This is a genomic window from Amycolatopsis sp. NPDC114484, from assembly GCF_055633755.1.
This window is the reverse complement of the sequence record NZ_JBVKDQ010000038.1, coordinates 1-54,697: the sequence shown is the minus strand read 5'-3', so window position 1 is coordinate 54,697 and position 54,697 is coordinate 1. Positions and strand designations below refer to the sequence as shown.

Genomic DNA, 54,697 nt, shown 5'->3' with positions numbered 1-54,697 from the left:
CGTTCACGGCGGTCGCCGAGCATTACGCAAAACCTTGACTCGACGGGGTCCGGGCGGGTGAGATCCGGACATGTCGACGAAGACGAGCGCACTGGGCAACCGGGTCATGGCCAAGGCGGCGGTGCGGATCATGCCGCTGCTGATGCTGCTGTACTTCGTCAACTACCTTGACCGGGTCAACATCGGGTTCGCCGGTCCGAACGGGATGAACAAGGAACTCGGCCTCACCGCGACGGCCTTCGGGCTCGCGTCGGGGATCTTCTTCCTCGGCTACCTGATCCTCGAGGTGCCGAGCAACCTCGCGCTGCACCGGTTCGGCGCGCGCCGCTGGATCGCGCGGATCATGATCACCTGGGGCGCGGTGGCGGTCGCGATGGCCTTCGTGCCGAACACCACGACGCTGGTGGTGCTGCGGTTCGTGCTCGGCGTCGCCGAGGCGGGGTTCTTTCCCGGCATCATTTTGTATCTGACGTACTGGTTCCCGGCGGCGCAGCGGGCGAAGGCGGTCGCGCTGTTCATGTGCGCGGTGCCGGTGTCGAGCGCGATCGGCTCGACCGTCTCCAGCCTGCTGATCAGCGGCGGGCACGGCGTCTTCGGCCTGTCCGGCTGGCGGTTCATGTTCCTGGTCGAGGGCGTTCCGGCGATCCTGCTCGCGGTCGTCACGTGGTTCTGCCTGAGCGACCGGCCGGAAACCGCGAAGTGGCTGTCCGCCGAGGAACGCGACTGGCTCACCAGCGAACTCGACGCCGAACGCCGCGCCACCGAAGCCGAACACCACTGGCCGCTGCGGAAAGCGCTCACGCACCCGCGGATCCTCGGGCTGGCGTTCGTGTACTTCGCGGTCGTCTACGGCCTGTACGCGCTGGGCTTCTTCCTCCCGACGATCATCGCCGGGTTCGGCGAGGAGTTCGGAACGAAACTGACCGTGCTGCAGGCCGGTTTGGTGAACGCGATCCCGTACGTCGCGGGTGCGCTGGTGATGGTCCCGTGGGCGCGCCACGGCGACCGCACCGGGGAACGGACGTGGCACGTCGCGCTGCCGATGCTCGTCGGCGGCGCGGCGATCCCGGTCGCGCTGTATCTCGGAAACCCTTACGCCACAATGACCGCGGTGACCATCTGCGCGATGGGCGTGTGCGCGGCGCTGCCGACGTTCTGGGCGCTGCCGTCGAACTTCCTGTCCGGCGCGGCCGCGGCGGGCGGGATCGCGCTGATCAACGCGCTGGGCAACCTGAGCGGGTTCGTCGCGCCGTATGTGACGGGCTGGCTGCGCGACCTGACCGGTACGCAGCGGACCGGGTTGTGGGTGGTCGGCGCGTGCATGGTGGCCGGAGCCGTGCTGGCGGTGGCGTTGGGGGCGAAGCCGCGCGCGTCTCGCCGGTGATCAGGAAGCGCGGCGGACCCGGTCGGTCAGCACTCGTACTTCGGTTTCGAACAACGCGTCGGCGTCGAGGCCCATCGCGGTGAAGCCGCCGCCGATCTCCAGGCTGACAAAGCCATGCAGCCGCGACCACAACGCGACCGCCAGCTGATGGTTCTCGGTGTTGGCGCGCCGGGCGTCGAGCACTTCTTCGTTCTCGTACGCGGTCGGCTTTTCCGCCGCGGCGGAATCGAGGTGGTCCAGCACCCCGAGCACCACGCCCATCAGCGACCGGGCCGCTTCGGCGAGCGGCTTGGCGTGCGCGTCGTATCCCGGGAACGGCGCCTTGAACAGCAGCTCGTACCGGTGCGGCTCTTCCCGCGCCCAGCCCCGGTACGCCGCGGCCAGCAGCCGGACCTGCGTTTCCGCGTCGAGTGCGTCGGTGTCGAGGGCCTTCGCCATGGCCTCGCGGAGGTCGTTGTACGCGTCGATGACCAGGACGGTCAGCAGTTCGTCGCGGCTCGAGAAGTAGCGGTACAGCGCCGGCCCGGAGACGCCGAGCTGCTTGGCGATGGCGTTGATGGAGATCGCCTGCGCGCCCCCGGCCGCGAGCTGGTTGAGCGCGACGAATTTGACCTCCTCGCGCACCTGCTCGCGGAACCGTTCGCGCATCGGTTTGCGGGTGCCTGCTGCGGGCATCCCCACCTCCTTGACGACGCCCGACGGTAACATGGCCGATCGTTCGGAAGACCTTCTAACTGTTCTCCCGTGCCTCGAAGGCGCGCTCGACGTCCTCGCGCTCGACAGCGGGACCAGGCACTTCCCTCGGTCCTTCGGTCGCGATGCCGTTGAGGAAGTGCGCGATCTGCCGTCTCGCCAGGTGGGTCCAGTCGAGCACGGAGGCTTTCGGCTGCGTGAGCAGGGTGCTGAACGCGATGAGATCGGTGGCGTTGACGGGGCCGCGGACGCTGCCGTCCTCACGGCCGGTCGCGAGGAAGAAGCCGAGCCGTCGGTAAATCGACTTTCGGGCCGCTACGGCCTCCGGTGTGACGATCGGGGGCACGCCGTGCAGCGGGAGCACGAGCTGGTCGGCGAGGTCCACGGTGCCTTCGAGATAGCGGGCGACCGCTTCGAGACCAGTGCTGTCTTCGTCGTCCTCGATCTGGTCGAGCAGGTTGTTGAGCAGGCCGTACGCACGGTGCTCCAGCGCTTGCAGCAACGCGTCGCGATCGGGGTAGCTGCGGTAGAGCGTGCCGATCCCGAGACCGGCCTCGGCGGCGATGGTGGCCAGGGGCACGTGCCGGCCTTCGCGGAGCATCGCCGCGGCAGCCGAGGCGAGCAGCCGTTCACGGTTGGCCTCCGCGTCCTTGCGGACCTTGCGCGGGCGGGACATCGGTTCTCCTTGCGGGCACGGGTGTTGGCGGGGAGAGAGCACACCGACGGTACTCGCTCGACCGGGTTCCGCGACGTCGTTTTAGGGCGACGCTGAGCGTGAAGGCGTTGGCGCAGGCTGCTTTCCGTGCGGCAGTGTCCACTGTGTACTCAGTGGTGCGGAGCAGGTCAGCGGCTTGTGCCGCTGTAGCGCCCGGAAAGCCGGTTGACCAGGCTGGCAAAGTGGAGTCACGTGAGCGATGACGCGAACCACCTCCTCCGTGCCGCCAGCCTGGCCACCCCGATGGCGTTGCGAGTCGCGGTAACGCTGGGCCTGCCCGACCGGCTGCGTGCCCTCGGCACTGTCGACGACGTCGCCGCGGAACTGGACCTCTCGCCGATCGCGCTCGACGTCCTGCTCGGCCACCTGGTCACGCTCGGCGTAGTCGAACGCACCGACGACGGCTACCTCACCACCGCGTACGGCGCGAATCTCTGCCAGGACAAGGAAAACGGCGTGGCCAATCTGCTGCACCTGGACCGTGCCGCCGGTCGCGCCGAACTCGCTTTCGTCGAGCTGGCACACAGCATCCGTACCGGCGAGGCGGCTTACTCCCGCCGGTACGGCAAGGATTTCTGGACCGATCTCTCCGAAAAACCGCATTTGCGGCAATCTTTCGACCAGCAGATGACGAACCGATTCCGTACCGAGATCCCGCAGGTGGTCGCCGGAGTCGACTGGTCTATTTTCGATACGCTAGTCGACGTCGGCGGCGGCCGGGGCGATTTGCTCGCCGCGATCCTCGAAGCCAATCCGAAACTGCGCGCCCACCTGATCGATCTCGAACCCACCGCGAGCGAGGCCCGCGCCGCCTTCACCGCACGGGGCCTCGCCGACCGGGTCGAGGTGCGAGGCGGCAGCTTCTTCGACCCGCTGCCGTCCGGAGCGGATGGCTATGTCCTGGTGGACATCCTGCACAACTGGGACGACGAGAACGCCCGCCGCGTCCTGAAGCGGTGCGCGGAAGCGGCGGGCCAGTCCGGTCGGATTCTCGCTATCGAGGCGGTCAGCGGAATTCACGCGCGCACCGAAATGGACCTGGTCATGCTGGTTCATTTCGGCGGTCGCGAACGACGGGTGGAAGAATTCCGCGCCCTCGCCGATTCCGCTGGCCTAGTGCTGGAATCAGCGGTCCCGTTGACCGACCAACGAGGTCTGCTGGAATTCCGCGTCGCTTAATTCGACGAGCGGCCGAGCAGCGCGGCCAGCCGATCCAGCGGCGGCGCGTCCTCGGCGACCGGCACCGGCGGGGCGAACGGGCTCCGCTCCGCCGGAAGCTTGGCGAGCTGAGCCGTGCTGAACGCGATTTCCCGCTCCACCAAGGTGCCCTCGAACTTCGGCTCCTGCCCGGTGGCGTGAGCGAGGTCCCAGCCGTGCACGAGTTCCTCGACGATCCGCAGATGCACCGCGGCGATCCCCGGAACCTTCCCGGCTGGGACCTCGACCATCTGCTCCAGCGCCCCCGGCTGCCGGAACGCCGAGAGCAGACCGGCGACCGCGTCCCGATAGGCCGCGACCGGATCGTCGCCGAGCGCGTCGGAAGTGCGCGGGTCCAGCGAGCCACCCGCCTCGCCGCGCAGGACGGCCGTGAACAGCCGGTGCCCGAGGACCAGATGGTTCACCAGTTCGCGGACAGTCCAGTCCGGGCACGGCGTCGGCGCGTCCCAGCGAGACACGCCGGCGACCAGCGCGCTGGTGGACTCGAGGACGACAGCCAGCTCGTCGACAGGGTTCATCGTTTCGCCTTTCGCAGGGGTCACCAGTAGAGACACCGCCCGCCCCGGAAACGGAACGGTGGCAGGATGCGAAAGGTGGGCCAGGACATTCTCGATCGCGCACGCGCCGGAGACGCGTACGCCTTCCGCGAGCTGGTCGATCCCTATCGGCATGAGCTGCAAGTGCACTGTTACCGCCTCCTCGGCTCGCTCACCGACGCCGAAGACCTGCTGCAAGAGACGCTCCTCGCCGCCTGGCGCGGGCTGGACGGGTACGCCGGTCGAGCCTCGGTGCGCGCCTGGCTGTATCGCATCGCCACCAACCGCTGCCTCAACGCTCTCCGCGACGCCGGCCGCCGTATCCCGGCCGAACCGTCGCCGCCGTTCACCCCGACCGAACCGACTCGCCGCACCGAGGTGACCTGGCTGCAGCCCGCGCCGGACGATCCCGCCGCGCACTACAGCGCCAAGGAAACCTTCGAGCTGGCGTTCGTAGCGGCCCTGCAGAAACTCCCGCCGCGCCAGGCCGCCGTCCTCGTGCTCCGGGACGTGCTCGACTACTCGACCGCCGAGGTCGCGGCCATGCTGGACACCAGCTCCACTGCGGTCAAAGGCGCTCTGCAACGCGCGCGAGCCCAGCTGCGCCAGACCGTCGAACCCGCCCCGCCAGCGCCGCGAGAACGGGAGATCGCGCAACGATTCGCGGACGCGTTCAGCGAGGGAGACGTCGAGGCCGTAGTCGCGCTGCTGACCGATGACGGCTGGCTCGCCATGCCGCCCGCGCCGCATGAATACGTCGGCCACGAAGCCGTCACCGCATTCCTCACCATGTTCAGCGAGTGGCGCGGCACCCGGCGGTTCCGGCTGCTTCCGACGCGCGCCAACACCCATCCGGCCTTCGCCTGCTACCTCACCGAACCCGGCGGATCGACCGCGTATCCCGCCGGAATCCTCGTCCTCGCGCCGTGGGGCGACCGAATCCGCACCGTCACCTGGTTCCTCGAACCCGAGTTGTTCCCCCGCTTCGGCCTGCCCGCGGAGGTGCCGGCGTGCTGACCACCCTGGCGATCCAGAACTACCGCTCACTGCGTGACCTGGTGCTGCCGTTGTCGCAGCTCACCGTGATCGTGGGAGCGAACGGCACCGGCAAATCCAGCCTGTACCGCGCGTTGCGGCTGCTCGCCGACGCCGGACGCAACGGCGCGGTCGCCGCCCTCGCCGGGGAAGGCGGCCTGCCTTCGACGCTGTGGGCCGGCCCGGAGACGATCGGCCGAGCCGTCCGCGAGGGCCGGTCACCGATACAACCGTTGCAGCGGACCAAACCGGTCGGCCTGCGGCTCGGCTACTCCGGCGACGAATTCGGCTACGCCCTGGACTTCGGCCTCCCCGTCCCCACCGGGACGGCCTTCAACCTGGATCCGGAGTACAAACGCGAATGCGTCTGGCACGGCCCGGTTCTGCGTCCGTCGGCGTTGCTGGCCGACCGTTCCGGCACGAGAGTCCGCATCCGCGACGAGTCCGGTCGATGGGCGGAGAGCGGCCACTCGATCGCCCTCACTGACAGCATATTGAGCGAGTTCGCCGACCCGCGACAGTGCCCGGAACTGCTGATCGTGCGCGACCGGGTGCGAGCGTGGCGGTTCTACGACCACTTCCGCACCGACGCCGACGCCCCTGCTCGGCAAACCCGCATCGGCACCCGTACTTGGGCCCTGGACCACGACGGCGGCGACCTGGCCGCAGCCTTGCGCACCATCCAAGAATCCGTCGACGCCGACGCGCTAGCCACCGCGATCGACGACGCCTTCCCGGGCTCGTCGGTCGAAGTGGTTGCCGCTGACGGCCGATTCGACCTCCGCTTCCACCAACACGGTCTGCTGCGCCCCCTGAGCGCAGCCGAACTCTCCGACGGGACCCTGCGCTACCTGCTGTGGGCCGCCGCGCTGCTCAGCCCGCGCCCACCGGAGCTGCTGGTCCTGAACGAGCCGGAAACCAGCCTGCATCCGGACCTTCTGCCCGCGTTGGCCGCGTTGATCACCGCGGCGGCGAAGAAGACGCAGCCGCTGGTGGTGTCGCATTCCCAGCTGTTGGTGCGGTTTCTGGAGGACGCTTCGGTACTGGAACTGGAGAAGGACTTCGGCGCGACGGTAGTTGCCGGGCAGGGGAGGCTTGACCAACCGCCTTGGCATTGGCCGAAACGGTGAAACCTGGCAGGATGGCCGGTATGAAGACCAGAAAGGGCCATGCCGCGTAAGCCCCCGGCACGGCTGCGTGTCCGCGAGCCGGAGTACATCCAGCCCGACCCGCCCCACGCGCAAGTTTCGCGTGTTTCCGCATCGACACTGCGAGCAATCGCGCATTACGAGCGCGCCGATCTCTATCCCGGCGGGATCGCCGAAGCGCTCGCGGCCTGGAGCCGTTTCGTCCATGCCTCCTACCGGCAGCTGGATCGGCATACCGAGCACGGTGACGATGACGGTCCGTCGAACGATCCGGAAGTGGCGCGGATCCGGCTGGTCTGGGCAGTGAAACGACTGCCGCGCAAGGCTTCCCGCGAGTTGTCTGCGCGGATCCGGCCGCTTGACGAGAGATATCTGGCCCGGTCGGTTCCAGCGCCGGAAGTCGCGCACCTTCGGGCGCTGCTCTAGCGCTTCGCCCGCTGACCCTCCGCCAGCTGCTCGGTGATCGCCTCCGCGCCGAGACGGCGTTGTACGGCCGCGGCCAAGCCCGGAGCGAGCCCGCCGAGCAACGCCGTCAGCCGCAATCCGAACGGTGCCACATCAATCTCGGCGAGGTTGCGTTCGATCGCCCGCACCGTCGCCCGCGCGACGTCGTCCGGCGTCCGAGTGCCGACGCCGAACGGCAAGGTCGCCCCCGAGTCGGCGAACATGCCCGCATCGCTGATGTAGCCAAGAAACACCGATGACACGCCGATGTTGAACGGCCGCAGATCTTCGCGGAGCGCGAGAGCGAAGCCGCGCAAGCCGAACTTCGTCGCGTTGTACAGCGAAGCCTGGCCAGACGCGGTTTTCCCGGACAGCGAAGAGATGAAGACGAGATGCCCGCGTCGCCGGGCGATCATCTGCTCGGCGACCAGTTTCGCCATCACCACGGGCGCGCGCAGGTTGACCTCGATGGCTCGGTCGACTTCGTCGAGCGAGTAGTCGGTCAGCAGCCCCGTCGCGGGGAGAGCCGCGTTGGCGACGACGAGGTCGATTTCCCCCGCCCCAGCTAGGAGTTCCTCGATCGCGCCCCGATCGGTGAGGTCGGCCGGGACGGCTCGGCCGCCCACCTCGGCCGCCAGCGGTTCGAGCAACTCGACCCTGCGGCCGGTCAGCACGACGTCGGCACCGCGCGCGGCCAGTGTTCGGGCAAGCGTCCGGCCGATCCCGCCAGTCGCTCCGGTCAGCACGGTCTTCGCGCCCCGCAATTCCACAGTGGACAATTTCGGCATACCCGCAGTGTGGCGCGAGCGGGACCGGCGGGTATTGCACAAATGTTCAGGCGAACGCGCTGCGATCCGCCGCGAACCCCGCATCGACGGCCAGACGGCCCGGCGTCACCCCGGCGAAGGCCACGACATCCCGGTGCAGATGCGACTGGTCGGTATATCCGCACACTGCCGCGACCTCGGCCGCGCTGGCCCCGGTCGCCAAGCGGCGCGCGGCGTGGTCGAACCTCACCAGCTTCGCCGCTCGTTTCGGCGGCAACCCGACTTGCGCGCGGAACCGGTCCCACAACCGTCGCCTGCTCCATCCGCATTCGGCCGCCAGCGACTCGACCCGCACTCGGCCGCGGCTCCGGACGATCCGCCGCCAAGCCCAGACGATCTCCGGATCCGCTGCCGGAACCACTGAGAGCCGGTCGACGAAAGCGGCCTCTACCAGCGCGAACCTCGCGGCCCAGGAATCGGCTTCGCTCAGCTGGTCCCGAAGCCGGCCCGCGTCCCGGCCCCACAACTCGGCCAGTCCGACCGTCCGGTCCAGCTCCGCGGGCCCGGCACCCAACCCGGTGGCGGCCAACGGCGGCAACCGGACTTCGACGCATTCGAGGCTTTCCCCTCGCAGCCGTACCCCGCGCGGCGCGAGCCCGGCGACGAAGCTGCCGTGCTGAGCCCCGTCGTCCAGAAGGAGTTTGCCGTCGCCGAACTCCAGCACCACCGTGATCGCCGGATGCGGCACCACCCGCAGATCGACTGTCCCGCCGGTCCGGTGGCGGAATCCGGCCAAGGAGAACGGACCCGCGCGACCGGGCCGCGCGACGTCCCAGGGGGTGTTCTCCACTACCGCAGTGTAGGAGTCAGCGAGGCCGCACCGGTCGTCGTGCACGAGTCGTCTTCGTCGCCGTACGGACCGGCCGATATGGCTCCGGCACCGGCAGCCGCAGAATCCGCCCGATCTTGCCCGGCCCGAGATGATTCAGGTCAGCCACCGCGGCGGGCTCGTGCCGCGCGCAACTGGCGAGCACGCCGAACAGGAACATCGTCACGATCAGCGATGTCCCGCCGTAGGACACCAGCGGCAGCGTCACCCCGGTGACCGGCAGCGCGTTCACGACGTACCCGATGTTGACCGCGGCCTGCGCCACCAGCAGCACAGTGATCGTCGCGCCGACGATGCGGATCCACGGGTCGAGGTTGCGCGTCGCGATCCGCAGGCCGACCAGGGCGAGCCCGCCGAACAGCAGCAGCACCACCGCGCAGCCGAGAAACCCGAGTTCCTCGCCGATGAGGGCGAAAATGAAGTCGTTCTGCACGTTCGGCAGGTATTTCCACTTCGACGCGCCCTGTCCGAGCCCGACGCCGAACAGCCCGCCCTCGGCGAGGGCGTACTGCGCCTGCACCGCCTGATAACCGGCACCAGAGGTGTCCGCGTCGGGGGAGAGGAACGACAGCACGCGCGCGAGCCGGTAGTCCGCGACCAGTGCGAGCACCACGAATCCGGCCACGCCGCCGGCCAGCAGCGCGCCGAACAGCCGCCCCGGCGCGCCGGAGAACCACAGCAGCGACAGCAGCACGATGCCGAGCGAGATCGTCCCGCTGAGGTTCGGCTGCGCCATCACCAGTGCGAACATCAGCAGCGCGACCGGAACCAACGGCACCAGCAAGTGCCGCCAATGATGCAGCAGCCGGGCCTTCACCACGAGAATGTGCGCGCCCCACAAGGTCAACGCGACCTTCGCGAGCTCGACCGGTTGCAGCGTCAGCGGACCGAGCGCGAACCACCGCTGCGCGCCGTTCACCTTCGCGCCGAGCGGGGTGAGCACCAGCGCGAGCATCACCAGCGTGACGAGCATCAGCATCGGCGAGAGGGACCTGATCCGGCGCAACGGGATCCGCAGCCCGGCCCACAACGCGACCAGGCCGATCAGGACGAAAATGATGTGCTTCTGGAAGGTGCTGTACACCCCGCCCGGCTGCGCGGAAGACGCCGACAGCACCATGATGACGCCGAGCAGCGTGAGCAGACCGCACAGCGCGAGCACGAGGTGGAACGACGCCAGCGGCCGGGACAGCCAGCCGACGATCGCGACCGGAACCCGGCTTCGTCTGTTCCGTGTCGTAGCCACCCGAGCACCGCCGTCCGCCGATTTTCCGGCGCGCGGATTGAACGCGCCGGGCCGATTATGCCTGCTCTGTCCTGATAGGACATTGAGGCGCGCGGAGTGTCCGCGGTCTCATTCGCGGTGCTGAAGTTATTTCACGCAAGGAATTCCGCCTCCGCTCAACGCCGGAGGGGGAGCGGGGGTGGGGTTTCCGTGCGTCAGCGGGGCGACGTACGCGGCCGGGCTCGGCACCGGGGCGCCGCTGAGCAGTTGCGCGACCAAGGACTGGATTTGCGCGGTATTGACGAAGTTGACGTCCTCGCCGGACGGGCTCTTGCCGAAATGGTCGACCGGAAGGGTCACGAAACTGACATTTCCGCCGGTCAGGCTGGACGCCTGTTTCGCGAGCGCGAGCAGGTCCAGCGAACTGTCGACCGCGGTGTTCTGCTTCGCGACGTCCAGAATTCCCTGGAGTTTCGCCGGATTCGTGAAGGTCCCGCCCTGTTTGAGCTGATACGCGAGCGAGGAGATGAACGCCTGCTGCCTGCGTTCGCGGTCGAGGTCGGTGAAATTGAGCGACGGGTGCACGTAGTCGCGGCGCTGCCGGACGAACTCGACGGCCTGCTCGGCGCTGATCTCCTGCTGGCCGGCGTGGAAATTCGCGCCCGAGTAGCTGTCCTGGGTGTCCTCGTTGAGACACACCGTGATCGGCTGGACGACCTGGGCGATCTCGAAGAACGCCACCAGGGTGACCTCGACGAAATGGTCGATCGGGACGTCGCCGAGGAATTTCCGGACGGTGTCGATTTCCGCGCGCCGGCCCGCGTCCCGCGCCTGCTGTTCGCGCTGGGATTTGTCGGTGACGTTCTGCTGGACGAGCTGTTTGGCCTTTTCGTCGAACGCCAGCCCGTAGGCCTGTTTGATCTTGCCCTTGCACACGTTGTCCGGACAGCCCGCCAGCGGAACGTAATCGTCGCGCGGAATCGAGATCGACGTCGCCTTGCCGCCGTTTCCGGGGACGTGCAGCAGCATCAGCACATTGGCGTTGTAGCCGCCGTCCTGCTGATCCCCGGCGTGCAGTGAGTTGTAGATGTCCTTCGGCAGCGGATTGCCGTTCTCGTCGAGCCGCGAATCGAGGCCCATGATGAGGATGTTGGTGTCGCCGCCGCTGGAGGTCGATTGCCCGTCGAGCACGTCGGAAACCTGCAGCCCAGCCACGATGCCGTGGTAGGCCGCCCAGCCGTAACCGGTCAGCGAAAGCGTCAGCGCGGCCGCGAGGGCCAGCGCGACCCGGCCGGTGATCCGCCGTCGCCGGGCAGCGGCGCGGGCGGCGACACCGCGTGCCGCCGCACCTCGGGATGCGGCGGCACGTCTGTCATGGGGGTCGGTCATCAGGCCTTCCGGTGCCGGGGCGTCACGGTTACCCACTGTTCTGCACACTCGCTGTGTACACGCTGAGAAGTACCCTCACGCAGAGTTAACCTAGAGCCAGTTGGACGAGCTTCACGATGACGAGTGCCATCGCCAGGAGCAGATACGTGCGCAGCGCGGTCAGCCCGATCTTGCGCCCCGTCGACATCTCCGGCGGCGGCAAGTACTGCAGCGGCGGCATCCGCCACTCCGCGCGTCCGGTGCGATCGATCGGCGCAGCGCTCCGGCGGCGGCGAAGCAGCGCGTACCCGGCCGTCAGCACCCCGATCCCGCCGCTGACCGCCATGATCAGGAAGATCTGGTCCGCGCTGAGGTCCGGGAACAGCACCGCCGCGGTGAGGATCACCGACAGCACCACCAGCACCCCGACCACCACGGAGGTGAACAGGTTGGTGAGCCGTCCGTTGACCCACGGCCCGAGCACCGCCTTGTCATTGCACAGCAGCAACAGGAACACCGTCGCCGACGGCAGCAGCACCCCGGCGAGCGTCTGCACCCCGGTGGTGAGCAACCCGAGCGGCGAGCCCGGAATGAGCACGATGGTGGCCGACAGCGCGACGAGACCGGCGTACACCGCGTAGAAGCCCTTCGCGTGCCGCGCCCCGCGATGCAGCGAATGCTTCATCCCGAAGACGTCACCGATCGCGTACGCGCTCGAGAGTGACACTGCGAACGCCCCGACGATCGAAGCGTCCAGCAGTGCGACCGCAAACAACGCGCCCGCCGTACGTCCTGCGTAAGCCTCGATGCCGTCCGTAACGCCAGCTGTATCAGTGAACGGCGCGCCGGTGCTGGCGAAGGCCGCCGACGCGATCCCCATGATCGCGGCCGCACCGACCATCACCACGACCAGGCCGATCCACAGATCCGCCTTCTCGTACCGCATGAACCGCGGCGTGATGCGCTTGTCGATCACGTAGGACTGTTGGAAGAACAGCTGCCACGGCGCGACCGTGGTGCCGACGATCGCGATGATCAGCAGCATCAGCTCGGCCGTCCCGCCAGGTCCGGCAGGCATCGCGGGCACCAGCCCGCCGAGCATTTCCGCTGGTGCCGGATGCGCGAACACGTACACCGGGATCAGCGTCAGCGAACCGAGGCAGAAGAAGATCGCGATCCGCTCGAACCGCCGGAAGCTGCCGGTGAACGCGGCTCCGATGATGACGGCCGCGGCCAGCATGACCGACGGAACCGTCGGCAGGCCGAGATAGCGCGTCGCCATCGTGACGCCGATGAACTCGGTGACCAGCGTCAGCGCGTTGAGCAGGAACAGGTCGATTACCGAGAACGCGCCCCAGAACTTGCCGAAGCGTTCGAGGATCAGCCGGGCGTGCCCGACGCCGGTGACCGCGCCGAGGCGCAGCACCATTTCCTGGTTCACGTACAGCACCGGGACGAGCAGCAGGAGGGTCCACAGCAGCTTCGGGCCGTAGTTCTGCCCGGCCTGGCCTGGCCGTAGGTCGCGAACGCGCCGGCGTCGTTGTCGCCGACCAGCACGATCAACCCCGGCCCGACGATCGCGAGCAGGGTCTTGAGCTTGGCGGACAGGCCGGTCCGGGGCGCGGAATCGCCCGCTTTGACCGTGCCGAGCGCGCCGCGGATGTCGCCGACGTGCTGGTCGTCGAGGACGGCGGTGGTGCGCCGGTCGATGCGGATGGTGGTGTCGGTGGTGGTCATGCCGAGCACTCCCTTCGGCCCTGGGCCGATCAGGACACCCGCGACCGCCGGTTTCCGCGCACTCTGCCGACCCGTCCGGCGCGGGCCGGACGGGCGGGGGAAACCGGGATCAGCCGGGGATGCCGGAAGGTGGGGACGATCCGGGGTCCGGGGGCGTACTTCGCCCCGGGCTCGTATCGCTCATCGCCCTCACCTCCCTCGCGGCTCGTTTCCTGGGCAGGGAAAGCCCCGCCGGGGAGCCACTCAACGCCATTCGCCGGATAACTGTCAAGCACTTGTACAAGTGTTGTAGTCATCAGTGTGACTCGGGTCACTGTCGAGGTAATGTCGAGAACTCCGCCGCGGCTCCGTCCCCGCAGCACCTGGCCGCCTAACGTGGCCGCACAACGTGAGGGAGACCGTCATGGAACCGCAGGAAGTCGCCGAGGTCCTGAACCGCCCGCTCAGCCGCGAACTGCTCGCCCGCGACCTCACCCGGCTGGCCTACGTCGCGAAGGACGGCACGCCGCGCAGCATCCCGATCTCGTTCAGCTGGAACGGCACCGAGATTGTCATGTGCACCACCAAAAACGCCCCGAAACTGCACGCCCTGCGGGTGAACCCGATGGTCGCGCTGACCATCGACACCGAGGTGCACCCGCCGAAGATCCTGCTCCTGCGCGGCCGCGCCGAACTGGACTACACCGACGGGATCCCGGACGAGTTCCTGGAAATGAACGGCTCCTACGAGATCACGCCGGAGCAGCGCGTCGAATGGGAGGCCGAAATCCGTTCCCTCTACGCGGACGGCATGGTCCGCGTAGTCGTCACCCCGACCTGGGCGAAGCTCATCGACTTCGAAACCACGCTGCCGTCCGCCGTCGAGGAGCTGGTGCGACGCCGGGCGGCCGACCAGCTTTAAACCCCCCCGGCGCCACCGGCTGATCCACTACACTGAATCGCCTACACGCGAACGTTTTTTCCCTCGACGCGCGAAGGCGGAGCGCATGATCCTGGTGACGGGTGCGAGCGGCAATGTGGGATCAGCGCTGGTCACGCAGTTGCGCGCGGCCGAGGTGCCGTTCCGCGCCGCCTATCATTCCCCGGAGAAGGCAAGGAAAGCCGCCGCCGACGGAATTGACGCGGTCACCCTCGAAATGTCCGATCCGGCCACCGTGCAGCCGGCGCTGGCCGGAGTGTCGAAGGTGTTCCTGCTGGGCGCGATGAGCCCCGGACAGACCGGCAACGAGTCCAATGTGGTCGAAGCCGCGGTGTCCGCCGGCGTCACGCACGTGGTGAAGCAATCGCTGTGGCGCGCGGACGAGGAACTCACGCCGATCGCCCGCTTGCACCGTCCGGTCGAACGGATGCTGGAAACGTCGCCGCTGTCCTGGACTTTCCTCCGCGCGAACTTCTACCTGCAGGCGTTCTCGGGAAACTGGTCCGGAACCATCCGGTCCGGAAATTTCTTCGCCAGCCCGCTGATCCGCGGCCCGATCGCGTTCGTCGACGCCGAAGACATCGCCCGCGTCGCGTTTCGGGCACTGACCGAGGATGGCCACGCAGGCAAGGCATACGCGCTCACCGGCCCGGAAGCGCTGACTTACGACGAGGTCGCGGCTGTGCTGTCGGAAGTGCTGGGCCGTCCGATCGCCTACCGCGGAATGTCGAACGAGCAAGCGCTTTCGGCGTTGGCGGAGGCTGGGATGTCGTCGTTCCACGCCAAAGCACTGGTCGAGGTGTGCAATACGTACCTGGACGGCGGGGCGGAAATCGTGACGTCCACGGTCGAGGACGTCACCGGCCAGCCGCCGCGGAGTTTCCGCGAGTTCGTGATGGCGCATCGGCAGTGTTTCGAGTAAGCGCGAGGTATTGGTCCATTACGCGCTAAGCGGCAGCCTCCCCGCGATAAGCCGCGAGAACCTCGGACAACGAACCGTGCTGCCGCACCTGCCCCTCGTCCATCCATAGCGCGCTGTCGCAAAACTCCGTGAGCATTTCCTCGGAGTGATTCGCGAACACCAGAATCCCCGACCGTTTCACCAGATCCTTGAGCCGATCGCGCGCCTTGGCGAGAAACGCCGCGTCGACCGCGCCAAGCCCCTCGTCGAGCAGCAGGATCTCCGGGTCGATCGTGGTCACGACCCCGAGCGCGAGCCGCACCCGCATACCTGCCGAGTACGCGCGCAGCGGCAGCTGAAGATAGTCGCCAAGCTCAGTGAACTCCGCGATGTCCTCGACCCGCTTCGCCATCTGCCGGCGGCTCATCCCCAGAAACAACCCCTGGATCAGGATGTTCTCCCGTCCGGACACGTCCGGATCCAGCCCGACCCCAAGATCGAACACCGGCGCGATCCGCCCCGTAACCCTCCGGACGCCGCGGGTCGGTTCATAAATCCCGGACAGCAACCGCAGCAACGTGGACTTCCCGGCCCCGTTATGCCCCACCAACCCGACCCGGTCGCCCTCGCTGAGCCGGAACGACACGTCCCGCAGCGCCTCGATCATCGGCACCTTCGCCCCGGTGCTGATCTTCCCTCCGACCTTGCCGAGCACGCGCTTCTTCAACGACCGAGCCTTGGCGTCGAAGATCGGAAAGTCGACGTAGGCGTTGCGTACCTCGATGCTGACCATGATCCCTCCCCAGATGAGAATGGAAACTACCATTCGCATCCGGGGGATGGCCAGGTAAGGTTCTCCGCGTGAGCCAGACCAGCGAGGGCTTCCGCCCGCCGCAACAAGCGCGTAGCCGGGCTTCGCTGCAGAAAGTCCTGACCGCCGCCGAACATGTGCTGGCCGAGCAGGGCTTGGAGTCGTTCACCGTCGCCGCGGTCGCTTCGCAGGCCGGGATGTCGGTAGGCGCGATCTACCGCCGCTTCGACGGCAAGGAACAGCTGCTGTACGCCGTCAAGGATCAGCTGCTGAGCCAGCTGGAAACCGGCGTCCGAGACGCCCTCCGCTCAGCGTCCCCAGGCCTGCGCTCGATCTTCCACGCCTTCGTGACCGCCCTGGCTCAGACGTTCCAGGAGCACGACAGAATCTTCCCGGAACTCCTGGACGCCCAACGCTCCGACGGCCGAGACCGCGGCCTCGCCGCCCTGTCCGCGATCCAGGACGCCCTGCTGGAAGCCCTAGCGCCCTTCCTGTCCGAGACCGAAGGCCTGGAAACAGCGGCGCGAACGATCATCGGCGCCTGCGTCCACCGCGCCGCGACCTGCAGATTCTGGCCGGATGACCGGTCTTGGACGACCTGGGCGGAGGAGGTGTCGGAAATGGCACTGGCGTACCTGACTTCACCAGCCGCAGCCCCGCCCTCGGCCCCCGCTAGGATGTAGCTTGCAGCGCGCGACTGCCCTCGTAGCTCAGGGGATAGAGCACGGCTCTCCTAAAGCCGGTGTCGCAGGTTCGAATCCTGCCGGGGGCACATCTTTCCTGGTCACTGAGGTGTCCAGGGATCTCACCTTGGGTGGTTTGATGTCCGGACGTTCGGCTGGACCGGCATGCTTCGCGTCCCAAGAAGAAAAGATGTCCTCGCCGGACGGGCAGGTCTCTGAGATGGCCGGGACCGCGTGGACGTTGCGTTCGTGGGTGGCCTGTCGCCATCTCGCCGACCTCCCGGAGGGCTATCACGTCGCGTCAAGGGGGCAGTTCCGCAGGCATGCTGCGGACTGCGGGTAGGTGCCCCCTTGACGCGACGTGATCGGGCTGCGCCAGGTCGACGAGATGGCGAAGAGGCCACCCACTTGTGGGTGGTCACCCAGGGGGCGGGTGCCTAGTTGCTCGACACACCGGACGCCGCGTTCCGGGTGGGGATGGTCAATGTCCAGTTCTTGGGCCTCGCTGTGGCGAGGTACGTCGAGCCGATCGCGTCAGCGTCGGTCGACGAGTTGGTCAGTCGGTTCGGGTCGCTCGTGCGGCGCTGTTTGGCCGAGGGGTAGCGCGCTGCGCACCGAGTTGCCGGTACCAGTCAAGAAGGTCAGGCTGGTCGACGCTGCCGGGATCGACCACGGCGTCCGGATCTTCCCCGAGCAGTAGCCGTTTCACCGGAACTTCCAGCTTCTTCCCGGTACGGGTATGCGGAATTCCCGGTGCCGCAATGATTTCGTCGGGAACATGCCGCGCCGAAGCACCCCGGCGGATGGCTGCGAGGATCCGTTGCCGCAGAGTGTCATCAAGCTCGGCACCCTCGACCATGGTGACGAACAACGGCATCCAGTATCCGCCGTCACCCTGCTCAACGCCGACGACAAGAGCCTCCGCGATCTCCGGAAGTTCTTCGACCGGGCCATAAATATCGCTGCTGCCCATCCGTACTCCATGGCGATTCAGGGTCGCATCCGAACGGCCGTGGATGATGACCGAGCCGCGATCGGTGATGGCCGTCCAATCGCCGTGGCGCCACATGCCTGGGAACGTGTCGAAGTACGCGGCCCGGTACCGGGTGCCGTCGGGGTCGTTCCAGAACCCCACTGGCATGGACGGCATCGGGCGTCGCACGACCAGTTCGCCGACCGTGCCGCGTACGGATTCCCTGTTGTGTCCTAACGAATCGAGTGCGACGCCGAGGCAAGGGACCGACAACTCGCCCGCCCACACCGGAGTGGTGGGTGCCGCGCTCGCGAAGGCCGTGACGACGTCCGTCCCGCCGCTGCTGGATACGACCTGGACCCGCGGCCCGAGTTCGTGTTCGGCCCAGCGGTGCAGGTCGGGCGGGAACGTCGATCCGGTGACGCCGAGTCGTGCCAACGCGCTCAGGTCGTGTTCATCGAGCCGGACATCGGCCTTGCGGCAGGACGCCAGGTATCCGGGACTAGTGCCCAATGTAGTGACCCGCAAGCGGGCGGCCAGTTCCCACAACGCGTCCGGGCGGCCGAACGCGGGACTGCCGTCGTAACAAACCGCGGTCGCTCCGGCCAGCAGAGCGCCGACTAGGGAGTTCCACAGCATCCAGCTCGGCGTCGTGTACCAGAGGATCCGATCGCCAGTCCGCAGGTCTTGATGGAACGCGGAATGCTTCAGCTGTTCAAGGACTACGCCGCCGTGTCCGTGCACTATCCCTTTAGGACGGCCAGTGGTCCCCGAAGAGAAAAGAATCCACAGTGGATGATCGAAGGGGACTGAAATGGGTGACAGCGCATCGTCACCGCCGGAAATCGACGACCATGGAATCGCTCCAGGTGTCGAAGGATCGTCGATGGCCACGGTTGCGACCAAAGTGGACAGTCCGGCGCGCAAGGCCGCCACATCGGCGCTGCGCTCGATCGTCCGGCCGCCGTGCCGTGACCGGGTCGCGGTGATCAACACAGTCGGTGAGAGCTGCGCGAACCGGGCCTGCGCGGCCGATCCGACGTAGTCCAAACCACATCCGGCCCAGACCGCCCCGAGGCTGGCGGTGGCCAGAAACGCCACGATCGCCTCCGCTGAATTGGGCAGATAACCTACGACTCGGTCGCCAGGAGACACGCCCAGCTCAGTCAGCGCAGCCGCGACGGACCCGACCTGACGGCGCAATTCACCCCAGCTCAGCTCGACCGGAGGAGCGCCCTCGGTCACCGCGATCACAGCAGTGGCGGCACCGTCGCGTCCCCGGGAAACCTCGGTCGCGTAGTTCAGCGTGCTGCCCGGGAACCAGACGCTGCCCGGCATCGCCTCGGTCGCCAGCGCCGGTTGTCCCTCCGGACGCGCGGGCAGTCCGAAGTAGTCCCACACCGCGGACCAGAAGCCGTCGAGATCCTGCACCGACCATTCCCACAGCGTCCGGTATCCGCCGGTCAGATCGCGTCCGGTGCGGGCCGAGGCGTACCGGGCGAAATCGGTGATCCGCGCTTCCTCCACCGGAACCCAGCCGGTCATTCAATCTCCAATTCCACGACCGTGGTCTGCACGGCCTTGGCGGCAAGGGCTTCGAACAGCGGCCGTCCGTCGGTGTCGGCGAGGGTGACGAACAGCCGCTTCTCGCCGTCGCCGCAGCACGCGATGGGGAAGGCTGTGCCGGTGGTGACCGTCTCGCGCACCGTGTTGTCCCGGACCAGCACGACCGCGTTGCCGGTGGTGGTCGCCACCCAGATTCCCTCCGGCCCGGGCCAGATTCCGTCCGGACGAGCGTCGGGGCCGACCAGATCGGCGAGGTCGGCATAAAGACGCCGATCGGTCAGCGTGCCGTCCGCGCCGACGGTGAAGGCGGTCAGCCGTTGCGCGGCGGTTTCGGCGACGATCAGGGTGCGTCCGTCGTCAATGAAGGCGAGACCGTTGGGGAAGTTGAGGTTCTCGGCGGCGACGGTGGCTGAGCCGTCGACGGCAACCCGCACCAGACGGCCCGGCCGAGGTGGTTCACCAGGGGTGAAACCGACGTCGTCGACGTACAGATTGCCCTGCTCGTCACCAACAAGATCACCGAGCGGGCCGGTGGCCACGGCACCGAGATCCGCGTAGGTGGGGAATTGTCCGCCATCCCAGACGCCGATGCGCTGCTCGTGCATCATCGCCGCGGTGAGCCTGCCGTCGGGCAAGAACCACAGCCCGTTCGACGGGGAGTCCAGCTTCGTGGCGCTCCAGCTTCCGCCGCGATCCGTCCACAGTTGGCTGCCTTGGGTGTCGGACAGCCACAAAGCGCCCTGGTGCCAACGCGGTCCCTCACCCCAGATCATCCCGGTGCCATACGGCTTCATGCGCGCACCTCCATGCGCCGGGCGAGCTCCTCCGTCGCCGTCTCCAGTTCCGCCGTGTCAGCGGCGAGGGCGAAGGCGTACCGATCCGGACGGATGATGGCCGCAGAAGCCGAATTCGCGGCCAGCCACTCTTCGACCGCTGGACCGGCATCAGCGACTACCACGACGTCAAGCTGTCGCCAAAGCTCCGCGATCTCCGCGGACACGGTCTGCTTGCCTACCACGGCAAAGTTGTATCCGGTGACGTCGTCGAGTCGGGCGCCGTCGGCGGTTCGGGGCTGCGGGCTGAGCCGGCTGGGCTCTCCGCTTAAACCGGGTCCGAGCGGCGGCCTGAGCGGTTCGAGGGTCTGAGGTTCTCCCAGTTCCGGATGGGCGCCGCCGCTGCCGAAGGACTCGATGAGGTTGGCTTGCCGGGCGGATTCGACGATATAGGGGCGAACGTGCGGGGCGCGCTCGCTTTCGTAGGTGTCGAGCAGGCTGTCGGGGCTGACGCCTTGGACGACGGCGGCGAGCTTCCAGGCGAGGTTCGCCGCGTCGCGGAGCCCGGAACACATGCCCTGCCCGAGCATCGGCGGCATCTCATGCGCGGCGTCACCGGCGAGGAGGAGCCTTCCCGAACGCCAGCCGTGCACGAGCCGCGCGTGCCATTCGTAAGTGCCGGCTCGCATGATGCGGTAGCTGCCCGGTTCGATCCAGCGGCTCAGAGCGTCGTACACCGCCTGCGGATGTTCGAGCGCGGCGGCGTCGTCTCCGTCGAGGAGCATGAATTCGAACCGCAGCATCGGGGGGAAGATCGGCACGTAGGTAATCGGCCGCTGTCCCTGGCACAGAATGAATCCTGACTTCGCGGGCAGCGCCGGAGGATGCTGGAACGGATGGATGTCGATGATGAGCGACCGTTGCGTCCCTTGCAGATCTTCGACTTCGGCGCCCATCGACTGCCGGACGAACGAATTCGAGCCGTCCGATCCGACGGCGTAGGCCGCTCTGATCGTCTTTGCCTGATCCCGGTCCGTCACCGTGAGGTGGACCGTGTCGGCGTCCTGGGTGATTTCGGTGACGGACCAGCCGAACCACAGGTCGACGTTCGGATCGCCCGCGAGCAACCCGCGCAGCCGGGATTCGAAATCCGGCTGGTGGAACTGGTAATCCGTACGCCAGCCTTGTCCGGATTCTTCTCGCGGGTGGGCGAATTCGAGGAAAGGTGTCCCGTCCGGCAGTCGCAGCGTCCATCCGGTCTGCCGCAGGAACCGCTGTTCCAGATCGGCCGCGCCCAGCGTTTGCAAGGTGCGCATCGATTCGTCGTCGAGATGGGTCGCTCGCGGATGGTGGCAGACGATCCGGTTCGGATCGATCGCGGCTACCCGGAGCCCTTTCGCGCTGAGCAGCCGTGCGAGGGCCAAGCCGACCGGACCGCAGCCCACGACAGCGATGTCGTACGTGTCCATGACTGTTCCTCCGCTCAAGCCGGTTCTTCGACCGGCTGCGACGTGGGCGTCTCCGCGGTGCGGCGGAAACGTCCGATGGCGACGGTGAGGAGCGCCCCGAAGATCGCCGGCACCGCGAAAAGAAGGAAATTCCACTGTGGAGCGAAACCGGCGGCGAGCACCCAGCCGCCGAGCACCGGCCCGGCGATCGCGCCGATGCGCCCGATTCCCAACGCGACCCCGATCGCACTGGCCCTGGCGTGCGCCGGGTAAGTGCGGGCGATGTACACATTGATCAATCCCTGCACGCCGAACGCGCCCGCGCCGCCGATCAGCACGATTACGGAGAGCACGATCAACGGCGACCGGATGCTCAAGGCGGCCATGGCCCCCGCGGCGACGACGAAGCAAGCGATGATGGGGACTCGCGACCCCGCCCGGTCCGCGAGCACCGCGATCGCGAGGCCGCCGACGGTCGCGCCGACATTAAGCAGGGTAAGGAACATCAGCGACGAATCCAGCGGATACCGCGCAGCCTGCATCAATTGCGGCAGCCAGGTGTTGATCCCGAAGATGAGCAAGAACGAACAGATCACCATGACGCAGAACAGCGCTGTCGTCCCGGTATACGGCTGCCGCAGCACAACGCGCAAGCCACGTGCTCCTGTCGGCTCTCGCCGATATACCGGCGATTCGGGCAGCCAGCGGTAAGTCATCGGCAACAGCAGCAGCCCGACCACGCCGCCGACAACGTACTCCGGCCGGAAGTTGTCTCCCAGCAGAAAAGTCGCGGCCACGACGGCAGCCAGCGAACCGCCCACCGTGACTCCACATTGGACGATCGCGGAGCTGAGGTTCTTCCGTTTCGGCGGCGCGAGTTCGAAGATCAGCGGTCCCATCGCCGGATAGACCGCGCCGACTCCCAGCCCGACGACAAGCCTGCTGGCACCGAACAATTCCGGATTGGGAGCGAGCGCGCAGGCGAACATGCCCAGTGAGACGACCGCGATGCTGAGCAAGGTCGTCCGGCGGCGTCCGTATCGGTCGGTGAGCGGGCCGACCAGCAGGGCGCCGAAGAGCATGCCCACCGGGGTGAGGCTGCCCAACGTGCCCAGTTCGGGAAGGGAAAGGTGCCACGGCTGGTGCCGGAGCAGCAGCGGTGTCGTCGCGCCGAAGGCGACGAGGTCGTACCCTTCCAGCGTCATGACGGCCAGCCCGATCGCGATGGCCCGCCACGGCATCGTCCTCACTTGCTCGCCTTTGCGGTCGGCAGGCGCAGCACCCGTTCAGCGTTGCCGTGGCTGATGTTCTCCCGGTCACGGTTGCTGATCGGCGCTTGTTCGAGGAATTGGACGGCCTCGGCGGTGTCTTCGAAGGGATAGTCGACGGCGAACAGGATCGCGTCCGCGCCGACGGCCAGGACCGCGCCAGCGAGTGCGGCCGGGGAACAAACGCCGCTGGTGGTGATCAGGATGTTGCTGCCGAAGTATTCCGACGGTTTCCGTGCGAGGGTCCGGTATTCCTGGCGGTCGTAGCGCGAATCAAGCCGTGCGAGCTGAAACGGCAGGAACTCGCCGAGGTGGCCGAGAATGAGAGTGGCACCCGGATGCCGGTCGAAGACGCCGCCGAAAACCAGCCGGAGTGCGTGCCCGCTGGTTTCCGCTCCCCAGCTCCACAATGGACCCCGCAGTTCGGGACGCCCTTCGAGCACCTGCCATGGCTCGGCCGGAGGAGCGCCCGGGTGAAGGTAGAGCGGCACGTTCAGTTCCTCGAGCGCGGCCCACACCGGTTCGTAGCGCGGGTCATCGAGGTAGGTGCCATTGGTGTGGTCGTTGACGAGCGCCCCGCTGAGCCCGAGCGTGCCGACGGCGCGGTGGAGTTCCGCGACCGCCGCGTCGGGATCCTGGAGCGGCAACGCGGCCAGCCCGCGGAATCGATCCGGGTGGTCAGCGATCACTTTGGCGAGGTGGTCATTGGCGGTCCGGGCGTCTTTAACTGCCTGGCTGGCGTCGGTCAGGCCCTGGATTCCGGGTGCGGTGAGGGAAAGCACCTGGACGTCGATGCCGTGCTGGTCCATTTCCGGCAGCCGGTAAGTCGTGTAGTCGCACAGCCGCTTTCCCCAGTCCTCGACCCACCGCGCGGCGGTTTCCGTCTTGGGCACTGGGTATCCGGCCTGCAGTTCGGGGAGCGCGAACGCTTCCTCCATAGCGATGAAACGCAAGATGATGCCCTTTCGGTTCAGCTGCCTTCTGCGTGCGCGCCGGTCATGTGCGCCGCCAGGTCTTCCGGATTGATGAACGACGGCGGGGGAGGCGGACCCCATTCGTAGAGCGACTGGATGCCCTCGAACGACCGCGGCGTCCAGAGTTGGTCGTCGACGATGGCGTCCATGTCGGAGTAGTACTCGGCGAAATTCCCGGCGGGATCTTTGAGGTACCAGAAGAAATTCGACCCGATGTGGTGGCGGCCCAGTCCCCAGACGTGCCGTTCCGGATGTTCGGCGAGCATGCTCATCGCTCCTCGCCCGACGTCGTCCACATCGGACACTTGCCACGAGGTGTGGTGCAGGAAGTTAAGCGGAGCCTGCTGTACGAGCAGGTTGTGGTGATCGGTCGAACACCGCAGGAACGCCGCTCGGCCGGGAACGACGTCGCTGACCTTGAACCCGATGCCGTCGGTGAAGAACCGCTGAGTCGACTCCTGCTCGACCGTCCCGATCACGACGTGTCCCAGCGCGAGCGGCCGCACCGGTTCGGTCCGGGACAGCACAGGCGCCCGGGTGCCGGCACGGTCCAGCCGACCAGGCCCGTTGTACAGGGTCGCGGGCACGGTGGCGCGGACCAGCCGCGGCGCGACGACCGCTTCGACGGCGATGTCCGCGATCGGTTCCCTGGCGTGCAGGGTTTCCGCCTCGCGCCGCACCGGAATGCCCAGCCGGTCGAGATTCGCGGCGATGCGACCGAGGTCGTCAGCGTCATCGACCGCGACGGTCAGACCCAGCAACCGGCGGACTCGCGAGTGCTGCAGGACGAACTGCTCGCCGCCCTCGACCGTGGCGAACCGGCCCGGAGTGAGCTGCGTGAGCCCGAAGTCGGCGTAGTAGCCGGCGGTGCCCGCGACGTCCGGTACGCCGACAGTCAGCGACTTCAATCTGTGCAGTGCCATGGAATTGCCCCTTTCACCCGGCGACGCAGATCTGCCGGAGCTGTCCGATGCCTTCGATCCGCGTGACCACTTCGTCGCCGGGCCGCAGGTAGCGCTGCGGGGACCGCGAATGCCCGACGCCAGGAGGCGTACCGGTGAAGATCAGGTCGCCGGGCAGCAGCGGGCACACCGCCGACAGCCGGGAGATCAACTCGGCGACTGAGAAGACCATCGACGACGTGCGCGCTTTCTGCACGCTCTCGCCGTTGACGAGGCATTCGATCGCGAGGTCGTCAGGGTCGGCGAACTCGTCGGCGGTCACCAGCACCGGCCCGGTCGGCGCGAACCCCGGGAACGACTTGCCGAGCGAAAACTGCGGCACCGGCCCCGCGGCTTGCACGACCCGTTCGGAAAAGTCTTGTCCCACAGTCAATCCAGCCACGTGCAGCCAGGCGTCCTCGGCTGAGGTTTTCTCAGCTCGGCGGCCGATCACGACCACGAGCTCCGCTTCCCAGTCGACGGACTCGCTTGGCAACTTCAGCTGGGTGTCCGGCCCGGTCAGGGAAGTGCCGAACTTAGTGAAAGTGGCCGGTGACTCCGGAAGCGCGAGCCCCGCTTCCTGCGCGTGCTCCCGGTAGTTCAACCCGATCGCGAAGATCTGCCGCGGCTTGGGCGAGGGGCTCCCCGCTTCGCCCTCGGGCGCGGCCGGCCCGCCGGTCGTCGTTCGCCCCCACTCCGCGAACTCGCTCCAGCGCTCGAAAACCGCGAGCGGATCGGCCGGAAACCGCCCTCCGCTCGCGCCCTCGACGTCGATCACCTTGTCGTCGAGCACCAGGCACATCCGGCCCGCCCGTGTCGTCGTCTTCATGTTCCGCGTCCTTCCGCTGCTTCCCGGCCAGTGAACACCTTCGAATCTCGATAAGTCAATTAAATCTCGAGATTCTAGCTTGTGTGCGGAACCGGGTACGATCTTCGACATGACTGGCGCTCGCAGCACGACCCGCGTCGAGGACGTCTACCTGCGTCTTCGCGCCGACATCCTCAACGGCCGGCACGAGCCCGGATCACGGCTGCGCGTGGAAGCGCTCAAAGGCGACTACGACGCCAGCAGCGGCGTCCTGCGTGAAGCGCTTCCCCGTCTCGTGGGCCAAGGGCTTGCGACTTTCGCGCCGCAGCAAGGGTTCCGGGTCATCGATGTCTCCCCGGACACCCTGCAAGACCTCACCGAGGCACGCGTGGTCGTCGAGACGCACGTGGTCCGCGAATCCCTGGCGCACGGCAGCATCGAATGGGAGTCCGATCTGCTCGCGGCGCACCACAATCTCGCCCGCACCGCGTTCGCCGACGAGTCAGACGCGATCAATGAACGCTGGCTGACCGCGCACGCCCGGTTCCACCAGGTCTTGCTGGAGGGCTGCCCCAACCAGCACCTGCGCGCGGTGGCGACGCAACTGCGCGAATCCGCCGAGGTCTACCGATGCTGGGCTCGTACATCTAGCGAGGGCAGTCACCGGGATGTCGCCGCGGAACACCGGGCGATCTGCGAGCGCGCGATCGAGCGAGACGTCCCGGGCACCGTCGAGGCGCTGCGGGACCACATTGAGCTGACTACGAAGCTGCTGCTCGACGACTATCGGAACCGGGAAGTCGAGTAGTTGTATCGGTGACCATGTCTCAAGTGTTGTCGCGTTGCGCTGCCAGCGTCCAAGACTGGCTCGCTATCCGGCGATAACCTGACGGCATCGTTGAGGCGTTAACTCCGACGCCCGTGCTTCGCGAGAAAACGTCGCTGCTCCGCCGCCGCGTCCAAGTCCTCCGGGCTATCGCCGCCGAACCCGCCGTGCGGCCTCGCCTCGAACACATGCAGCTCGGCCTCCACGCCCGCGGCGCGCAGCTTTCGATGCATCCGCACCGTGTTCGACAGGAACAGATCGCGCGTTCCGCTCCGGAGGAAGGTCGGCGGAAAGTCGGAAACGTCGCCGAAGATCGGGGACAGGTAAGGATTTCGCAGATCGGCACCCGCTGCGTAGAGGGCGTTCGTCTGAGCCAAACTGCGGAGGACGTTGTCGACGCCGTTGGGCGTCTGGAAGGTGTCGCCGGATTCGGTCAGGTCGATCTGCGGCGTGTTGAGCAGCAGCGCCGCGGGCATCGGCAACCCGGCATCTTTGGCGCACAACAGAAGTGCGGCCGCGATGTTCCCTCCCGCGGAGTCGCCGCCGACAAACACCTGCGACGGATCACGCCCGTCGAGCGCACGCCGATACATCGACATCGCATCGTTCAACGCGGCCGGATAGGGATGCAGCGGCGGCAGTCGATAGTCCACGCCCCACCCGAGCATGCCCGTCGACAACGCGGTCCGGGCAGTCGTCGCACGGCACGCGTCCCCGCCGCCGACCAGAAGACCGCCGGGATGCATCCACAGAAAGACCGCGTCGTCATCGGCCCCGTGCGGCATCGCGGCGTATCCCACGGCTCCGTCGACCTCGAAGTCTTCGACGCTCACCGGCAGGTCGGAAACCGAAAACCGCTGGGCCGTCGACCGATTCGCCTGGGCAACCATCGCGAGCCAGCCGTCGGTGTCGTCGGCGGCCGGATACGCCAACTCGCCGACGTCGAAGGCGAGCCAGGCCCGAGCCTGCTCACTGACGGTGGACGGCACGGGAAACGCGCGCTCGCTCATGGATCCCCCTCGGTCGACTGCTACTATCTTAACGAACTAAATTTAGTCACACAAAGAAGTGGATCCGGATGCCCAGAACCAGCGAACGCGGCGGCCCGCAGACGCGCGCCCGGATCCTGGCGGTCGCGAACCGGCTGTTCCTCGAACGCGGGTACGAAGCCGTCACGGTCGCCGAGGTCGCGCGCGAAGCCGGAGTTTCCAGCGTGACCGTGTTCAATCACTTCGCACGCAAGGAAGACCTCTTCCTGGACCGAGCGGCCGACGCAGCCGACCTGCTGCGCGCGGCCGTCCGCGAACGCGCGCCCGGTGTCGATGTCCTGACGTCCTTGCAGGACATGGCTTTCCGCCTCTGCGACGAGCGCGCGCCCTTTTCCGGACTCAGCACACACTCGGTCCCGTTCTTCCGGACGATCGCCGGTTCACCCGCGCTGATCGCCCGCGCGCGAGCCATCGGCGCCGAACTCCAATCCACGCTGGCCGAAGAACTAACCCAAGACCCCACCTTCGACGGCGATGGGCTTTTGCTCGCGGCGTTCTTCATCGCTGGCTACAGCGTGGTGCTGGTGGAAACCGCGGGTCGTCGCGTCGACGGTGAGCCGGACAGCGCTGTGGCGGAGGATCATCGAGTCCGTCTCGGGCGGCTGTTCACGGCATTGCGCGACGGCGTCGTGGTGCGCTGACGAGCAGGAGGATCAGCTCGGGACGATCAGCGCGATGGCTGCGGCGAGAATGATCCCGCCGCAGCCGCCGAGCAGTACGGTGCCGACCACGCGCGAGGCTCCGTTTCTGGTGAGCACAAGGAAAAGCCCGACTGCGCCGAGCACGAGCGCAACCGTGCCAAGTGTGAGCAATGCTGGCGGAATCGCCATCGCTGGCCCGGCGGGTTGCGGGTCGGTGAACGACGGGTTTTCGGGAAGCGTGCCAGTCGCTGGAACAGGTTGCGTCACCGTCTTGCTGGGTCGCGGTTGCGTGCCGGAACAGCCTGTCAGCAGCGTCAGAACCGTCGAACACGTAAGAATCTGGCGTGTACGGCGCATGAAAAGCTCCCTCTGGCCGGACAACCGCAGAGACGAGCACTGGCGAGAAGCGGGCCGCCCCCGCGCTTGGATGCTATCCGTCGGCCGCGCTCGTCACGCTGGGCGCAGTTTTCCTCGCTGCGGCGACACTCTCCGCAACGGCCACGGTGATCGCCAGCGTCGAGCGAACACCGCCTCGGCAACCGGCCTCTCGACCCCGATAGACCGGCCAGCGGTGTGCCCCCGATGAACATCCGTTCCTTCTGGATCGGTTACGCAACTCGGCGGCACCCACCCGATGAACTCACTCAAGTGGGTGACCTGCAACAGGGTTGACTGCTGTTCTCGGCCGCTCCGGTGGACCAGTCGCGTCACCTGGTCGTGTCTGGTTTCGAAACCGTGAACAACAGTAGGTAATCTTCCGTAACGGGTGCGGGGAGCCGCCTCCAACCCACGGTTTGCCGGAGGGCTTCGTTGATCAAGCTCATGTTCGCCGACGACGAGGAACTAGTTCGGTCGGGGCTGCGCGCCATGATGTCCGGGGCTGCGGACATCGAGATCGTGGGCGAGGCAAGCGACGGCAGATCGGCGGTCGAGGTCGCCCGTCGCTATCACCCTGACGTCGCGCTGCTCGACATCAAGATGCGCGCCCCTGACGACGGCATTCGCGCGCTTCGGGCCATTCTCGCGCTGCCCGATCCGCCCACCGTCGCCATGCTCACCACCTTCGACATCGACGAGTACGTCAGCCTCGCGCTGCGGCTCGGCGCCAACGGCTTCCTGCTGAAGGACATCGACCCGGCGGCGCTGCTGCGGGCCGTGCGCGACCTGGCCAAGGGCGGGGCTGTCCTCGATCCGGGCGTCGCCGTGCGGATGGTGCAGAGCCACCGCGACGAGCAGCGGGCCGCGCAGCCGGCGCGCAAGCTCCTGGCCTCGCTGTCCGAGCGCGAACGCGAGGTCGTCGCGCTGATCGGGCAGGGGTTGTCGAACGCCGAGATCGGCGGGCGGCTGCACTTGTCCGAGGCGACGGTGAAGGGGTACGTCTCGGCCGTTCTGTCGAAGATCGGCGCGGCCAACCGGGTGCAGGCCGCGCTCCTGGCCTACCGCGGCGGGCTCCTCGACCAGTAGAACCAGCACATGCTGCTGACCGCGCTCGAGTTCCTCGGGCTGGTGGCGTTCGCGGCGTCCGGGGCGCTGGCCGCGGTCCGGGCGCGGCTGGACGTGTTCGGGGTCGTCGTGGTCGGACTGACCACGGCGCTCGGCGGCGGCATCATCCGCGACGTGCTCCTCGGCATTCACCCGCCGACGTCCCTGCGCAACTGGCCTTACCTGGCCGTTTGCGCGGCGGCGGCGCTGGTGGTGTTCGCCTTCCACCCGCAGGTCGCCCGGCTGCGGCACGCGGTGCTGCTCGCGGACGCGGTCGGGCTCGGCGTGTTCGCCACCTCCGGGACGACGGTGGCGCTCAACGCGGGCGCGACCGGGTACGCCGCGTGCCTGATCGGCATGACCACCGGCATCGGCGGCGGCGCGGTCCGCGATCTGCTGCTGCGGGAAATCCCGCTCGTGCTGCGCAAGGAGATCTACGCGATGGCCGCGCTGACCGGCGCGGTCTGCGTCTGGGCGGGGCACGCGCTGGATCTCCCGGCCGGTGCGGTCACGACCTTCTCCGCGGTGGTTGTGGTCGCGATCCGGGTGCTCGCGCTCTGGCGGCACTGGAACGCTCCGGTGGCGCGGCCGCCGGAAGAGCGCTCGTTGTGAGGTCAGCTGCAGATGTGAAGGTGCTTCCCTCCGACGCAGGTGCGCACGTGCGGGTGCGGAATGTGCGGCACGTGCACCCTGCCGCCTGAGTCCTCACTCAGAGGTGCATCGCCGCTCCCGGTTCCGGTGCCACCGGGAGCGGCAGCAGGGGCCGAGTACGTCGGCGTCGAGGTGGGTGTGTCCACGGTCGTGGGCGGTTCGGACGAAGGGGTCGGACTGTAAGTGGGCATCGAAGGCGTCGTGATCGGGACCGTCACGGAGGCGGGCGCGGAAGGTCCGCTGTCCCCGCTGCTGCACGCGTTGCCGATCATCCCGATGACGGCGAGTACACAGATTCCGGCCAGCCAGCCGGGCCCGGACCGTTTCCGGTTGGCCATCAGCACTCCTCGTTCTCAAGTTCAGCCGAAGGTCGCAACCGGCGCCGCACCTGTTACACGCCGCACTCCGGGGAAATGCTCTTTGTGTGTTCTGCGTGTGTTCTTAGGCGGGTCTCAGCACTCTGCGTAAGACTGACGGCATGCGCATCCTCGTAGTGGACGACGACCGTGCCGTCCGTGAATCGCTCAGGCGGTCTTTGGAGTTCAACGGCTACACCGTGGAGCTCGCGAGCGATGGTGCGCAGGCCTTGGAGACGATCCTCGCCAACCGTCCGGACGCGATGGTTCTCGACGTCATGATGCCGCGCCTCGACGGGCTCGAAGTGGCCCGCCGGCTCCGCAGCACCGGCGATGACCTGCCGATTCTCGTCCTGACCGCGCGCGACACCGTCTCCGACCGGGTCTCCGGCCTCGACGCGGGAGCCGACGACTACCTGCCCAAGCCGTTCGCGCTGGAGGAACTGCTCGCCCGGCTGCGCGCCCTGCTGCGCCGCGCCGTGCCGGACGGGCAGCAGGGCGAGACGTCGGAGGTGCTGTCGTTCGCCGACCTCACGCTCGACCCGGGCACTCGCGAGGTCCGCCGCGGCGGTCGCGAGATCAGTCTCACCCGCACCGAGTTTGCGCTGCTCGAGCTGTTCCTCTCGTACCCCAAGCACGTGCTGACCCGCGGAAGGATCCTGGAGGAAGTATGGGGTTACGACTTCCCGACGTCGGGCAACGCGCTGGAGGTCTACGTCGGCTATTTGCGCCGCAAGACGGAGGCGGACAACGAACCGAGGCTGATCCACACGGTGCGTGGAGTGGGGTACGTCCTGCGCGAGACGCCGCCGTGACCGACCATCCGGCGGGCGAGCAGGCCGCGCCGGAGGGGGAGGTCCCCGATCCGCGGGGCACCCGGTGGAGCACCCGCCGGTTCTCGCTGCGCGGCCGCGTCACGCTGCTGGCCGCCGCGTGCGTGGCGGGGGCGGTGGCGCTCGTTTCCCTGTGCGCGTACCTGGTGGTTCGCAACAACCTCCTCACCCAGCTCGACGACAATCTGCTCGCCCGCGCCCAAGCCGCGGCGAACTCGCCGCAGGTGCCGACCGACCAGCTCCGCGAGGTGCCGGGTGCGCTGCTGGCCAGCGCCGACCTGCAGATCGGCCAGCTCAACGGCGTCACCGGCGACCTGATCTATCCGCAGCCGGGCACCCGGCCGCCGGTGGGTCCGGCCGAGATGCGCGTCGCGACCGGCGTGCTGTCCCAGTCGCTGCGCACCGACGCGACCACCGGCATGCGGGTGGTCGCGGTGCCGCTCGGGCACGGGCAGGCGATCGTGCTGGCGCAGTCGATGGCTCCGACGATGCGCGCGCTGAACCAGCTGTCCGTGGTGCTGTTCCTGGTCGGCGGCGCCGGGATCGTGGTGGCCGCGGGCGCGGGCACGGCGGTCGCGCGCGCCGGGTTGCGCCCGGTCGACCGGCTGACGTCGGCTGCCGAGCGGGTGGCCGCGACCGGTGACCTGCGTCCGATCCCGGTGAGCGGCGACGACGAACTCGCCCGGCTGACGCACAGTTTCAACATCATGCTCGGCACGGTCGCGGACTCGCAGGAACGACAGCGGCAGCTCGTCGCCGACGCCGGGCACGAGCTGCGCACCCCGCTGACTTCCATGCGCACCAACCTGGAACTCCTGCTGTCGGCCAGCCGTCCGGGCGCGCCGTCGCTGCCGGAAGTGGACCGCACCGACATCGAGGCCGACATCCGCGGCCAGCTCGACGAGCTCACCCAGCTCATCGGCGACCTCGTGGAGCTGGCGCGACAGGACGAACCGCGCGAGCAGGCCGAACGCGTCGACTTGATGGAAGTGGTCGAGCGCGCGCTCGACCGGGCGCGCCGCCGGGCGGGCGAGATCGAGTTCGAGGTCGCGCTGCAGCCGTGGGTGCTCACCGGCGACAACAGCTCGCTCGAACGGGCGGTGCTGAACCTGCTGGACAACGCGGTGAAATTCTCGCCGCAGGGTTCGCGGGTGCGGGTCACGCTGCGTCCGCTCGGCGACGGCACCGCGGTGGTCGAGGTCGCGGACTCCGGTCCCGGCATCGCCGAGGAGGACTTGCCCAAGGTGTTCGACCGTTTTTACCGCTCGTCGGAGGCGCGCACGCTGCCCGGATCCGGCCTGGGGCTGGCGATCGTGAAGCACGCGGCCGAACGGCACGGCGGCACGGTTTACGCCAACCGGGCACCGGAAGGCGGCGCTCTGTTCACCATCCGGCTACCAGGGGCGCCGGTCGCCTGAATTGTTTGCCACGCTTGGCGGTCGCCCGGCAGGGGGACGCTCGATCTGCACGTCGCGCACCCCTGATGTTGAATCGTGTAGGATTTTGTGTAGTTGATGGTGTGCTTGAGGAGTGGCGGTGCTCGCGCGGCAGCGACAGGCGGTGATCCTCGAGGAAGCACGCCGGACCGGTGCGGTCCGGGTCAGTGACCTCGTCGCGAGGCTGGGCGTCTCCGATATGACGGTCCGCCGGGACCTCGACGTGCTCGCGGGCCGCGGCCTGGTCGAGAAGGTCTACGGCGGTGCGACGTCGCTGGTCGGCAAGAGCACCGACGAACCCGGGTTCGAGGCGAAGTCGGTGCGCCAGCGCGCGCAGAAGGAAGCTATCGCCGAACTGGCCGCCACTCTCGTCAAGCCGGGCACCGCGATCGGCCTGTCCGCGGGCACCACCACCTGGACGCTCGCGCACGCGCTCGACGGCATCGAGGGCCTCACCATCGTCACCAACTCGATCCAGGTCGCCGACGTGCTGCGCAGTGCCGCCCAGCCGGACCGCACGGTGGTCCTGACCGGCGGGGTGCGCACTCCGTCGGACGCGCTGGTCGGCCCGGTCGCCGTGCAGAGCCTGCGGACGCTGCACCTCGACCTGGTGTTCCTCGGCGTGCACGGGATGGCGGTGGGGCCCGGGTTCACCACCCCGAACCTCACCGAAAGCGAGACCGACCGCGCGCTGGTGGAGGCCGGACGGCGGCTGGTCGTGCTCGCCGACCACACGAAGTGGGGCACGGTCGGCATCTCCACGATCGCGGACCTGGAGGAAGCGCAGGTCGTGGTGACCGACGACGGATTGGACGACCGCGCGCGGGAAGCCCTCGCGGAGCGGGTCGGAGAACTCATGATCGCCGAAACGGCGGAGAACCTCGAGGCAGAAGAAGCGTGAAACGCACTGTGCGGCACCTGGCCGACGGCCGGGAGATCATCTATTTCGACCACACCGACGCCCACGAGCGGCTCGCCGCCGACACCCGGGACCTGCCGCCGGTCGCGGCGGCCTCGGAGATCCGCCGCGACCCGCTGACCGGCGAGTGGGTCGCGATGGCGGCGCACCGCCAGACGCGCACGTACAAGCCGCCCGCCGACCTCTGCCCGCTCTGCCCGACCCGTCCGGGCAAGCCGAGCGAGGTCCCCGAAGCCGACTACGACGTCGTCGTGTTCGAGAACCGGTTCCCGTCGTTCTCGCAGCAGGCGACCGGAGATCCGTCCACTGTGGACGGCTTGGGTCTGGTGCCGACCGCGCCGGGCCTCGGCCGCTGCGAGGTCGTGTGCTTCACCAGCGACCACGACGGCGCGTTCTCCCAGTTGACGCCGGAACAGGTTCGCCTCGTGGTGGACGCCTGGGCCGACCGCACCGCCGCGCTCGCGCAGACGCCCGGCGTCGAACAGGTCTTCCCCTTCGAGAACCGCGGCGAGGAAATCGGCGTCACGCTCTCACATCCGCACGGCCAGATCTACGGCTATCCGTTCGTCACGCCGAAGACCGAACGGATGCTGGCGGTCGCGCGGGAACACGGCGGGTCGGTGCTCGGTGACGTGCTGGCCGCGGAACAGAAATCGGGCGAGCGCGTGATCGCCACGGGCGAGCACTGGACGGCTTTCGTGCCGCCGGCCGCGCGCTGGCCGGTGCACATCCAGATCGTGCCGCACCGGCAGGTGCCGGACCTCCCAGCGCTCACCGACGCCGAGCGCGACGACTTTTCCCGCGTGTACCTGGACGTGCTGCGCCGATGCGACGCGCTGTACGACCGGCCGCTGCCTTACATCGCGGGCTGGCAGCAGGCGCCGGTGCGGCGGGACCGGGAACTGTCGTGGCTCCATTTGGAGCTGTTCTCCGTGCTGCGGGCCAAGGACAAGCTGAAGTACCTGGCCGGATCCGAATCGGGAATGGCGGTCTGGATCAACGACGCCACCCCGGAACAGATCGCGGAACGGCTTCGCGCGGCAGGCTGACCGGAAGTCACGGCATACTCATCTACGAAACACAGGTTCGACTCAGGAACCTCTCAGGCCCAGCCGCTTAGGTGAGGACATGACCGAGAACGACCCCCACGCGCCCGACTCCGCGGCGGGTCGCCAGGACCCGGGTGCCCAGCCGGGCGCCGACGGCCAGGCGGCTTGGCAGCAGACCCCGGCTCAGCCAGCGAGCCAACCCCCGTCAGCCGATTCGGCGGGCGGAGACGCGGGTCAGCAGGCTCCGGGCACGACTGCCGCGTACGGTTCGGCCGCTGAGGGCTCGGCGGGGACGCCCGGCTCTGGCACGGCGAGCGGCGACGCTTCCGGCGCTTACGGAGCGCCTGCGGGCCAGTACGGTGCCGCCCCGGCCGGTGGCGCGGCGTACGGAACCGGCGCTGCTCCGACTGGAGGCACGCCGAACCCGTGGTCCGCCCAAGGCGCGGCGTCGCCCCTCGGCGCGCCGCAGAGCGGGCAGTTCCCCGGTGCGCAGCAGCAGCCCGCGGCGGGTCAGCCGTACGGCAGCCAATACCCCGGAGGGACGCCGACTCCGCCCGCCGGATCCCCGGCCAACCCTTACGGCGCACCAGGAACCTCGGTGTACGGCGTTCCCGCGCAGCGCGAGAAGAAGGCTTCGGCGGGCAAGCTCCTCGCGAGCGTCGCCGCGATCTCGCTCGTGATCGGCGGGGTGGCCGGCGGAACCGTCGGGTACCTCACCGGCGGATCCGGTTCGTCGGTGAGTGCGCTCGACGCGCCGAAACCCGCGCAGCAGACCGGCAACGTGCCCGCCGGCTCGGTCGAATCGGTGGCGCAGAAGCTGTCGCCGAGCGTGGTCGAGCTGCAGGTGTCCGGCCGGACCGCGGCGGGCGAGGGCTCCGGCTTCGTGCTCAGCAGCGACGGCTACATCCTCACCAACAACCACGTCGTCCAGGTCGCCGCGAACGGCGGCCAGATCCAGGCCGTGTTCCAGGACGGCAAGAAGGCCGCGGCGAAAGTCGTCGGCCGGGACCCGACCACGGACATCGCCGTGGTCAAGGTGTCCGGCGTCGGCAACCTGACTCCGGTCGAGCTCGGCCGGTCCGACGACCTGCGGGTCGGGCAGCAGGTGGTGGCGATCGGCTCGCCGTACGAGCTGACCGGCACGGTCACCTCGGGCATCGTCAGCTCGCTGCACCGCCCGGTGCAGGCGGGCGGCGACGAGACCGACCAGACCACGGTGATGGACGCGATCCAGACCGACGCCGCGATCAACCCCGGCAACTCGGGCGGTCCGCTGTCGAACATGAGCGGCCAGGTCATCGGCATCAACTCGGCCATCTACAGCCCGAATTCGGGCCGCGGCCAGGGCAGCGGCGGCGAGGGCGGCAACGTCGGCATCGGCTTCGCCATCCCGATCGACCAGGCGCGCCGCACCGCGCAGGACATCATCAAGACCGGCCACGCGACCCAGACGTTCATCGGCGCGAAGGTGACTGACGCGCCCCAGGGCGGCGCCCAGCTCGGCGACATCACGCCGGGCAGCCCGGCGGAGAAAGCCGGCCTGAAGTCCGGCGATGTGGTGACCAAGATCGACAACCGCGTCATCGACAGTGCCAACACCCTCGTCGCCGCGATCCGCACGCGCGCCCCGAACGACCAGACGACCTTCACTCTCGCCGGCGGGCGCACGGTGCAGGTCACCCTCGGCGGGCAGGCGGTACCGGCCAACTAGATCGCTCGGCCGCCGAGGCGCGGCCGAGACCAGCCACGGCTCGACCCCCCTATCCGCGCTTGGGGCCGAACCTTTACAGGCCGCGCGCGACCGGAGCATCCGAGCCGGTCGCGCGTGGCCGTTTTCATTGACCAGCGACCCGAAAACCGGCTCACGCACGAAAACACGGAGAGGCTCTCCGTGCCGCCTCCGACTCGGCACGGAGAGCCTCTCCGCGTGCGGTGAGGTGCCCACGCGCCCGTCGTCCCAAACGCCGAATCTGCGGGAAAATTCCGGTACCGGAAGAAAACCCAGGTCAACTACGTGCGCGCGACCGAATTTTCCGTGCCGCCCGAGACCGGACCTGGACAATCCGGACGATCGCCGCGACCAGGACGGCACTCCACACCACCGCGAGGGTCGCCACCAGCCCCAGCCACGTGTTCCCGTCGTGCAGCCCAGGTTTCGGCGGCACGCCATAAGCACGCCACAGCAGCGGGAACGCCACGAAGCCCAGCACTGCCGTCAGCGCCGCACCGACTTGCACCGGCCCCCGCCACGGCTTCGGCAGGATTCGCGCCAGCAGCAGGCCAACCACGCCCGCGACTGGGGCGAACACCGCGTCGTTGACGATCGGACCGCCGCCGATCCACAGCAACGTCGTGAAGCTGTCCGGCCAAGCCGGTGCCGCATAGTCGAGGAACAGCACGATCCCGTACGCCAGCGCCGCTAATCCGGGCAGCGCCAGCACAATCCGCGCGGTCTTCACTGCACCTCCAGCTTCGCGACCCACTTCGTCTGCAGCACGCCCGGCCGGCTGGGCGCGATCACGCGGCACGGATAGCCATGGTCGAGGTTCAGCACCTCGCCGTTGAGTTCCAGCGCCAGCAACGTGAGCGGGTCGGCCGTGTGCTCGCCAGGCAGCACACTGACGCCGTATAGCCCGTTCTTTTCCAGCGACGACACACGCACGTCGACCCCCGGCGAACTGCCGCCCGCGCGCAGCAGATCCGGGAACGAGACGCCACGCCACGTCGCCATCTGGCTCCATCCCTCCACGCACGCGATCGGCAAGTCCACAGTGGTCTGCGGCAACGTCCGCAACTCGGCCAGCGTGAACTGCCGCGTTCCCGCTGGCGTCACCACGGACAGCCGCCACCCGGGATCCTGCGCGGCCCGCGTTACCTGCGCCGCCACGGCCGTGCGGTTGACCGGCAACTTCTGCGAGCCCTTGTCCGACCGCCACGACAACCCGGAGACGTTCCGCAGCGCGGGAACCGTCGCTCCTGCGGTAGCTAACACGGCGACGCCAGTCGCGATCCCAGTGGTGGCAAGGAACCCGCGCCGCGACAACCCCGGACCGGACGGCTCGACCGGCGCACGCTCCCGGGTCAGCGCCCGCCGGAGCACCGGGAGCTTCACCGCGACGTGCACGAGGATCGATCCGATGGCCACCCACGCCACCGCGTAGTGCACCTGCGGAAAGTAGAAGTTCCACGGGTAGTTCTGCGCGACGTTCAGCAATCCGGAACTCAGCTCGAAGAACGCCGCCCCGGAGAGGACAAGGATCGACAGCCTCTCCAGCGCGTGCGGCACCGAGCGCACCAGCGGCCGTTCGAACAGCTTCGGGTAGACGCTCCATAATTTGGCCAGCAGCAACGGAATCGCCGCGATCCCGGAGATTACATGCGCGCCCTGAGTCACCCGGTACAGCCAAACCGGCCGACTGGGCCAGAAGAACCATCCCGGCGGATGTTGGATCAAGTGGCTCAGCAGCCCGGTGACGAAGCAGATCAGGAACGCGAGCCCGAGCAAGCTGCCAACCCGGGCCGTCACGCGCTCGCCGTGCGCGCCACCCTTGAACTGCTCTGTCTTCGGCACCCGGCGATCGACAGCGCGGGCCCGTTCGCCGATCTTGGCTTGCGCTGCGGTGACCCGAGCGTCGAGCGTGTGCCACGCGGCCGTCAGCCGTCCGCGTTTCACGCGCGTGCCAGTTTCGCGAACCAGCGGTGCCCGCGACTGGTCGTCCACACAACCCGGAACCCAGTCCGTACCGCGATTTCCGCGATGGCGTCGACGCCGACCCACGCCCACGTGAACCACCGACCGTCAGCGGGATCCGGCCGCAGCCGGACGTGATCCCGGCGCACGCCGTGGCCGGGCTCCTCCAGTTCCACGAGTACGTCACCGTCCGGCGTGAGCAACTTGTGCACTCGCCGCAGCAGCGCATCGGGATCGCCGCCGATCCCGATGTTGCCGTCGGCCAGTAACACGTGATTCCATCGTCCTTCGCCGGGCAGGCGAGCGAAAACGTTGCGCTGCAACGCACTCGCCCCGCGCCGCCGCGTCAGTCGCACGGCGACTGGCGAGCTGTCCACGCCGAGGGTCACGACGCCTCGGCGCGTCAACGCGGCAGTCAGCCGACCAGGCCCGCAGCCGACGTCGAGCGTCGGACCTTCACACGCGTCGAGCAGCACGGCGTCGCCCGCGCCGCAACCGTCCGCCCAACGACCGACTGGAAGCTCGATGCGGCCACCGTTCGCGAGCTCCAGCCAGCAGTGATGGCCAAGCAGCCCGCGATCGAATTCCCGGCCGGTCGCGAGTTTCACGCCACCACCCCCACCGCGTCCACTGCGGTAGCGAACCTGCCGTCAGGCCGAATCGCGGCCACCCGCAGCGCGTCCTCCATAGTGTCCACATCGGACAGCATCGGCAGCTCGCCAACGCGCAGACCCGCACCCGTCAACGCCGCTCGGGTGCGAAACCCCGTGTCCGGACGCGACATGGGAACCCCAGCGAGCACCTGCGCCTGCCGCGGGTCAGCAAGCCCAAGCCCCCACCAGCCGCCGTCTTCAGCACCGCCCAGCACCGCGTGACTGGCTCCGGTGACGACCGGTTCGATCGCCGACGCGAACAAGGCCGGGGAGACCTGCGGCGTGTCCATGCCGATCTGCAGCACGGGCAAACCGGCGTGCACCGCGCTGGTGTCGGAGTGCGCGTTGGCCAGCCGGGTGCCGAAATCCCAGCCTCGCTGCGCGATCACCGTCGCTTTCCGCAACGCCCGGCCGATTTCGGTACCCCGCGCCGCCGCGGCGAGGTCGCCCGTCATCGCCACCACGGTGATCGCACCGTCAGTGGCGAACGCAGCGTCCAACGTGTCGAGCAGCGCGGACGCGGCGATCTCCGCTGCCTGTTCAGCCGTCGCGGGCGGGCACAACCGAGTCTTCGCGAACCCCGGCACCGGGGCTTTCGCGACCACAAGCAGGCAGAAGGTCATCGGACCAACACCCGCCCGAAGTCCCGCACCGCCCGCAACGTGCCCCGGACCGAACCGGACACCTTCGATTTCGTGCCCTGCGCCCGTTCCCGGTAGACGACGTCGAACTCCTGGACCACCCAGCCCGCGCGCTGAGCCTTCACCAACAGTTCAAGCGGATAGCCGAACGCCCGGTCCGCAACGCCGAGCGCCAGCAGTTCCCGGCGACGCACCGCCCGCAGTGGGGCGATGTCCCGGACCGGCAGCCCACGAGACCGTAAGAGGAATGACAACACGGCATTGCCTGCTCTCGCGTGCCACGGCCAAACCGCCCGGGACACTGGCACCCGCCGTCCGACCACAAGGTCGGCACCGTCCACGACTGCGGCGACGAGGCGCGGCAACTCGGCCAGATCGAGCGATCCGTCAGCGTCCGCGAAGCAGACGATGTCGGCGGTCGCGTTCTCCAGCCCGGTGTGTACGGCGGCCCCGTAGCCACGCCGAGGCTCGTCGACGACTTTCGCGCCGTGCGCAGCCGCGACGCCGGGGGAACCGTCGCTCGATCCGTTGTCCACGACGATCGCGCGATACCCCGGCGGCAGACTGGCAAGCACGCCGGGCAGCGCGGCCGCCTCGTCGAGGCAGGGGAGGACGACGTCCACTCCGAATTCGTTCACGAGGCGTACGGTAGGTCTGGAAAGGACAGTGCAGAACCCTTGCGGTGCTTACCAAATCCTGACGTCCGGCAAGATCTTACCGACTTCTCACGGATCCGCGGGAAACCCGCCGAACCGCCGCGAACGGGGTTATCGTGACCGGCGATGAGCGAGTCGACGAAGGCTGCCCGGCTCGCCGAGCCGCCGCCCCCGGTTCCCGTCCGTCCCCGGTTCCGCGCTGATCTCGTGACGGTCGGCGTCACCCTTGTGGTGATCGCCGCCGCGACCGCGGTCGGCGCGTACTACAACCGGCCAGGTTCGGGCGTGGTGATCTACGCGTTCGCGCCGCCGCTGTTCGCGCATTGGCTGCCGCACGTCGGCCCCGGCTCGGTGTTCGCCGTCCTGATCGCCGCCGGTGTCGTCCTGTACGGCCCGGCCTTGGCCGCCCGGCTGCGATGGCGGCGCGCCCTGACTGCTGGCTATCTGGCCTCCCTCGCCTGGATCTTCTCGCTCGCCATGGTGGACGGCTGGACCCGCGGCTTCACCGGCCGGCTCACCACTCCGCAGGAGTACCTGCACGAGGTCCCCGGCATCACGGACATCCCGCGTTTCCTCCGCGAATTCTCGTCGCGCATCCTCGATTTCCAGCCGAACTCGTGGACCACCCACGTATCCGGTCACCCGCCAGGCGCGACGCTCGTCTTCGTCTGGCTCGACCGGCTCGGCCTCGGCGGCGGTGCCTGGGCGTCGGCCGCGGTGGTGCTGGTGGCCGCACTGGTCGCGGTCGCGGTACCAGCGACGATCGCCCTGCTCGGCCGTCCCGAAGCAGCCCGCGCGGCGCTGCCGTTCGCCGTGCTCAGCCCCGGTGCAGTGTGGCTAGGCGTGTCCGCTGACGGCCTCTTCGCCGGCGTGACCGCCACCGGCATCGTGCTGCTCGCCCTCGCGTCGGTGGGCTTCCGGGAACGCCGTGGTTACGCCTGGCCCACAGCGTTGGCCGCCGGGATTCTCATCGGATTCGGCATCTTCCTCTCCTACGGCCTCGTCCTGCTCGGCTTGGTCGCGCTGGCCGTCGCTTTGCTTGGGAGGCAATGGCGGGCTGCGGCAGCCGCTGTCCTCGGCGCGTTGGCCGTGGTCGCCGTGTTCGCGTTCGCCGGATTCTGGTGGTTCGACGGCTACCACCTCGTGGTCGAGCGCTACTACCAAGGCGTCGCGGTAGTGCGCCCGTATTCCTACTGGGTGTGGGCCGACCTGGCCGCGATGGCGGTCGCGAGCGGGCCGGCAGTGGTCGCGGCGGCCCGCCGAGGGGTGGCTTCGGCGGTCTTCTTGCCGTCTCGCCGGACGCTCCTGCGCGATCCGGTGCTGCTGATCGTGCTCGCGGCCGTGCTCACGATCGTGTTCGCCGATTCGTCCGGCCTGTCGAAGGCTGAGGTAGAACGGATCTGGCTACCGTTCGGCGCGTGGCTGATCCCGGCCACGGCGCTGCTTCCGACGGGCCACCGCCGCTGGTGGCTTGCCGGACAGGCGGTGGTCGCGCTCGCGGTCAACCACCTGCTGTTGACGAACTGGTGAGGTGAGGCATGGAAGCCCAAGCGGGTCGCGTGCTCGTGGTCGACGACGACGAGACCGTGCGCGACGTCGTCCGCCGCTACCTCGAAACCGCCGGTTTCACCGTCGATCTGGCCGGCGACGGCGCGACAGCGCTCGCCCAGTTCGCCGAGCGCGTGCCGGACCTGGTGGTGCTCGACGTGATGATGCCCGGCCTCAACGGCCTGGAGGTCTGCCGACGGCTGCGGCAGACGAGCCAGGTGCCGATCGTCATGCTCACCGCACTGGGCGAGGAGGAAAACCGCATCGCCGGGCTGCAGCTGGGGGCCGACGATTACGTCACCAAACCGTTCAGCCCCAAGGAACTCACGCTGCGCGTGGCATCCGTGCTGCGGCGGGCCCGGATGCCACGACCCGAGCCGCCCACCGCTGAGCTGGCGGACGGCAACCTCCGGCTCCAGATGACCGCTCGCCAGGCGACGCTCGACGGCGCGGTGCTGCCGCTGACCACGCGTGAGTTCGACCTCCTCGCGTTCTTCCTCTCCCACCCCGGTGTGGCGTTCAGCCGGGCTGACCTGCTGGAGAAGGTGTGGGGCTGGGACTTCGGCGATCAGTCCACGGTGACCGTCCACGTGCGGCGGCTGCGTGAGAAAATCGAACGTGACCCGGCCAAACCGGTCCGCGTCGCGACGGTGTGGGGCGTCGGCTACCGCTACGACCGGACCCAGCCATGATCGGCTCGGGCGAGTCGGCGTGGGACATGTTCGTCCACGTCCTGCACATTCTTCCGCTCGCCTTGCTGTTCGCGCTGCCGGTGGCGGCGCTGGGCGGACTCGCGCTTTACCTGCTGCGGCACCGATCGCTGGCCACCACGATGACCACGCTCGTGCTGACTCCGATCGCGGCGATGCTGGTCGGCATCCTCGGCGTGAGCGGCTTCATGTTCACCGAGGCGCTGACCACCGAACTGCTCGTATGCCTGCTCGTGGCGCTGGTGGCGGTGCCCGCGGCGATGGTGCTGGGCCGAGTCATCGCGCGGCGCAGCGTGTGGGAACGCGAGGCGCGGGAACGCGAACGCGCGGCGGAGAAGTCGCGGCGCGAACTGGTCGCGTGGATCAGCCACGACCTTCGCAGTCCGCTGGCCGGGATCCAGGCGATGGCGGAGGCACTGGCCGACGGCGTGGTTTCGGAACGTGCCGAGGTGGCCGACTACGCCCAGCGGATCAGCGGCGAGACCACCCGGCTGTCCGGCATGGTCGGAGACTTGTTCGAGCTGTCCCGGATCACCGCGGGAGCACTCGAACTGAGCATGTCGGCGGTCCCGCTGCGCGACGTGGTGAGCGACGCGGTCGCCGCACAAGCACCGGTGGCTGACCGCAAACGCGTGCGGGTGCTGGAAAACGCGTCGGCGTGGCCGGTGGTGTCCGGCAGCGATCCGGAGCTGGCGCGGATCGTCCGGAACCTCGTGTCCAACGCCATCCGGCACACCCCGCCGGACGGCACGGTCGCCGTGCAGCTCGGCATCGACGGCGACCAGGCGCTGCTGGCCGTGGACGACGGCTGCGGCGGGATTCCGGACGACGAGATCAGCCGGGTCTTCGACGTCGCCTTCCGGGGCACGCAAGCCCGCACCCCCGACCGCAGCGGCACCACCAGCGGCGGCGGGCTGGGCCTGGCGATCGCGAAGGGTCTGGTGGAGGCACACCGGGGACGGATCGGCGTGCAGAACCACGGTCCAGGATGCCGCTTCGAGGTGCGGTTGCCGCTGGCGGCGTCCTGATCCGTCTATTGTGGACAGTCAGGGCGCGGCGACGGCCGAGATCGGCTCCACGGTGCGGTCGGTCGCGATCCGGAAGAACGGCTCGTCCGGGAAATGCGCTGCCGCGACGATCGTTCCGGTGCCGACCACCTCGCCCAGCCAGCGCCGGCGGGTCCGCTCCGCCTGCCCCGGATCGACGTCGGACGCGGCGCCGATCGACGGATCGGCCATCTGCTCCGGAATCTGGAAGACGTCACCGATCAGGACGGCGCGACGGTCCTGATCCGCGACCTCGAGCACGTAATGCCCTGGCGTGTGCCCGGGCGCATGCCGAACGGTGACGCCGGGAGCGACCATTTCGCCGTCCAGCATCGGACGCAGTTTGCCCTGGGCACGAAGAGCTTCCAGCGCTACGCGGCCGCGGTCGTGCCGCCCCGCCGGTTCGACGAACGCCGCCCAGTCGGGCGCGCCGTACCGCACTTCGGCATTCGGGAAGTACGGCTCGCCGTTCGGCGCGACCCAGCCGATGTGGTCGGCGTGCAGGTGAGTCAGCACCACGGTGTCGATGTCCGTGCGGTCGACCCCGGCTTCGGTGAGCGCGGCGGGCAAGCCTCCGGCGTGCTCCGGCTCGACGGCGCTGACCACCGGGTGCAGTTGCTCTTTGGAGTGCTGCGGCAGATGCGGCTCGCTGGACGGCCGCGGACCGAAACCGGCGTCGACGAGCACCGTGCGGCTGCCGGTCCGGATCAGGAATGCCCCGGTGACGACGGGAACAGTGCTCGGTGCCGAGCGCTTGCCCTGAAGTCCCGGGAAGAACGACGACGGCAGCTGCAGCCGTCCGTCGATCAGTGCGTGGATTTCGATATCCCCCACCACGATGGAACGCATGACCAGCATCAAGATCCGGTACGGCCGATTCATTCCGGAAAGTGATCTTCACCTCATCGGGTGACGGGTGCGCGAAGCTCCGCGGTGGCGAACGCGGCGATGCCGTCCGCGAAGGACGTTTCCGCCCGGAATCCGAGCAGCTCCCGTGCTCGGGCCGGGTCGGCGACCACATGCCGGACGTCAGCCGGCCGCGCACCGCCGACGATCCGCGGCTCCGGCCCGCCGCAGGCGCGAGCCAGCTCCCGGGCCAGGTCGCCGACGCTGTGCGGCTGTCCGGAGCAGATGTTCAGCGGAGTGAGGTCCGCCTCCGGGCCGTCGCTCCGGAGCGCCAGGACGTTCGCGCGGGCTACGTCGTCCACGTGCACGAAATCCCGCTGCTGCCGTCCGTCCTCCAGCACGGTCGGTGCCTCGCCGCGTTCCAGCGCCGAACGGAACAGCGACGCCACTCCGGCGTACGGCGTGTTCTGCGGCATCCGCGGGCCGTAGACGTTGTGGTAGCGCATCGCCCAGACCGTGCCGCCGGTCTGCCGCGCCCATGCGCCCGCGAGATGCTCTTGCGCCAGTTTTGTTGCCGCGTACGTGCTTCGAGGCGACAGCGGCGCGTTTTCGGGCACGAGTTGCCAGCCCAACTCGGCACCGCAGTGCGGACAGGTGGGTTCGAACTGCCCGGCGTCCACATCGGACTGCCGACGAGGTGACGGCGGAACGACACCGTGTTCCGCACACGCATACCGGCCCTCGCCGTACACGACCATCGACGAGGCGAGCACGAGCTTGCGTACCTTCGCCGCGTGCATCGCGGCCAGCAGCACGGCGGTGCCGTAGTCGTTGTTCAGCGCGTACGAGGGCGCGTCGGAGGGATCCACTCCGTGCCCGACCACCGCGGCCTGGTGGCAGACCGCGTCGACGCCGTCGAGCAGCTCGGCGACGATCTCGGTGTCGGTGACGTCACCGCGCAGGAAGCGGTGCCGCCGAGTGTATTCGGGTGGCGTGGTGGAGCCGTGCGCGGTGGACAGCAGGTTGTCCAGCACGACGGCCTCGTCGCCGTCGTCGGCCAGCTGGTCGGCGATCCGGGACCCGATGAACCCGGCACCGCCGGTGAGGAGCACTCGCACCTCGCCCACGTTAGGCCGCCTGCACTGGGGCGCGCGCGGCCTGCGCGGACCACGTCACCGAATCGTCAGAAATCACCGGGCCCGCGGCGGCGAAGCGGGCCCGGAACCGGATACGGTGTCGGCATGGAACGGAGCGCACAGCGGCTGGGCCGGGCCCTCGTGGTGATTGTGGACGACCGGGTCGCGCACGGGGAGCACGAGGACACCTCCGGGCCGCTCGTCACCGAGCTGCTCGAGGAGGCCGGGTTCATCGTCGACGGCGTCGTCGTGGTCGAGGCCGAGACCGCGGGCATCCGCAACGCGCTCAACACGGCGGTGATCGGCGGTGCGGACCTGGTGATCACGGTCGGCGGCACCGGAGTGTCGCCGCGCGACCGGACGCCGGACGCCACCGCCGGTGTTCTCGACCGCCCGATTCCGGGCATCGGCGAGGCCCTGCGCGCCTCGGGGCTCGCCGCGGGCGCGGTCGACGCCGGGATCTCCCGCGGCCTGGCCGGCGTTTCGGGCAGCACGCTGGTGGTCAACCTGGCCGGTTCGCGCGCGGCTGTGCGCGACGGCATGGCGACCCTCTCCTCGCTGGTCCCGCACGTGATCGACGAGCTCTCCGGCCTCGAAGAGGTCTGAGCCCGGCCGTTTCGCGGCGGATGTCTCTCTGCACTTGTCAAACAACAGGTGGGACGATGGACCCATGCCGCACGAAGAACGACGTCCCCGCGTGACCGAGGCCCAGCGCCGCCGCCGGGTCGACGAGATCTTCGGCGACGTGCTGCCGGAGACCACGTCCGATGAGCGGGGCCGGGGCCCGGAGACCACTCCGGATTCGTGGTACCTCGAGAACCGGCCCCCGCATCACGATCGCTGACCCCTCAGTGGCCGCTGCTGGAGGAGCCGTTGCCTTGCTGCGCGCGCAGCAGGTCGCGGATTTCGGTGAGCAGCTCGACGTCCGTCGGCTCGGCCGGGCCCTTCTCCTCGCCGCGCTTGCGCCGCTCCTGGACGTGCTTCATCGGCAGGACGATCAGGAAGTAGACGATCGCGGCGACGATCACGAAGTTGATCGCCGCGTTGATCACGCCGCCGAAGTCCATGAACGTCGAGTCGTTGCCGTTCAGGACGTTGAAGCCGAGGCCTTTCGCCGCGTCCGAGCCGCCGAGCGCGTTGATCAACGGCTTGATCAGGCCATTGGTGAACGCCGTGACGATCGCGGTGAACGCGGCGCCGATCACGACGGCGACCGCGAGGTCGACGACGTTGCCGCGCATCAGAAAGTCCTTGAAACCTTTCAGCACTGCTGCTCCCAGGAAAATCAGGACAGGCGTCTGGCCGTCCTGAGACAGCCGTCGCCCGTCGGGACAGGGTCGGGTTAGCGGAGAGTAACCGTTACCGGTCGTTCGAGCGAGGAAGCGGCGACCTGCGTGGCAACCTGCGCCGGCAGCGCGAGCAGTACCAGCGGACCCTTCTGCGGCGGACCCAGCGTGTGGTTCCCGGCGTCGTCGGAACGCCGGACGGTGACCACCGTGGCCCCTCTCGCCAGCACAGATGCGGAATTCGTGGTATCCGCGCCCGCGACGACGTCGACGCGCTGACCCGGCTGAAGCAGCTCGGCGACGGCCGCGTCGGCGAGCCGGACGGCGACCGTGACCGCGCCGGGTTCACCCGTTACGGGGAGGCTATTGCCGAGGAGCCGGACGTCGGTGATGGGCTCGCCGGCCCGGGCCGCGCCGGACAGAAGCCGGCCCACCGCGGCGTCGGCCGTCGAGAGCGCGCCGGACGGGCGGAGGTCTTCGGGCAGCGCGACGGTCCGCACGTCAGCAGCACGCAGGACAGAGCCCGCGGGCAGGTCGCGTGCGGAGACCACTGTCGAGGTGGCGGGTGCGCCTCGCGCGGAGGGCGGGAGAAGCAGGACGAGCAGGCCGGCCAAGAGCAAGGCCGTCGCGAGACACCGGCGGAGCATCCGGGCTCGCCGCCCGCGCGGCAGACGGACGTCAGGCAGCGCGGGAAGGCGGCTGAGCAAGGTGTTCACGGTTGTCCCCTCGTCGGTTCCGGTGCGACGGGATGCCGCACGAATCCGACGTTAAGGACGTCGCGAACCGGCCGAAAGGGTCGATTCGCGAACCTGTGGACAACTGGCCCCTTGTGGATAACTCGGGGGTCAGGAGGGCGTGGAAGCCGTTTTCGTCGTGCCCGAGGTGGAGGATGTGTTCGAGGACGAAGAAGACGTCGACGAAGAGGAGGTGGTGGACGACGAGTCGGACTTGGCGCTCTCGGTCTTGGCCGGAGTCGCGGAAGTGCTCGACTTGCTCGAATCACGCGAATCCGTGCGGTAGAACCCGCTGCCCTTGAAGACCACGCCGACCGAGCTGAAGACCTTGCGCAATGGACCGGAGCACTGCGGGCAGACGGTCAGACTGGGGTCGGAGAAGGACTGCACCGCCTCGAAGCGGTGGTCGCATTCCTTGCAGGCGTACTGGTACGTGGGCACTGAAGCTCCTTCATGCACTGGCACTCGACCTACAAGAGTGCTAACCCAATTGTGCTGGACGGCATTCCCTCAGCGCAATTACCCCTTGCTCACAGTGCTGTGGCGGAAGGGGCGGCGGCGGGTTAGCGCTGGTCAGGACATCCTAGCCGGGTGCGGCTCAGTGGCTGGACCGCGGCTGGTCCGGTCGGTTGGGCCGTCGCCGGGGCGGTTGGCGGGGTTTGGGCGGTGCTTGTGGACAGTTCGGGTGCGCCGGTTCAGGGCAGCTGCGGGTGCGGTTGCTGGGGTGGATTGTGCGCGGAGGTGTGGTTTGGGTGGTTCGCGTGGTTCGTGGGTGGACGCCGAGGCGCGCGAGCTGGGCGGAGCTGGCGAGGTGCCCGGCTGACCGTGCGCAACGGGCCTGCGAGCGACCTGGTCGGAGCTGGCGGCTGGGGTGCCTGGCGACTGTGGTGCCGGGTGGTTGTGGACGCCGGGCGTCGGCTGAGGCTGGCGGTGTGACCGTTGCCGGGGCGTCCGCGGCTGCAGGCTGCGGCTGCAGGCTTCGGTTCGGGCAGAGGGCATCGGTTGGGCCTTCGGCCGGGCGGCAGGTACCGGTTGGGCCTTCGGCCGGACGGCACGAATCGGCTAGGTCTTCGGCCGGACAACGGGTCATCGCGGCGGTCATGCGGCTCGAGCGGCGGCACCGAACCCGGCGGCCCGGTGAGGAAGTGGTCTTGACCACTTCCTCACCGGGCCGCAGCGGCTGTCGGCAGCTGAATGAGACCGGAGGGCGTCAGGACGGCGGTCATGGGCACGTCGTGGGGTTCGGCCGGGAGACGGTCGACGACCTCCTCCGCGCGCACCACAGCCACGCGGGCGGTGTCAGCCGAGGCAGTCAGGGTGCGGTCATAGTAGCCGGCTCCGCGGCCGAGGCGGGTGCCGTAGCGGTCGACGGCCAGGGCTGGGATCAGCAGCACCTGTGCCGAGGCCACCGCGCTGGTGCCCAGTCGTGGGCCTGACGGTTCCAGGATGCCGCGGAGGCGGCCAGGGACCAGGGCGTCCGGGCCGGTGTACGCGGCCCAGTCGAGCGGGCCGGGAGTGTCCGGGATAACGGGCAGCAGGACGCGTGCGCCGGTCGCGGCCAGGGCGTTTACCAGGGAGATTTGGCCGGGCTCGGTGCCGAAAGGGAGGTACGCGCACACCGTTTCCGCGTGGATTGACGCTGCTGCGGTCGCCAGGGCGGCTGCCTCGCGAGCGTGGGCTTCGGGGGGCAGTTCGGCGCGGGCGCGAAGGATTCGTGTCCGCCACTCCGCCTTGCTCGGGGTCTCATTGCCCGGCTCGTGCATGAGACCAGGTTAGGCTTTGCGCCCATGACGGGCGCCTCAACCACCCAGACCTTCAGAACCGCCATCGTGCCTGCCGCAGGCCTCGGCACGCGATTCCTGCCGACCACGAAAGCGGTGCCCAAAGAGCTGCTGCCGGTGGTCGACACGCCGGGGATCGAGATCGTCGCGGCCGAGGCGGCGAGTGCGGGCGCGAAGCGGCTGGTGATCGTCACCTCGCCGGGCAAGGAAGCCGTCGTCCGGTACTTCGAGGCGAAACCGGACCTGGAGAAGACGCTCGAGGACAAGGGCAAGACCGAACTGCTGGCGAAGGTCCGCCGCGGGCCGGAACTGCTGGACGTCGAGGTCGCGATCCAGGAGCAGGCCCTCGGGCTCGGGCACGCTGTCGCGCAGGCCGAGCCGAACCTGACCGACGAGGACACCGCCGTCGCCGTGCTCCTGCCCGACGACCTCGTGTTGCCCGCCGGGGTCCTCGACCGGATGTCGGCCGTCCGCGCCCAGTACGGCGGAAGCGTGCTGTGCGCCTTCGACATCCCGAAGGAGCAGATCTCCCCGTACGGCGTCTTCGACGTCACCGAAACCGACGACCCGGACGTCAAACAGGTCCACGGCATGGTCGAGAAGCCCAAGCCGGAGGACGCGCCGTCGACCTACGCCGCGGCCGGGCGGTACCTGCTCGACCGGGCGATTTTCGACGCGCTGCGCCGGATCGAGCCCGGCGCGGGCGGCGAGCTGCAGCTCACCGACGCTGTCGCGCTGCTGATTCAGGAGGGACACCCCGTGCACATCGTCGTCCACCGCGGCGGGCGGCACGACCTGGGCAACCCGGGCGGATTCCTGCGCGCCGCTGTCGATTTCGCGCTCGAGGACCCGGATTACGGGCCGTCGCTGCGCGCCTGGCTGACCGAACGGATCGGAAACGATCGCCCATGACGGACTCCCTCGATTCCACCCCGGCCACCCCGACCGAAGAAGCCGTGGCGACTGAACCGGTGGTTCAGGCCGTCGCCGCGGCGGAATCGGCGGAAATCATTGTCCCGGCGGAAGAATCCGCTGAGTCCGGAGATTTCCGCTCGGTCGAGGAGCAGATCGCGCTGACCCTCGACGCCGCCGTGCGCCCGCGGCCGGTTCGCGTCGCGATCTCCGAAGCGCAGGGCTTGCTCTGCGCGGAGGAAGTCGTCGCCGAGCACGCGCTGCCGGGGTTCGACCAGGCCGCTGTGGACGGGTACGCGGTCCGGAGCGTCGACGTGCGCATGGCCGGGCAGGAACCGGTCCAGCTGCCGGTCGTCGGCGAAATCCCGGCTGGCTCGCGTCAGCCGCGCCGGTTGCAGCCTGGCCAGGCGGTCCGGGTCGACACTGGCGCGCCGCTGCCGACGCTCGCGGACGCCGTGGTCCCGACCGCTTACACCGACGGCCACCAGGCCAAGGTCACCGTGAACCGGTCCGTGCCGTCGGCCGGCTACGTGCGCCGGGCTGGCGAGGACGTGCAGATCGGCGACGTCGCGGTCCGCAAGGGCGACACCATCGGCTCCGCGCAGGTCGGGCTGCTGGCCGCGGTGGGCCGCGCGAAAGTGCTGGTCTACCCGCGGCCGCGGGTGTCGATCGTGTCGGTCGGCGACGAGCTGGTCGATATCGACCGCACGCCGTCGGTCGGCCAGGTCTACGACGTCAACTCGTACGCGCTGGCCGCGGCCGCGCGCGACGCCGGCGCCGAGGTGAGCCGGGTCGGCATCGTGCCGGGCGACCCGAAGCGGCTGCGCGAGGTCGTCGAGGGACGGCTGCTGATGTCCGAGATCGTGGTCGTCGCGGGCGGGGCTGGCGGTTCTTCCGGCGACGAAGTACACGCCGCGCTGTCCGATCTCGGGCACATCGACCTGACCCGGGTCGCGATGCACCCAGGTTCGGTGCAGGGCTTCGGCAGGCTCGGCCCGGATTCGGTGCCGACCTTCCTCATCCCGGGCAACCCGATGAGCGCGCTCGTGGTGTTCGAGGTGCTAGTGCGGCCGCTGATCCGCACCGCGCGCGGCACCCGCAACCCGCACCGCCGAGTGGTCGGGGCGCGGCTGCTGTCGTCGATCACCTCGACGAAGGGCCGTCGCGGCTACCTGCGCGGCCAGCTGCTGCGCGACGAAGCGAACGGCGAGTACCTGGTGCAGCCGCTCGGCACGTCGGGCGCGCACCTGCTCGCGTCGCTGGCCGAGGCGAACTGCCTCATCATCGTCGAGGAGGATCTCACCGAGGTGGCCGCGGGCGACCAGGTCAAGGTCACCTTCCTCGCCCAGCGCGCCTGATCCGTGGCCGCACTCGCCGACTCTGTCGAAAACCGGCACCCCGGCTGGCCCGCCACGCTCGGCCCCCTGCGCATCCCGGCAGGCGTGCTCGCCGTGCGCCCGGTGCGGCTGCGCGACGCCGGCGAGTGGAGCCGCGTCCGGTTGCGCGACCGCGAGCACCTCGAAGAGTGGGAGCCGACCGGGATCGGGCCGTGGGCCGACCGCAACGCGTTCTGGTCGTGGCCGTCGCAGTGGGCGGCGCTGCGCGGGCTGGCGCGGCGGGGCCAGTGCCTGCCGTTCACGATCACGGTTGACGGAAAGTTCGCGGGCCAGATCACTGTCGGTAATGTGATCCGCGCCGCACTCCGGTCGGCCTGGATCGGGTACTGGGTGTCGTCCGAGATCGTCCGGGGAGGCGTGGCCACCGCGGCCGTCGCGCTCGTGACAGATCACGCTTTCGATGTCGCCGGCCTGCACCGGCTGGAAGCGACCGTGCGGCCGGAGAACAACGCCAGCATCCGCGTGCTCACGAAGGCCGGGTATCGGCAGGAAGGGCTGTTCGAGCGGTACCTCGACGTCGCCGGAGCCTGGCGTGACCACCTGTGTTTCGCCGTGACGAAAGAGGAGACCGGCGACGGGCTGGTGTCCCGGCTGGTGGCCTCCGGACGCGCCGACCTGGCCTGACGGTGACTACGCGTTCTAAACCGATCACGCGTTACCACATCCTGTGAGATTCACCTAATGCGGTGATGCATTTTCGTGATCGAACCCGGCGAGTCTGCGCCTCCTGTGTGACTGTTGTGGCTAGCGTGACTACAGCAGAGGATCGGGGGAGGTGACGGGAGATGCCCAGCTCGGTGATCATCGTCGCGCTCGCCGCGGCATGGCTCGTCGTTCTCGTGCCCATGGTGGCTCGCAAACGCCAGCAAGTCGCGCGGACGCCTACCTCCGCGCTGGCCGCCCGGGTAGTACGAAGGGGCAGTGCTCGCAACGAGGGACAGGAGGACGACGCCGTGCCCGACAATGCGAATCCTTCGGTGGAGGATGACCTCGCCGAACTCGAGGCGGAACTCGACGCTGACCTGGACGAGGAGCCCGAACCCGAGCCGGAGCCGCTCCCGCAGCCCGCGCGCGCGGAACGTGCCGCCGAGCCGCGCCGCGAACGCCGCAGCTACCGGCCCGGCCGAGGCGGCTTCGACCCGGAAGCGGCGGAGATCGCGGCCAAGGCCAAGTACGCGTTCCGCCAGCGAGTAGTCGTGATCCTGCTGATCGCCGCCGTCGTGACGGCCGCGATCGCCGGATTCGCGATCTCGCTCGCCTGGTGGGCACACGCCGCGGTCGACATCGCCCTCGTCGGCTACCTCGTGTACCTCCGCCGTCAGGTCCGCATCGAGAACGAGATCCGCCAGCGCCGGATGGCCCGCTACTCGACGACCGCGCCCGCTCCTTCTCCCGAGGCGTACGACTCTTTCGAGGAGGAAGAGGAGGACGTCGAGGTCGTCGCACCCGAGGTGCCGCGCGACATCGTGGAGCGCAAACCGTCCCCGATGTCCCGCATCCGCCGCCAGGCGGTCGTGGTCGACCTGGACGACGAGGACCCCGCGTTCGAGGAACTCGCCGAGCCCACCGCGGGCCCGTACCGCCGGGCAGTCGGAGAGTGACCCCCGCTGTTCGGTGCCTGGAGGGCGCTGCTAAGCTTTCCAAGCACTGAACAACAGGGGCTCACGCTCCTGAGGGGCTGTAGCGCAGTTGGTAGCGCGTCTCGTTCGCATCGAGAAGGTCAGGGGTTCGATTCCCCTCAGCTCCACCCCGTTAGCAAAAGAGCCTCGTCTGCTGAAAGCGCAGACGGGGCTCTTTTCGTAGTGTCTCTTGGGACCGCTCCCGAACCCCGTGGTCACTTTGGGTGGGCAGTGGCCACATTTAACAGTCCGCTCTAATAGGTTTCGGGCCGGTACCTCATCTCGACTGGTTCAGGCACATGCTTCATGAACTTCTGCAGCTCATACGCTGGAAGGTCAGGTGCCTTCGGCCAAGCTGGCAACGTGCTGATCGGGTCGAGACGATTGGCTACTCCGGCGAGCCACGTCGCCCACTTGAGGGCGTCCTCGACGGCTTGCTCGTCTGCGCCGTCGTTGACCGCTTCGGCGATTTTGCCTTCCATCGCCGCGATGTAGCCGCGCAGTTCGCACGCTTCCTGCCAGCGTTCCACTTGGCGCTTCATTACTTCTAGCCGATGTGCTTCGGCTGCGCGGACTCGAGCACGTTCTCGCTCTTGCTCTACCGCTTCCTCGTGCCTCGCTTCCGCCTTAGCCTTCGCCTCGCGTCGGAGTCGCAGATCGTCCGCGCGGACGGTTACCTCTCGCAGGAGTTCGGGCAGCTTCTCCTCCAGCGTCCATGACGCGCGGTCGGCCCAGAAAGATCGACGTTCCGTGTGGACTGGTCCGCCGAGGTCGATGCGGAGGCGTCCGCTGGGCACGCGGTCGTGGCTCGGGATCCGTGTCCAGGAGTAGCGCGCCTTGTCCGCCAGTTCTTTGGCGGTCGGGATGTGCTCCACTCGATCGTCCTCTTCGGAGATCCGCAGCGGCACGGTCTCTTTGCCGTGCACGAGGAGGAGGTGCCAGAGCTCCCGGCGATGATTGTCCTGGGGTCTGGGCAGGTGTGCGGAAGCGGTGAATCCGCGGCGCTCGGCTTCTGTGGCGATGGCGTGAAGGAGCCGGGCGGCACGTCCGGTTGGGCCCATGTCGAGGCAGCCTGCCTTCCGCATCGCAGACACCGCTGAGTGATAACGGTTCACCTTCTCCGGCACTGGGACCGGTACGAGTGGCGCGTCCGCACCGACCGGGCCGTCCTCCAGCGCGATCACGTGGTGGCTGGGGTTGGTCCAATGGTCCCCTTCACGGACGACCTTGTGCACCAGTCGTTTCCCCGGCGGAGTCTTGCTCGCGCGATTGGCCTGACTGGCTAGCCTCGCCAGCTCCCAGGCGGCATCACGACCAGGCATGGAGCTCGGGTCGACCCTCAACGTTCCACCAGCGGCGATCACATCGGCGACCAACTGCTCCGTGGCCGGGACCTTCCTCCGTTTAGCTGGCTCCGGTGCTTCAGGGCGTGCGGTATCAGCACTGCGTTTCACCGAGGTGGTGTGTTCAGTTCTGGGCGTCTTAGAGCGTGTCTCACTTGGATGGCGGTTGAGGTGCGAGCATGATCATGACTTGTGATGGACGAGTTGTCGCGACGATTGGTGCCCGACGAGT

General features: G+C 68.6%; 59 protein-coding genes and 2 tRNA genes (1 of these 61 cut by a window edge). 30 read left to right on the top strand and 31 right to left on the bottom strand.

All coding sequences use genetic code 11. The features are described 5' to 3' along the window. Together ACZ7SW_RS43540 and ACZ7SW_RS43535 are read left to right on the top strand one after the other, a co-directional pair. Positions 1-38, top strand: the 3' portion of a protein-coding gene (locus ACZ7SW_RS43540) for a hypothetical protein (protein WP_470236245.1). The gene continues 982 nt to the left of window position 1, outside the view; the window shows 38 of its 1,020 coding nt (coding positions 983-1,020); its start codon lies off the left edge, out of view; its stop codon occupies positions 36-38. 32 nt (positions 39-70) lie between these two features. After that, complete coding sequence (locus tag ACZ7SW_RS43535) at positions 71-1,384, top strand: MFS transporter (RefSeq protein WP_470236232.1); 1,314 nt, start codon at positions 71-73, stop codon at positions 1,382-1,384. Here the strand turns inward: ACZ7SW_RS43535 and ACZ7SW_RS43530 are convergent, their stop codons facing one another. Both ACZ7SW_RS43530 and ACZ7SW_RS43525 read right to left on the bottom strand, forming a co-directional pair. Continuing rightward, positions 1,385-2,059, bottom strand: coding sequence for a TetR/AcrR family transcriptional regulator (locus ACZ7SW_RS43530; protein WP_470236231.1), 675 nt, complete (start codon positions 2,057-2,059; stop codon positions 1,385-1,387). A gap of 55 nt (positions 2,060-2,114) precedes the next feature. Continuing rightward, complete coding sequence (locus ACZ7SW_RS43525) at positions 2,115-2,753, bottom strand: TetR/AcrR family transcriptional regulator (protein WP_470236230.1); 639 nt, start codon at positions 2,751-2,753, stop codon at positions 2,115-2,117. Between the two features lie 231 nt (positions 2,754-2,984). On the opposite strand from ACZ7SW_RS43525, the gene ACZ7SW_RS43520 reads away from it, so the two are divergent. Beyond that, positions 2,985-3,971, top strand: coding sequence for a methyltransferase (locus ACZ7SW_RS43520; RefSeq protein ID WP_470236229.1), 987 nt, complete (start codon positions 2,985-2,987; stop codon positions 3,969-3,971). Here the strand turns inward: ACZ7SW_RS43520 and ACZ7SW_RS43515 are convergent. Beyond that, positions 3,968-4,528 carry a TIGR03086 family metal-binding protein gene (locus tag ACZ7SW_RS43515; RefSeq protein WP_470236228.1) on the bottom strand — a complete coding sequence of 187 codons (561 nt, stop codon included), beginning with the start codon at positions 4,526-4,528 and terminating at the stop codon, positions 3,968-3,970. The two genes, ACZ7SW_RS43520 and ACZ7SW_RS43515, sit on opposite strands and share 4 nt — an antisense overlap. A gap of 66 nt (positions 4,529-4,594) precedes the next feature. Here ACZ7SW_RS43515 and ACZ7SW_RS43510 point away from each other — a divergent pair, with 66 nt between their 5' ends. The 3 genes from ACZ7SW_RS43510 to ACZ7SW_RS43500 are packed head-to-tail and all read left to right on the top strand — an operon-like array spanning position 4,595 to position 7,155. Then, positions 4,595-5,563 (top strand): RNA polymerase subunit sigma-70, encoded by a 969-nt coding sequence (locus ACZ7SW_RS43510; RefSeq protein ID WP_470236227.1) that lies wholly within the window; start codon positions 4,595-4,597, stop codon positions 5,561-5,563. Beyond that, on the top strand, positions 5,557-6,711 hold the full coding sequence (locus ACZ7SW_RS43505) for an AAA family ATPase (RefSeq protein WP_470236226.1): 1,155 nt from the start codon (positions 5,557-5,559) through the stop codon (positions 6,709-6,711). The genes ACZ7SW_RS43510 and ACZ7SW_RS43505 overlap by 7 nt, the downstream gene beginning before the upstream one ends. 39 nt (positions 6,712-6,750) lie before the next feature. After that, the gene (locus ACZ7SW_RS43500; RefSeq protein ID WP_470236225.1) at positions 6,751-7,155 is read left to right on the top strand and encodes a hypothetical protein; all 405 of its coding nucleotides are present in this window, start codon (positions 6,751-6,753) and stop codon (positions 7,153-7,155) included. Here ACZ7SW_RS43500 and ACZ7SW_RS43495 read toward each other — a convergent pair. The 6 genes from ACZ7SW_RS43495 to ACZ7SW_RS43470 all read right to left on the bottom strand — a co-directional run bounded on the left by ACZ7SW_RS43495 (position 7,152) and on the right by ACZ7SW_RS43470 (position 13,159). Further along, positions 7,152-7,961, bottom strand: a complete 810-nt coding sequence (locus ACZ7SW_RS43495; protein ID WP_470236224.1) for an SDR family NAD(P)-dependent oxidoreductase — start codon at positions 7,959-7,961, stop codon at positions 7,152-7,154. The two genes, ACZ7SW_RS43500 and ACZ7SW_RS43495, sit on opposite strands and share 4 nt — an antisense overlap. Before the next feature lie 46 nt (positions 7,962-8,007). After that, entirely contained in the window at positions 8,008-8,790 is a 783-nt protein-coding gene (locus ACZ7SW_RS43490; RefSeq protein ID WP_470236223.1) for a helix-turn-helix domain-containing protein, read from the bottom strand. Between the two features lie 16 nt (positions 8,791-8,806). Further along, the gene (gene ftsW / locus ACZ7SW_RS43485; RefSeq protein WP_470236222.1) at positions 8,807-10,075 is read right to left on the bottom strand and encodes a putative lipid II flippase FtsW; all 1,269 of its coding nucleotides are present in this window, start codon (positions 10,073-10,075) and stop codon (positions 8,807-8,809) included. 126 nt (positions 10,076-10,201) lie between these two features. Then, positions 10,202-11,443, bottom strand: a complete 1,242-nt coding sequence (locus tag ACZ7SW_RS43480; RefSeq protein ID WP_470236221.1) for an LCP family protein — start codon at positions 11,441-11,443, stop codon at positions 10,202-10,204. A gap of 85 nt (positions 11,444-11,528) precedes the next feature. Then, positions 11,529-12,872 (bottom strand): NRAMP family divalent metal transporter, encoded by a 1,344-nt coding sequence (locus ACZ7SW_RS43475; RefSeq protein ID WP_470236220.1) that lies wholly within the window; start codon positions 12,870-12,872, stop codon positions 11,529-11,531. Next, positions 12,860-13,159, bottom strand: coding sequence for a hypothetical protein (locus ACZ7SW_RS43470; protein WP_470236219.1), 300 nt, complete (start codon positions 13,157-13,159; stop codon positions 12,860-12,862). The genes ACZ7SW_RS43475 and ACZ7SW_RS43470 overlap by 13 nt, the downstream gene beginning before the upstream one ends. A 403-nt stretch (positions 13,160-13,562) precedes the next feature. On the opposite strand from ACZ7SW_RS43470, the gene ACZ7SW_RS43465 reads away from it, so the two are divergent. Then, positions 13,563-14,060, top strand: a complete 498-nt coding sequence (locus ACZ7SW_RS43465; protein ID WP_470236218.1) for a pyridoxamine 5'-phosphate oxidase family protein — start codon at positions 13,563-13,565, stop codon at positions 14,058-14,060. Positions 14,061-14,145: 85 nt separating this feature from the next. Next, a complete protein-coding gene (locus ACZ7SW_RS43460) occupies positions 14,146-15,000 on the top strand; it encodes an SDR family oxidoreductase (RefSeq protein ID WP_470236217.1) in 855 nt (284 codons plus the stop codon). A 25-nt stretch (positions 15,001-15,025) separates the two neighbouring features. Here the strand turns inward: ACZ7SW_RS43460 and wzt are convergent, their stop codons facing one another. Then, complete coding sequence (gene wzt / locus ACZ7SW_RS43455; protein ID WP_470236216.1) at positions 15,026-15,772, bottom strand: galactan export ABC transporter ATP-binding subunit Wzt/RfbE; 747 nt, start codon at positions 15,770-15,772, stop codon at positions 15,026-15,028. Between the two features lie 68 nt (positions 15,773-15,840). Here wzt and ACZ7SW_RS43450 point away from each other — a divergent pair, with 68 nt between their 5' ends. The 3 genes from ACZ7SW_RS43450 (at position 15,841) to ACZ7SW_RS43440 (ending at position 17,076) form a co-directional block, all read left to right on the top strand. Then, a complete protein-coding gene (locus tag ACZ7SW_RS43450) occupies positions 15,841-16,473 on the top strand; it encodes a TetR/AcrR family transcriptional regulator (protein WP_470236215.1) in 633 nt (210 codons plus the stop codon). A 16-nt stretch (positions 16,474-16,489) separates the two neighbouring features. Next, positions 16,490-16,562 (top strand) — tRNA-Arg (locus ACZ7SW_RS43445). A gap of 388 nt (positions 16,563-16,950) precedes the next feature. Next, positions 16,951-17,076, top strand: a complete 126-nt coding sequence (locus ACZ7SW_RS43440) for a TetR/AcrR family transcriptional regulator (RefSeq protein WP_470236244.1) — start codon at positions 16,951-16,953, stop codon at positions 17,074-17,076. Here the strand turns inward: ACZ7SW_RS43440 and ACZ7SW_RS43435 are convergent. The 7 genes from ACZ7SW_RS43435 to ACZ7SW_RS43405 are packed head-to-tail and all read right to left on the bottom strand — an operon-like array spanning position 17,030 to position 25,245. Then, a complete protein-coding gene (locus tag ACZ7SW_RS43435) occupies positions 17,030-18,991 on the bottom strand; it encodes an acetoacetate--CoA ligase (protein ID WP_470236214.1) in 1,962 nt (653 codons plus the stop codon). The genes ACZ7SW_RS43440 and ACZ7SW_RS43435 overlap by 47 nt on opposite strands. Then, complete coding sequence (locus tag ACZ7SW_RS43430; protein ID WP_470236213.1) at positions 18,988-19,806, bottom strand: SMP-30/gluconolactonase/LRE family protein; 819 nt, start codon at positions 19,804-19,806, stop codon at positions 18,988-18,990. Before ACZ7SW_RS43430 ends, ACZ7SW_RS43435 begins: the two co-directional genes overlap by 4 nt. Further along, positions 19,803-21,254 (bottom strand): bifunctional 3-(3-hydroxy-phenyl)propionate/3-hydroxycinnamic acid hydroxylase, encoded by a 1,452-nt coding sequence (locus ACZ7SW_RS43425; protein ID WP_470236212.1) that lies wholly within the window; start codon positions 21,252-21,254, stop codon positions 19,803-19,805. Before ACZ7SW_RS43425 ends, ACZ7SW_RS43430 begins: the two co-directional genes overlap by 4 nt. Positions 21,255-21,268: 14 nt before the next feature. Further along, the gene (locus ACZ7SW_RS43420) at positions 21,269-22,474 is read right to left on the bottom strand and encodes an MFS transporter (RefSeq protein WP_470236243.1); all 1,206 of its coding nucleotides are present in this window, start codon (positions 22,472-22,474) and stop codon (positions 21,269-21,271) included. Between the two features lie 5 nt (positions 22,475-22,479). Next, entirely contained in the window at positions 22,480-23,454 is a 975-nt protein-coding gene (locus ACZ7SW_RS43415) for an amidohydrolase family protein (RefSeq protein ID WP_470236211.1), read from the bottom strand. A 17-nt stretch (positions 23,455-23,471) separates the two neighbouring features. Continuing rightward, positions 23,472-24,398 carry a VOC family protein gene (locus ACZ7SW_RS43410; protein WP_470236210.1) on the bottom strand — a complete coding sequence of 309 codons (927 nt, stop codon included), beginning with the start codon at positions 24,396-24,398 and terminating at the stop codon, positions 23,472-23,474. Between the two features lie 13 nt (positions 24,399-24,411). After that, positions 24,412-25,245, bottom strand: a complete 834-nt coding sequence (locus ACZ7SW_RS43405) for a fumarylacetoacetate hydrolase family protein (RefSeq protein ID WP_470236209.1) — start codon at positions 25,243-25,245, stop codon at positions 24,412-24,414. Between the two features lie 109 nt (positions 25,246-25,354). Between ACZ7SW_RS43405 and ACZ7SW_RS43400 the strand changes: the two genes are divergently transcribed. Beyond that, positions 25,355-26,032, top strand: coding sequence for a GntR family transcriptional regulator (locus tag ACZ7SW_RS43400; RefSeq protein WP_470236208.1), 678 nt, complete (start codon positions 25,355-25,357; stop codon positions 26,030-26,032). A gap of 98 nt (positions 26,033-26,130) precedes the next feature. Here the strand turns inward: ACZ7SW_RS43400 and ACZ7SW_RS43395 are convergent, their stop codons facing one another. Next, a complete protein-coding gene (locus tag ACZ7SW_RS43395; protein WP_470236207.1) occupies positions 26,131-27,060 on the bottom strand; it encodes an alpha/beta hydrolase in 930 nt (309 codons plus the stop codon). 68 nt (positions 27,061-27,128) lie between these two features. On the opposite strand from ACZ7SW_RS43395, the gene ACZ7SW_RS43390 reads away from it, so the two are divergent. Further along, positions 27,129-27,740 carry a TetR/AcrR family transcriptional regulator gene (locus ACZ7SW_RS43390; RefSeq protein WP_470236206.1) on the top strand — a complete coding sequence of 204 codons (612 nt, stop codon included), beginning with the start codon at positions 27,129-27,131 and terminating at the stop codon, positions 27,738-27,740. Between the two features lie 12 nt (positions 27,741-27,752). On the opposite strand, the gene ACZ7SW_RS43385 is transcribed toward ACZ7SW_RS43390, so the two are convergent. After that, the gene (locus ACZ7SW_RS43385; protein ID WP_470236205.1) at positions 27,753-28,121 is read right to left on the bottom strand and encodes a hypothetical protein; all 369 of its coding nucleotides are present in this window, start codon (positions 28,119-28,121) and stop codon (positions 27,753-27,755) included. A 429-nt stretch (positions 28,122-28,550) separates the two neighbouring features. Here ACZ7SW_RS43385 and ACZ7SW_RS43380 point away from each other — a divergent pair, with 429 nt between their 5' ends. The 7 genes from ACZ7SW_RS43380 to ACZ7SW_RS43350 all read left to right on the top strand — a co-directional run bounded on the left by ACZ7SW_RS43380 (position 28,551) and on the right by ACZ7SW_RS43350 (position 36,177). Continuing rightward, positions 28,551-29,204: a response regulator gene (locus tag ACZ7SW_RS43380; RefSeq protein ID WP_378299992.1), complete on the top strand. Its 654-nt coding sequence runs from the start codon at positions 28,551-28,553 to the stop codon at positions 29,202-29,204. Positions 29,205-29,213: 9 nt separating this feature from the next. Next, positions 29,214-29,834, top strand: coding sequence for a trimeric intracellular cation channel family protein (locus ACZ7SW_RS43375; RefSeq protein ID WP_470236204.1), 621 nt, complete (start codon positions 29,214-29,216; stop codon positions 29,832-29,834). Positions 29,835-30,351: 517 nt separating this feature from the next. Further along, a complete protein-coding gene (locus ACZ7SW_RS43370; RefSeq protein WP_354742911.1) occupies positions 30,352-31,044 on the top strand; it encodes a response regulator transcription factor in 693 nt (230 codons plus the stop codon). After that, positions 31,041-32,480, top strand: a complete 1,440-nt coding sequence (locus tag ACZ7SW_RS43365; protein ID WP_470236203.1) for a sensor histidine kinase — start codon at positions 31,041-31,043, stop codon at positions 32,478-32,480. Before ACZ7SW_RS43370 ends, ACZ7SW_RS43365 begins: the two co-directional genes overlap by 4 nt. Positions 32,481-32,598: 118 nt before the next feature. Beyond that, entirely contained in the window at positions 32,599-33,399 is an 801-nt protein-coding gene (locus tag ACZ7SW_RS43360) for a DeoR/GlpR family DNA-binding transcription regulator (RefSeq protein ID WP_470236202.1), read from the top strand. Further along, positions 33,396-34,466 (top strand): galactose-1-phosphate uridylyltransferase, encoded by a 1,071-nt coding sequence (galT, locus tag ACZ7SW_RS43355; RefSeq protein WP_470236201.1) that lies wholly within the window; start codon positions 33,396-33,398, stop codon positions 34,464-34,466. The genes ACZ7SW_RS43360 and galT overlap by 4 nt, the downstream gene beginning before the upstream one ends. Positions 34,467-34,545: 79 nt before the next feature. Then, the gene (locus ACZ7SW_RS43350) at positions 34,546-36,177 is read left to right on the top strand and encodes a S1C family serine protease (protein WP_470236200.1); all 1,632 of its coding nucleotides are present in this window, start codon (positions 34,546-34,548) and stop codon (positions 36,175-36,177) included. 295 nt (positions 36,178-36,472) lie between these two features. Here ACZ7SW_RS43350 and ACZ7SW_RS43345 read toward each other — a convergent pair whose 3' ends face one another. From ACZ7SW_RS43345 to ACZ7SW_RS43325, 5 genes are all read right to left on the bottom strand, one after another. Continuing rightward, positions 36,473-36,925, bottom strand: a complete 453-nt coding sequence (locus tag ACZ7SW_RS43345; protein ID WP_470236199.1) for a hypothetical protein — start codon at positions 36,923-36,925, stop codon at positions 36,473-36,475. Beyond that, a complete protein-coding gene (locus ACZ7SW_RS43340) occupies positions 36,922-38,037 on the bottom strand; it encodes a molybdopterin-dependent oxidoreductase (RefSeq protein WP_470236242.1) in 1,116 nt (371 codons plus the stop codon). Before ACZ7SW_RS43340 ends, ACZ7SW_RS43345 begins: the two co-directional genes overlap by 4 nt. Positions 38,038-38,135: 98 nt before the next feature. Further along, positions 38,136-38,765, bottom strand: coding sequence for a methyltransferase domain-containing protein (locus ACZ7SW_RS43335; RefSeq protein WP_470236198.1), 630 nt, complete (start codon positions 38,763-38,765; stop codon positions 38,136-38,138). Continuing rightward, a complete protein-coding gene (locus ACZ7SW_RS43330) occupies positions 38,762-39,433 on the bottom strand; it encodes a TIGR04282 family arsenosugar biosynthesis glycosyltransferase (protein ID WP_470236197.1) in 672 nt (223 codons plus the stop codon). The genes ACZ7SW_RS43335 and ACZ7SW_RS43330 overlap by 4 nt, the downstream gene beginning before the upstream one ends. Further along, complete coding sequence (locus ACZ7SW_RS43325) at positions 39,430-40,074, bottom strand: glycosyltransferase family 2 protein (RefSeq protein WP_470236241.1); 645 nt, start codon at positions 40,072-40,074, stop codon at positions 39,430-39,432. The genes ACZ7SW_RS43330 and ACZ7SW_RS43325 overlap by 4 nt, the downstream gene beginning before the upstream one ends. Positions 40,075-40,233: 159 nt before the next feature. Here ACZ7SW_RS43325 and ACZ7SW_RS43320 point away from each other — a divergent pair, with 159 nt between their 5' ends. The 3 genes from ACZ7SW_RS43320 to ACZ7SW_RS43310 are packed head-to-tail and all read left to right on the top strand — an operon-like array spanning position 40,234 to position 43,393. Further along, a complete protein-coding gene (locus ACZ7SW_RS43320) occupies positions 40,234-41,637 on the top strand; it encodes a hypothetical protein (protein WP_470236196.1) in 1,404 nt (467 codons plus the stop codon). Between the two features lie 8 nt (positions 41,638-41,645). Next, positions 41,646-42,347 carry a response regulator transcription factor gene (locus tag ACZ7SW_RS43315; protein ID WP_470236195.1) on the top strand — a complete coding sequence of 234 codons (702 nt, stop codon included), beginning with the start codon at positions 41,646-41,648 and terminating at the stop codon, positions 42,345-42,347. Next, positions 42,344-43,393 (top strand): sensor histidine kinase, encoded by a 1,050-nt coding sequence (locus ACZ7SW_RS43310; protein WP_344280821.1) that lies wholly within the window; start codon positions 42,344-42,346, stop codon positions 43,391-43,393. Before ACZ7SW_RS43315 ends, ACZ7SW_RS43310 begins: the two co-directional genes overlap by 4 nt. 18 nt (positions 43,394-43,411) lie before the next feature. On the opposite strand, the gene ACZ7SW_RS43305 is transcribed toward ACZ7SW_RS43310, so the two are convergent. Both ACZ7SW_RS43305 and ACZ7SW_RS43300 read right to left on the bottom strand, forming a co-directional pair. Further along, positions 43,412-44,260: an MBL fold metallo-hydrolase gene (locus ACZ7SW_RS43305; RefSeq protein WP_470236194.1), complete on the bottom strand. Its 849-nt coding sequence runs from the start codon at positions 44,258-44,260 to the stop codon at positions 43,412-43,414. 53 nt (positions 44,261-44,313) lie between these two features. Next, entirely contained in the window at positions 44,314-45,375 is a 1,062-nt protein-coding gene (locus tag ACZ7SW_RS43300; protein WP_470236193.1) for an NAD-dependent epimerase/dehydratase family protein, read from the bottom strand. Positions 45,376-45,498: 123 nt separating this feature from the next. Here ACZ7SW_RS43300 and ACZ7SW_RS43295 point away from each other — a divergent pair, with 123 nt between their 5' ends. Together ACZ7SW_RS43295 and ACZ7SW_RS43290 are read left to right on the top strand one after the other, a co-directional pair. Then, the gene (locus ACZ7SW_RS43295; protein WP_009083558.1) at positions 45,499-45,999 is read left to right on the top strand and encodes a MogA/MoaB family molybdenum cofactor biosynthesis protein; all 501 of its coding nucleotides are present in this window, start codon (positions 45,499-45,501) and stop codon (positions 45,997-45,999) included. 64 nt (positions 46,000-46,063) lie between these two features. After that, positions 46,064-46,237, top strand: coding sequence for a hypothetical protein (locus ACZ7SW_RS43290; protein WP_167493483.1), 174 nt, complete (start codon positions 46,064-46,066; stop codon positions 46,235-46,237). Between the two features lie 4 nt (positions 46,238-46,241). On the opposite strand, the gene mscL is transcribed toward ACZ7SW_RS43290, so the two are convergent. From mscL to ACZ7SW_RS43270, 4 genes are all read right to left on the bottom strand, one after another. Next, a complete protein-coding gene (gene mscL / locus ACZ7SW_RS43285) occupies positions 46,242-46,661 on the bottom strand; it encodes a large-conductance mechanosensitive channel protein MscL (protein ID WP_470236192.1) in 420 nt (139 codons plus the stop codon). Positions 46,662-46,735: 74 nt separating this feature from the next. After that, on the bottom strand, positions 46,736-47,395 hold the full coding sequence (locus tag ACZ7SW_RS43280) for an SAF domain-containing protein (RefSeq protein WP_470236191.1): 660 nt from the start codon (positions 47,393-47,395) through the stop codon (positions 46,736-46,738). A 129-nt stretch (positions 47,396-47,524) separates the two neighbouring features. Then, on the bottom strand, positions 47,525-47,854 hold the full coding sequence (locus ACZ7SW_RS43275) for an FmdB family zinc ribbon protein (protein ID WP_470236190.1): 330 nt from the start codon (positions 47,852-47,854) through the stop codon (positions 47,525-47,527). Positions 47,855-48,576: 722 nt separating this feature from the next. Continuing rightward, positions 48,577-49,176, bottom strand: coding sequence for a 5-formyltetrahydrofolate cyclo-ligase (locus ACZ7SW_RS43270; RefSeq protein WP_470236189.1), 600 nt, complete (start codon positions 49,174-49,176; stop codon positions 48,577-48,579). Between the two features lie 24 nt (positions 49,177-49,200). Here ACZ7SW_RS43270 and ACZ7SW_RS43265 point away from each other — a divergent pair, with 24 nt between their 5' ends. The 5 genes from ACZ7SW_RS43265 to ACZ7SW_RS43245 all read left to right on the top strand — a co-directional run bounded on the left by ACZ7SW_RS43265 (position 49,201) and on the right by ACZ7SW_RS43245 (position 53,250). Further along, positions 49,201-50,106: a UTP--glucose-1-phosphate uridylyltransferase gene (locus tag ACZ7SW_RS43265; RefSeq protein ID WP_470236188.1), complete on the top strand. Its 906-nt coding sequence runs from the start codon at positions 49,201-49,203 to the stop codon at positions 50,104-50,106. After that, positions 50,103-51,464 (top strand): molybdotransferase-like divisome protein Glp, encoded by a 1,362-nt coding sequence (gene glp, locus ACZ7SW_RS43260; RefSeq protein ID WP_470236187.1) that lies wholly within the window; start codon positions 50,103-50,105, stop codon positions 51,462-51,464. The genes ACZ7SW_RS43265 and glp overlap by 4 nt, the downstream gene beginning before the upstream one ends. Before the next feature lie 3 nt (positions 51,465-51,467). Continuing rightward, positions 51,468-52,127, top strand: a complete 660-nt coding sequence (locus ACZ7SW_RS43255) for a GNAT family N-acetyltransferase (protein ID WP_116198910.1) — start codon at positions 51,468-51,470, stop codon at positions 52,125-52,127. Positions 52,128-52,288: 161 nt separating this feature from the next. Next, positions 52,289-53,104, top strand: a complete 816-nt coding sequence (sepX, locus tag ACZ7SW_RS43250; protein ID WP_470236186.1) for a divisome protein SepX/GlpR — start codon at positions 52,289-52,291, stop codon at positions 53,102-53,104. A 73-nt stretch (positions 53,105-53,177) separates the two neighbouring features. Further along, positions 53,178-53,250, top strand: a tRNA-Ala gene (locus ACZ7SW_RS43245). A gap of 126 nt (positions 53,251-53,376) precedes the next feature. Here ACZ7SW_RS43245 and ACZ7SW_RS43240 read toward each other — a convergent pair. Continuing rightward, the gene (locus ACZ7SW_RS43240) at positions 53,377-54,498 is read right to left on the bottom strand and encodes a hypothetical protein (protein WP_470236185.1); all 1,122 of its coding nucleotides are present in this window, start codon (positions 54,496-54,498) and stop codon (positions 53,377-53,379) included. Positions 54,499-54,697 lie beyond the last annotated feature (199 nt).

Coding starts and splice junctions, on each gene's coding strand:
- ACZ7SW_RS43535 (WP_470236232.1), top strand. CDS start 71: ATGTCGACGAAGACGAGCGCACTGGGCAACCGGGTCATGGCCAAGGCG.
- ACZ7SW_RS43530 (WP_470236231.1), bottom strand. CDS start 2,059: ATGCCCGCAGCAGGCACCCGCAAACCGATGCGCGAACGGTTCCGCGAG.
- ACZ7SW_RS43525 (WP_470236230.1), bottom strand. CDS start 2,753: ATGTCCCGCCCGCGCAAGGTCCGCAAGGACGCGGAGGCCAACCGTGAA.
- ACZ7SW_RS43515 (WP_470236228.1), bottom strand. CDS start 4,528: ATGAACCCTGTCGACGAGCTGGCTGTCGTCCTCGAGTCCACCAGCGCG.
- ACZ7SW_RS43510 (WP_470236227.1), top strand. CDS start 4,595: ATGCGAAAGGTGGGCCAGGACATTCTCGATCGCGCACGCGCCGGAGAC.
- ACZ7SW_RS43500 (WP_470236225.1), top strand. CDS start 6,751: ATGCCGCGTAAGCCCCCGGCACGGCTGCGTGTCCGCGAGCCGGAGTAC.
- ACZ7SW_RS43495 (WP_470236224.1), bottom strand. CDS start 7,961: ATGCCGAAATTGTCCACTGTGGAATTGCGGGGCGCGAAGACCGTGCTG.
- ACZ7SW_RS43480 (WP_470236221.1), bottom strand. CDS start 11,443: ATGACCGACCCCCATGACAGACGTGCCGCCGCATCCCGAGGTGCGGCG.
- ACZ7SW_RS43470 (WP_470236219.1), bottom strand. CDS start 13,159: ATGACCACCACCGACACCACCATCCGCATCGACCGGCGCACCACCGCC.
- ACZ7SW_RS43465 (WP_470236218.1), top strand. CDS start 13,563: ATGGAACCGCAGGAAGTCGCCGAGGTCCTGAACCGCCCGCTCAGCCGC.
- ACZ7SW_RS43460 (WP_470236217.1), top strand. CDS start 14,146: ATGATCCTGGTGACGGGTGCGAGCGGCAATGTGGGATCAGCGCTGGTC.
- wzt (WP_470236216.1), bottom strand. CDS start 15,772: ATGGTCAGCATCGAGGTACGCAACGCCTACGTCGACTTTCCGATCTTC.
- ACZ7SW_RS43440 (WP_470236244.1), top strand. CDS start 16,951: ATGGTCAATGTCCAGTTCTTGGGCCTCGCTGTGGCGAGGTACGTCGAG.
- ACZ7SW_RS43435 (WP_470236214.1), bottom strand. CDS start 18,991: ATGACCGGCTGGGTTCCGGTGGAGGAAGCGCGGATCACCGATTTCGCC.
- ACZ7SW_RS43430 (WP_470236213.1), bottom strand. CDS start 19,806: ATGAAGCCGTATGGCACCGGGATGATCTGGGGTGAGGGACCGCGTTGG.
- ACZ7SW_RS43425 (WP_470236212.1), bottom strand. CDS start 21,254: ATGGACACGTACGACATCGCTGTCGTGGGCTGCGGTCCGGTCGGCTTG.
- ACZ7SW_RS43420 (WP_470236243.1), bottom strand. CDS start 22,474: ATGCCGTGGCGGGCCATCGCGATCGGGCTGGCCGTCATGACGCTGGAA.
- ACZ7SW_RS43410 (WP_470236210.1), bottom strand. CDS start 24,398: ATGGCACTGCACAGATTGAAGTCGCTGACTGTCGGCGTACCGGACGTC.
- ACZ7SW_RS43405 (WP_470236209.1), bottom strand. CDS start 25,245: ATGAAGACGACGACACGGGCGGGCCGGATGTGCCTGGTGCTCGACGAC.
- ACZ7SW_RS43400 (WP_470236208.1), top strand. CDS start 25,355: ATGACTGGCGCTCGCAGCACGACCCGCGTCGAGGACGTCTACCTGCGT.
- ACZ7SW_RS43395 (WP_470236207.1), bottom strand. CDS start 27,060: ATGAGCGAGCGCGCGTTTCCCGTGCCGTCCACCGTCAGTGAGCAGGCT.
- ACZ7SW_RS43390 (WP_470236206.1), top strand. CDS start 27,129: ATGCCCAGAACCAGCGAACGCGGCGGCCCGCAGACGCGCGCCCGGATC.
- ACZ7SW_RS43375 (WP_470236204.1), top strand. CDS start 29,214: ATGCTGCTGACCGCGCTCGAGTTCCTCGGGCTGGTGGCGTTCGCGGCG.
- ACZ7SW_RS43370 (WP_354742911.1), top strand. CDS start 30,352: ATGCGCATCCTCGTAGTGGACGACGACCGTGCCGTCCGTGAATCGCTC.
- ACZ7SW_RS43350 (WP_470236200.1), top strand. CDS start 34,546: ATGACCGAGAACGACCCCCACGCGCCCGACTCCGCGGCGGGTCGCCAG.
- ACZ7SW_RS43330 (WP_470236197.1), bottom strand. CDS start 39,433: ATGACCTTCTGCCTGCTTGTGGTCGCGAAAGCCCCGGTGCCGGGGTTC.
- ACZ7SW_RS43320 (WP_470236196.1), top strand. CDS start 40,234: ATGAGCGAGTCGACGAAGGCTGCCCGGCTCGCCGAGCCGCCGCCCCCG.
- ACZ7SW_RS43315 (WP_470236195.1), top strand. CDS start 41,646: ATGGAAGCCCAAGCGGGTCGCGTGCTCGTGGTCGACGACGACGAGACC.
- ACZ7SW_RS43310 (WP_344280821.1), top strand. CDS start 42,344: ATGATCGGCTCGGGCGAGTCGGCGTGGGACATGTTCGTCCACGTCCTG.
- ACZ7SW_RS43305 (WP_470236194.1), bottom strand. CDS start 44,260: ATGCGTTCCATCGTGGTGGGGGATATCGAAATCCACGCACTGATCGAC.
- ACZ7SW_RS43295 (WP_009083558.1), top strand. CDS start 45,499: ATGGAACGGAGCGCACAGCGGCTGGGCCGGGCCCTCGTGGTGATTGTG.
- ACZ7SW_RS43290 (WP_167493483.1), top strand. CDS start 46,064: ATGCCGCACGAAGAACGACGTCCCCGCGTGACCGAGGCCCAGCGCCGC.
- ACZ7SW_RS43270 (WP_470236189.1), bottom strand. CDS start 49,176: ATGCACGAGCCGGGCAATGAGACCCCGAGCAAGGCGGAGTGGCGGACA.
- ACZ7SW_RS43265 (WP_470236188.1), top strand. CDS start 49,201: ATGACGGGCGCCTCAACCACCCAGACCTTCAGAACCGCCATCGTGCCT.
- glp (WP_470236187.1), top strand. CDS start 50,103: ATGACGGACTCCCTCGATTCCACCCCGGCCACCCCGACCGAAGAAGCC.
- sepX (WP_470236186.1), top strand. CDS start 52,289: ATGCCCAGCTCGGTGATCATCGTCGCGCTCGCCGCGGCATGGCTCGTC.